Origin of the sequence: Spiroplasma endosymbiont of Villa modesta, from assembly GCF_964030925.1 — a bacterium.
In the GTDB taxonomy this organism is placed as follows: Bacteria; Bacillota_I; Bacilli_A; order Mycoplasmatales; family VBWQ01; genus Spiroplasma_E.
On sequence record NZ_OZ034992.1, the window covers coordinates 922,745 to 980,415 of the forward strand.

Consider the following 57,671-nt stretch of genomic DNA (forward strand, 5'->3'; position numbering starts at 1 on the left):
ATTATCATTATATGGATTATTTATTTTAAAACTTTTCATATCTTGTTCTCATGTAATGTTATATTTAAAACATTCTTGATTTTTATCATTTGTAAAAATATAATAACCATTATATTGTTCATAAAATTCACAAGATATTAATTCATTTTCATTTGTAGTAATATCTGGAATATTTTTTATATATTTTAAAACTTCACTACCTTTAATACTTTTCATATTTTCTGTAATTGAATTTTTACCTAATTTATAATCAAAATTTTCAAATATTTTTAATGCTATTTTTTTATTATTTTCGTCAATACTAGTATATTGTTTAGGAAATCATGTTTCATATTCACCAATTTCTAATAATATTCCACCATTAGTTGATTCTTGTATTTTAGTTTTTAAATCTAAACTAATATTTGGCATATAATATTCCTTTCTAATACGTATTTTTACGTATAAGCCTTATCACCTACAGTGATAAAAGGCTTATATATATATATATATTTTTATTAATACGTATACGTAATATATTGTGCTTTCACTCTTGATGAGTGAAGCACATATACGTAAATAAAAAATTATATTTAATAATTAATTTATTTATGTTATGATATTATTGATGAGGTATGTATGTAATATATAACCCCCCTTATGTGTAATAATTTATTAATAATTAAAGAACAGGGTTTATGGTTATTGCATTTCTATACAAATTTAATTTCAATTTCATACAATAACAATTCAATAAAAATAAATAAATTACTCTTTTATACTCATGTAGTAGTATTTACATTTAGTACTCACAATTAGACTATCTACGAGAGTTTTAAAGTTTTTTTATTTAACAATTAAAAAATGAGAGTTTTATCTCTCATTTATATTTTTATTAAATCTAACTAAGGTTGCAATACGTCCTAAGGGCCAACCACCAACCACCCTTTTCATAGTAAAAATGGTATTGGTTATGAAACACAAGAACATTTAAGAGGTTTTATTGCTGGACAATTTAATAAATTATTAACAAAAAATATGTTAATAAGTCCAAGTGAATGAAAGAAATGATATGTAAAAAATGATAAATATTGTTCTGCTATTACATTTGTAAATGGTATAAATTATAAATGAGATAAAAATGTTTCTTTATTTATGTGTGAATATTTAATAAAAGAAAATAAATGAAATATAAAAATATCAAATCATGATGAAGCAGATAGTTTATTAATTGGTTGATATTATTTAAATAAGGAGAATAAATAATGAAATGTTTACTGTGTGAAAAAAGAGCAGTAGGAAGTCGAAAAATTATGAAATTAGAAGCATATAGTAACGATAATTTTTCATTTAACTTATATTTTTGTAAAAAACATTTAGAAAAAGAATTAAATATGAATGGTATAAAAATTAAGGAGAATAAATAATGAGTAAAGAAAAAATAAAAGAATTACATTATACAAAATCATTATGTGATAATTGAGATTGATTTACTGAATGTGAAGGATGTAATATTGGTATATCTTTACATTGTTTATGTTCTATACATTTAAAATGTAATATGTGTGATGAAATTTGTTCAAAAGATTTTGAATGAAACATAAAACAAATTAAGGAAAGACATATTCTGTAATTAAATTTTTTAAAAGTCAATTAATAATTTTAAAATTTATTTTATAATTTTGTTATTAACAATAAATTTAGAAAAGTGTTGATAAAAATGATTTTTGAAAATTTAAAAAAATTAAAAAATGAAGAATTTTACAGATATTTTGGTATAAAACGTTTTCATTTTAATGAAATGTTAGAAAAATTAATTGAAATAGAAAAATTAGAAAAAAATAAAAGGTCGAAAAAATAAACTTTCAGTAGAAGAAAGATTAATGATGACTTTATTATACTGAAAAGAATATTATACTTTTTTCAAATGAGTATTAAATCTAAAATGAGCCCATCAAGTTGTTTTCGAAATATTACTTGAGTAGAAAATAAACTTAGTAACCACAAAGATTACCAATTTTTAAAAGAAAGATATAAATTAAAAATTGATAAAAAACAAGAAAATTCAAATGAATTTCAATTTTATTTAATTGATTCAACTGAGATTGAAATTGAAAGACCAACTAAAAAAACTACAGTTAGAATATTTTTCTGGTAAAAGTTGAATGTATTCTATAAAATTTCAAATTGTATATGATTTTTTTAATAAAAAAATTGTTGATATTTTTGCTGATAATGGTAAAGTGCATGATTTTCAAATATTAAAAAATTCAAATCTTGAATTTTCAGAAAAAAACAATAATTATTGGTGATTTAGGATATCAAGGTATACAAAATATTTATAAAAATACAATAATACCAATTAAAAGAACTAAAAATAAAAAATTAACTAAACAAGAAAGAAAATACAATAAGATTGTATCTAAAATTAGAATTAAAGTTGAACATGTCTTTGCTTGATTGAAAAGATTCAAAATTTTAGTAAATAAATGTAGAAAATCTAAATTTAGACTTATGTACTTAAGATTTAACTTACTTTGTGAAATTTTTAATAAAATAAAACCATTAAAATAAAAAAAATATTAAAAATATTTTTTTAAAATTTAAATTTTTATCGAGTTAATATAAAAATATTATTAACAATTTTTTGTTTAAAATGTAAACTCATTTTTTAAACTATTTTTTCAAAAAATATTTATTTCTATATTCAATAACACTAAATAGTTTTAAAACAATTTTATTGACAATTAATTAAATTTAATTACGGAATATGTCCGAAGTAAAATAATGCAAAAACAAAAAGAAGAAAAAGTATTACTTAAATGTATTGTTAAAGATTGTAATAGTAAAGTATTAGTTACTTTAAAAATTGGAAATATTGAAGATAGTGCTGTTCAATTTTTTAATATGTGTTATTTTCATAAAAAACAATTTAAAAATAAAATAAAAGAAATAAAAAATGAATTTAAAAATAAGGAGTAAATAATGAAAGATATAAAAAAAGTAACTAGATTTGAATTAATAAATAAATATGAAAGACAAATTGTTATTTATAGTAAAGAACATAAAAATGGTAATAAAAATATTAATAAAATTGAATATGATTTGCAAGATAATGAACAAACATTAAAAGTATTTATTAGTTAAATTATCTATATTTAATATAGAAAATATGATATAATTAATAAAGAGAAGTTAACCCGTTTCTAATTATTTATAACTTCTCTTTTTTATATTTTAATTTATAATATTAAATATAAGTAAAATATTATGAAACGGGTTATTAAAATGAAAGATTGAATTACAGCATTAATATCGTCTTTAATAGCAATATTAATTCCAATAATTGGATGAATTTTTAAAATAATTATTAAAAAAATAGAATTAAAAGCAAAAAAAGAAGAAAATAAAATAGAATGAGAAGAATTTAAAAATTGAGAAAGAGAAAAAATAAAATTAAATCATATAAATGCAAAAGAATTAATGGAATTAGAATTTTATATAAAATCAAGTTTATATGATGAACAAAAAATAAATATAAAGTATAATTTTAATAAAGATATAATTAAAGAATTTGAAAATATAAAAAGTAATTTTAGTTATGAGGAGACAAAAAATGATAAATAATTTAAATTTTTTTAAAATTAAAAAAATAAATAAAATTTTAGATATTTATTTAAGCGGGCTTATCATTAAAATTGCCAATGATTATTTAGAATTATTAAAAAAAGAAAAAAAGAAAAATAATAATTCAGTTTTTGATTATTTAGATAAATCTGTCTATTTAGCAGATTTAGTTATTAAAAAAAATAGGATAATATGAATTGAAAAATATTTATCTCCTATGAATAATAGTATTAAAGAAAAAAATGATATTTTCTTAATAGAAAATAATAAATATAAAAAAATATATAATGAATTAAGTATTATTTTTAATATTATAAAAAGTAAAAAGTTACAAAAAGAATTGTTTTCATATTTATATGATGAATTTTTAGAATATAAAAAAATATTGAAAAAAGAAGAAGAAAAAATTACTGAAATTTTCAAAAAAAATATTAAAATAAATTATATTGAAGACATATTAAAAAAAGTAAATATAAATCAGAATTTATTATACTACTATAATTTTAAACAAAAAGTTACCAATTAAGGTAACTTTTTAATTAGGTGCCAACCTAAGTTTAAATATAAATGAAATAAATTGATATATACAACTTACCTTTTCTAACCCCTTAGGTAAGTATTTTTATATTATACATTAATATTTAAGATTGTGGGGAAATATTATTTTGTTTAGGTTTTATTTTATTTTTTGTAACTTTTAAAATTACTCAACCTATAAAAAAACCAATAGAAACTACAAATCACAAAGATAACATTTTAATTAAAAACATTCTTCCACTACTAAAATATTTAGTCATATCATCAGTAATAATACTTACATTATCATAAAATTTATCTCAATAGATTAATGTTCCTAAATAATAAATAGATATAATTAAATAAATAAAACTAATAACTATTAATCATGTTTTTTTTTCTTTGAATTTTATTTTTCTTAACATATTTTTCATATAATAGTACTCCATAAAAAATTTATCATTAACATGATTATTTTATAAATACTAGTTTTAATATTACTGATATATCTTTTTCCGTGTGTATATATTAAGTTATTTTTTCAATCATTTATACATTCAATTTTACCTAAATTTGCTTGTAAATAAAAATTTCATTTTAAATTTTTATTATCAATAATACTCATCGCAATACATGAATTTGTTTCATAATTTTTATTTACTGTTCTTCCTAAATTTCCAAAATGTACTGATAGATTAAATTCATAACCAGTTAAATTATATGGCATTGAATTATTATTACTATAAGTATAAGTATATGCTAACCCATTTTCATCATTATTATCATTTGGATGTAAAAATTCTTGTTTATATTCATTAATTGTTGGATTATTATTACTTAATATTAAATCTTTTAAATCAATAGTTTTACTTATATTTTCACTTTTTGCCGGTCTAAAAGTTTCGTTTGTAGAATATACTACTAATTTATTATCATGAGAATTTTTTATTTCTTCCTTTGTTTCAATAACATAATTGTAATAAATAGTTATTGATTTATAATATCTTTTTAAATCATTAAAAGTGTTAATTAATAAAGTTGGGTCTAATAATGATTTTAAATCAACTTCATAATTATCTAATTTATTTGAATTATTAGTAAGTCAAACATTAAAATTAGGTTTATATGATACCGAACTTGTATCAATTAATGATACATCATTTGTTGTCATATCAATTTTTAAATCTGGAATAATAACAATTGTTTTTGCTATATTTTGTGGACTTGGTGGTAATATTTTTGCTGGATATGAAAATGTAGTTTCTTCACTTTCTTCATATTCATCATGATTTAATTTATATAAAGTTGTTCAATTAAAAGCATTACCAGTTAAATAACCCATATTATTATAACGAAATTGAGCAACTGATATTTCATTATAATCACCTTGATAAGTAAATGGGTTATCACTATAAAATGTATGTCTTTCTTCACCTTGATGTAATGATTGAGTTACAATTGTATCAATAATAGCCACTTGCCACTTAGCCCTTTTTACTAGACCATTAATTTAAAAAACCTGAATGTATTCTAAAAACAATTGTGTTATATAATTAACACTAATTTTAACCTGAAAGGATTTTTATTAATGGATAAAATTAAACAAATAGCATTAGTAATTAACAAATTAAATATCAAAGAAAAAATTAAAATTATTGATGATTGTAAAAATCAATATTCAATTAGAAACCTATGTCAATATCTTCAATTAAACAGATCAACATATTACTTTTTAAAAAATAAACAAAAACCTATTAAAAAAGAAGAAAATCATATTATTAAATGCAATCATAAATATCAAAAAATATGCCAACTTTTAATCGAATTTCATTCTACAAGAAAAGGCAGAATTTATGGATATTTAAGAATTTTTTCAGCTTTTAAAGAGTGATTAAAACAAGAAAAAAATATCATTTTAAATATAGAATTATCAATAAAACAAATGCGAAAAATTATGAAAGAACACAATATTCAAGGATTAAAACAAACTAAAAATAACTATCCTAAAAACAAAAAAAATCCAAATAAGTGAATACCTACAATGGATAAAGTAAACAAAGATTATAAAAGTACAACCTCTTCAAATCAAATTTGATCAATGGACACTAAACAAATAAATACTAAAGAAGGATGATTATATCTTTTTGTAATTATTGATTTTTATTCAAATAATGTTGTTAGTTATAATATTGCTCCTAATAAATCATATCAGGATTTAATTCTTCCTGCTCTTGAAAAAATCAACAAACAATTTTCTTGAAATCAAGTAAAAAATGTTATTTTACATTCAGATAACGCCAACGAATTTTATTGTCAGGATATCACAAAATGAGCAGAGGATAAACAAATAATTTTAAGCAAAAAACAACCTTATGATATTGGTGGTAATGTATTATCTGAAAACTGATTTTCTCATTTATCTCAAGAATGACTACCTAAAGGATCAAATCAATATTTATCCATCAATGAAGCTATAAATGATGTAAATCAATATGTTATGTTTTATAATTATGAAAGAATACATTCTAAATTTCTAAAACCACCAATTTTACAAATTAAAATTTAGAATTTTATATCAAAAATGGTCCAGTAATTAAGGGCCAACCACCATATAAGCATAATTTGAACCATCAATAACTCCATTTGCTGTTGGATTTCATTGACAATCTTTATCTTCATTTGTAAATGGTGAAGCAATATCTAAAAACTCTGTATCTTCTGCTAAAATATAAACTTTATTATTTTTCTTTTGTGATAAATCAACTGTACTTATTTGTTCTTTTGTAGTTAATTTCTGACCAGTAGTAGGGTCTCATGGATAAACACTTACTCTATCACTTAATTTCATAGTCATAGCAGTTGTTGAAACATTTGCACCTAATAATTTACCAATAGTAAAATCATTATCATTTGTAAATGCATTTAATGGAATTAAACCACCATTACCAATAATACTTTCTAAATTACTTGTAAAAAATGCTGACATAAAGCCATTAAAATATAACATTTTTTTATATTGTTGAGCATTTTGAGTAATAACTCAACTACTTCAAATACCTAATGTTAAAGCATTTAATAATTTACCAATTAAAGGAATAAATACTACACTATTAAAATTCAATATTGATGACATATATTTTTGTGTTATTTTACTATAATCTACAGTTGGACTTCCTATAACTAATCCAGTATCTGGGTCTTTATATTTAAAATTACTACTCATATCTACATTATAATTACCAGTTAAATTATTTATATTTCATTCACTATCTCAAAAGAATTTTGCTTCACCAATTGATGTACCATTACTTAATCTTGCTTTATCTTTATCAAATGATAACATACCTTTAAAATCTTTTGTTACAAATAAATTATCTTGAAAATTTAATGAAGTTTTTAATCATTCTGTAAAATTTTTAAAATTAGTAAATCCAGTTGGTTTTGCGTCCATTATATTATAAAATGTTGTTTCTGGATGACTACTTGTAGTTATTTTATCATTTATTCCAGCAATTAAACCACCATTATTTTTAACTTCAGTTGTAGATTTTTCATTATTACCAACAATAAATAATCTTCTTGAAGCAAATACTTTACTTTCAAATATTTCTTCTTTTTCTTGTTGTATTGGTTCTTGACCTTGAATTATTGGTCTTCCATAATAATAATAACTTGTTAATAATTCTAATCCATAACTTTGTCTATGACTATATCCTACTCCTATATCACGCATTAAAGTACGATTTAAAGTTAGGACATATTCCGTAATTAAATTTAATTAATTGTCAATAAAATTGTTTTAAAACTATTTAGTGTTATTGAATATAGAAATAAATATTTTTTGAAAAAATAGTTTAAAAAATGAGTTTACATTTTAAACAAAAAATTGTTAATAATATTTTTATATTAACTCGATAAAAATTTAAATTTTAAAAAAATATTTTTAATATTTTTTTTATTTTAATGGTTTTATTTTATTAAAAATTTCACAAAGTAAGTTAAATCTTAAGTACATAAGTCTAAATTTAGATTTTCTACATTTATTTACTAAAATTTTGAATCTTTTCAATCAAGCAAAGACATGTTCAACTTTAATTCTAATTTTAGATACAATCTTATTGTATTTTCTTTCTTGTTTAGTTAATTTTTTATTTTTAGTTCTTTTAATTGGTATTATTGTATTTTTATAAATATTTTGTATACCTTGATATCCTAAATCACCAATAATTATTGTTTTTTCTGAAAATTCAAGATTTGAATTTTTTAATATTTGAAAATCATGCACTTTACCATTATCAGCAAAAATATCAACAATTTTTTTATTAAAAAAATCATATACAATTTGAAATTTTATAGAATACATTCAACTTTTACCAGAAAAATATTCTAACTGTAGTTTTTTTTAGTTGGTCTTTCAATTTCAATCTCAGTTGAATCAATTAAATAAAATTGAAATTCATTTGAATTTTCTTGTTTTTTATCAATTTTTAATTTATATCTTTCTTTTAAAAATTGGTAATCTTTGTGGTTACTAAGTTTATTTTCTACTCAAGTAATATTTCGAAAACAACTTGATGGGCTCATTTTAGATTTAATACTCATTTGAAAAAAAGTATAATATTCTTTTCAGTATAATAAAGTCATCATTAATCTTTCTTCTACTGAAAGTTTATTTTTTCGACCTTTATTTTTTTCTAATTTTTCTATTTCAATTAATTTTTCTAACATTTCATTAAAATGAAAACGTTTTATACCAAAATATCTGTAAAATTCTTCATTTTTTAATTTTTTTAAATTTTCAAAAATCATTTTTATCAACACTTTTCTAAATTTATTGTTAATAACAAAATTATAAAATAAATTTTAAAATTATTAATTGACTTTTAAAAAATTTAATTACGGAATATGTCTTTACTTTTCCTTGTTGAATAGTAGGGAAAGCATAACCACTACCCGGGGGCTTGCATATTGTACAAAATCAAGTGTATTTTGACCACTTGCAACTACTCTATCATTTAAACTACTAAAAGTTAATACTTGCATACTAAATGCACCATTATAAGGACTATAATAATTTGTTACATTTGAAATATATAATAATTGTCTATCTTGATTTTTACCACTATTACCACCAATATTTTCATTTTCATCATTAAATACAACAAAAAATTGTAAATAATCATCAATTGTAATATGTTCTTCAAACATTACTAAAGTATATTGTCTTTTTGTTTGTACTGTTTTAAATATTTGATTATTTGGTAAATTACTAAAATCAACACCACTTGTATCATCAATTAAATAAGCATTTCAATAATCTCCAATTTTATATTGTTTTGTATAAAATTCATCTTGACCATTAACTTTATGTGTTTCTTCATTAATTTTACCTTTATTTTTTTGATATATTTTTGTACTATTTTTTCAAATACATACAACTGGAGTAGTACCAGTTAATATTAATTCATATTGACCAAAATCACTAATTTTACTATTAATTGGTTTATAACCAGTTTCAGTTAAAGGAATTGCTCCATTATTAATAACAAATGGAAATATTTTTCAATAACTACATCTTTTAATTAGCAATTGTTGTCTTTTTAATTGAAGATGTAGATGTTTCATTAATTGAATTTGTTGATGTATCATTTTGATTATCTCCTAATAATTTTATTTCTTCTTTATCTTCTTCTATTATTTCTTTATAATGTTTTTTTGCTTGTTGTTTTGTTACTTCATCTAATTCAGCAATAGCTTGTGTATATGACATTGTTCTATCTGCTAATCTTTGACTAATCATTTCTTGTTTTAATAATTGGTCAGTCATAGCAATAGGTAAAAATATAAAACTATAAGGTCTATCACCAATACCATCTCATAATTTTTCATGAATTAATAACATATCAAAAAATCTATAAAAATAATATGAATAATGACTTATTTTAGTTTCTGTAGTTTCCATATCATTTTTATTATTAAATAATGATTTAGTTTTATTTTCATAATTTACACCAGAAAATTCATTATAATCATAACCTGCACCATTTCATATATCTTTACCTAAATCATCTTTATCTAAAATATAATTACTTGCTTTAAAATTACCTTGTATAACTTCCATACCACCAGCACCAGATTTATTATAGCCAGCAGTACCAACATTAACTACAATATTTTTTTTAGGATTATCAATAATTTTTCCATGTTCAATCATATTTTTAACAGTTTCATTATCAAATGCACCAAATAAAGTTGTAACATTTAAATCTCTATCAACATTTCTTTGAGTATAAGATTTATGATAATATTCAATTAAATTTCAAACTGGATAAGTATCTGGATATGCATTTAAAGTTGTTGAATTACCATAAAAATTAACCATTGGTAAATTTGTTATTTCTAATATTGGTAAATAATTTCAAGGATTTTTAATTTCATAACTATATTTTGGTATTAAATTAGGTTTTAATTTTGTATGTGCTGTTCCTAAAATAATTTCTTTTTCATTTTTATTATCATTTTTATAAGTTTCAAATCTTATTTTTCCATTTTCAGCAATTACTCAAGTTAAAGTTGCACTATCTGCTTGTTCATTTATAAAAAAGAATTCTGCACATTGTTCTTCTTCATTATATTTAGCAACTCTACCAGAAAATGAATTAGGTAATACTTTTAAACTTGTACTATTATCTTTATAAATAATAGGCATTATATATACTTTTCCAAGTAAACTTTCTTGAATTCCAAATTTATATAATTTTTCAAATCATTTATCACTAATAATTTTATTAGTAAAATATTTTAAAATTTCATCTTTTTCACTATCAAATAATAAACCTTTACCTAATCATAATTTAGTTGATTTTTGAGCAATTCTCATAGGAATATCACTATATCATTCTCTTCTATTACAAGAAAGATATTCTAATGGATTATTCATTTTTATAACTCCTAAAATTTATTTTTATTAATTAATAATTCATTATTAATATTATTAATTAATCATTTCATTTTATGCATTGAAGCATACATTCTTGCGTCTCAACAATTATCATATAAATCAAGCATTTGTGGTTCATTATTTGAATTTTCTAATTTAGATTTTGCTAATCATTGCATTTTTGATAATTCTTCATGTGTATTAGGACATCTTTTTCAATTAATACTTAATATACCTTTAATCATACAAATAGTATCTCAATCAATTCTATCTCTTAAATACATTGTAGTTTTATCTACTGGAGTAAAATGTAATCAATTAATTCGTCTTTTTTCTACTTCTTTTTTAAAAATATCAATAACTGCTAATCCACCACTACCATAATCAACATAACAAGTAAAACCAAATTTCATTGCTTGAAATTTAATACTTTCATCTAAATAATAATCAATAATATTATTTGCTAATTCATATGTATTTTTAAATTGCATTATTGCATTACTATGATAAAATTCACTTTCTTGATGTATTCTTCTAGTTTTTTCATTTTCACCAATAAAACATAAAACAGCAACAGTAGGATGTGCTTGTGAACTTGTAGCGCCACTTAGCCCTTTTTACTAGACCATTAATTTAAAAAACCTGAATGTATTCTAAAGACATATTCCGTAATTAAATTTTTTAAAAGTCAATTGATAATTTTAAAATTTATTTTATAATTTTGTTATTAACAATAAATTTAGAAAAGTGTTGATAAAAATGATTTTTGAAAATTTAAAAAAATTAAAAAATGAAGAATTTTACAGATATTTTGGTATAAAACGTTTTCATTTTAATGAAATGTTAGAAAAATTAATTGAAATAGAAAAATTAGAAAAAAATAAAGGTCGAAAAAATAAACTTTCAGTAGAAGAAAGATTAATGATGACTTTATTATACTGAAAAGAATATTATACTTTTTTTCAAATGAGTATTAAATCTAAAATGAGCCCATCAAGTTGTTTTCGAAATATTACTTGAGTAGAAAATAAACTTAGTAACCACAAAGATTACCAATTTTTAAAAGAAAGATATAAATTAAAAATTGATAAAAAACAAGAAAATTCAAATGAATTTCAATTTTATTTAATTGATTCAACTGAGATTGAAATTGAAAGACCAACTAAAAAAAACTACAGTTAGAATATTTTTCTGGTAAAAGTTGAATGTATTCTATAAAATTTCAAATTGTATATGATTTTTTTAATAAAAAAATTGTTGATATTTTTGCTGATAATGGTAAAGTGCATGATTTTCAAATATTAAAAAATTCAAATCTTGAATTTTCAGAAAAAACAATAATTATTGGTGATTTAGGATATCAAGGTATACAAAATATTTATAAAAATACAATAATACCAATTAAAAGAACTAAAAATAAAAAATTAACTAAACAAGAAAGAAAATACAATAAGATTGTATCTAAAATTAGAATTAAAGTTGAACATGTCTTTGCTTGATTGAAAAGATTCAAAATTTTAGTAAATAAATGTAGAAAATCTAAATTTAGACTTATGTACTTAAGATTTAACTTACTTTGTGAAATTTTTAATAAAATAAAACCATTAAAATAAAAAAAATATTAAAAATATTTTTTTAAAATTTAAATTTTTATCGAGTTAATATAAAAATATTATTAACAATTTTTTGTTTAAAATGTAAACTCATTTTTTAAACTATTTTTTCAAAAAATATTTATTTCTATATTCAATAACACTAAATAGTTTTAAAACAATTTTATTGACAATTAATTAAATTTAATTACGGAATATGTCCTAAAAACAATTGTGTTATATAATTAACACTAATTTTAACCTGAAAGGATTTTTATTAATGGATAAAATTAAACAAATAGCATTAGTAATTAACAAATTAAATATCAAAGAAAAAATTAAAATTATTGATGATTGTAAAAATCAATATTCAATTAGAAACCTATGTCAATATCTTCAATTAAACAGATCAACATATTACTTTTTAAAAAATAAACAAAAACCTATTAAAAAAGAAGAAAATCATATTATTAAATGCAATCATAAATATCAAAAAATATGCCAACTTTTAATCGAATTTCATTCTACAAGAAAAGGCAGAATTTATGGATATTTAAGAATTTTTTCAGCTTTTAAAGAGTGATTAAAACAAGAAAAAAATATCATTTTAAATATAGAATTATCAATAAAACAAATGCGAAAAATTATGAAAGAACACAATATTCAAGGATTAAAACAAACTAAAAATAACTATCCTAAAAACAAAAAAAATCCAAATAAGTGAATACCTACAATGGATAAAGTAAACAAAGATTATAAAAGTACAACCTCTTCAAATCAAATTTGATCAATGGACACTAAACAAATAAATACTAAAGAAGGATGATTATATCTTTTTGTAATTATTGATTTTTATTCAAATAATGTTGTTAGTTATAATATTGCTCCTAATAAATCATATCAGGATTTAATTCTTCCTGCTCTTGAAAAAATCAACAAACAATTTTCTTGAAATCAAGTAAAAAATGTTATTTTACATTCAGATAACGCCAACGAATTTTATTGTCAGGATATCACAAAATGAGCAGAGGATAAACAAATAATTTTAAGCAAAAAACAACCTTATGATATTGGTGGTAATGTATTATCTGAAAACTGATTTTCTCATTTATCTCAAGAATGACTACCTAAAGGATCAAATCAATATTTATCCATCAATGAAGCTATAAATGATGTAAATCAATATGTTATGTTTTATAATTATGAAAGAATACATTCTAAATTTCTAAAACCACCAATTTTACAAATTAAAATTTAGAATTTTATATCAAAAATGGTCCAGTAATTAAGGGCCAACCACCAAATCATTAATTTTATCTTGTTTTAAATTATGTTCATTTAATTTTCAATTTGAATAATGAAATAATTTAAACATTTGATTTTCTTCTATTGATTTAATTTGTTCATTATTTTCTTTCATTAAATCTAAATTAAAAGGTACACGTTTATTCATATATTCAATAAAATATTGATAAATATTATCTGGATTACAACTTCTTATTTTAATAGTTTTTTTAGCATTACCTAATGTAAAAGTAATTGCTTGAAATTCTGCTTGACTAAATTCATTTGCTTCTTCACATCATTCAATTGCTAAATCAAAACCTTTTATTTCACTTCTAGAAAGCCCTTTAAGTGGTATTCTATCATTACTATTACTATATACACCCATAACTCTAATAAATGATTTACTACCTTTAAAACGAAAATCTGCTTGTTTATTTGGATATTTTAAAGTAAAATCTTTATAATCAAAACCAATATTAATTAATGCTTCATCAATTTCTTTTGTTAATTCATTAATATCTTTATTTAATTTTCTAAAACAATATATAGCAATTGATTTATTAACTTTAATTGAAATAGCAATTAATATTGCTAATTCTTCTGCAATACTATATGTTTTACTTGAATAACGACTTCCACTTAAATTATATTCACTATGAGTAAAATCACTTTTATTTAATAATCAATAACTAATTTCATGTAAATAAGTAAATTCTTTATTCATAATATTATTCCTGTAATTCTTCTAATTTATATAAACAATTGTCAATTTTTTCATTATTATAGTTTAAAACCGCTATTAAATTATTGCTTATACATAATTTTAAGTCAGCATTTTTTTCTTGATAAAAAGTTTGTAAAACTGAAAAAGGAGTTTTTTCTTTTAAAATATAAAAATTTAAAAATTGAATAACTGAATTATTAATATCATGAGGAAGTCAAGTAAATGATAGTCTATACTCTTTATTAGGTTTAAAATCATAAGTAATAAATTGATTTTTACCGGAAATAATTCCTACTTCTTTTCATTGTGGAATATTTGGACTTGGTGTTGGAGTATTTGGTAATTCAATATTAATCTCATTATTTTTTAATTCATTTATTTTTAAAGTATGACTTGTAATTTTTATAGGTTGAATAATATCTACTTTAACTGTATTTTTTAATTCTTCTAATGAAAAAATATTTGCATATTTTTCATTTCCACCTTCTAAAATTAATTGTCATTTATTAATATCTAATAATTGTAAATATAAAATACCTTCTTCATTATTAATTAAACCTTTTGTAAGAAATATTTTAATTCCATGATTTCCACCTAAATAATTACCTGTTTTAAATTCTACTGTTATTCTTGTATTTACTTGATGAAATGGTGGAGATTCCCATGTAATAATTACTCTATAAAGAGTATTAAAAGCAAGATTAAAATCACCATATTTACGATTATTTATACTTTTACCTATTACTTTTCAATTTTCTTTAACTTGTTTTTTATTTATTTCATTAATAGCACCAACAATATTTTTATTATTAGTTTCTAATCTTCCATAAGTATTATTAAGCAATAATGAGATAGCAAGAGAACTATTTGAACTATCATTTATTCATAATTGGTCTCTATCATCTTTATATGTAAAATATCCTTTCATAAAAACAGATTTTTTATAATAATTAGTTAAATCTGGTATTTTATTATCAACATATTCTTTGTTAGTTGCATCAGTTTCAAAAGTAGGTGTTCCAACATCAATAATTCTTTTATTATTAGCAATAATACCTTTATCATCTTTTAATTTAACAAAATTAATATTATCTTTATCAACTTCTCATAATGAATTACCACTATTTCCACTAATAACTTTCTTTTCTTGACCTTCTTTACCATCAACTAATTTCATAGTATCATTACTAAAATATTTAGTAAATAATTCAATTGTTGTTAAATTATCAAATGATTTAATACCAGTAGTATCAATTCATAATTGAGTTCCAATTAAATGTTTAGGATTTTTAGGATATATTTTTACTCTTGTATCATTTGTTTTTAAATTTATTAATTCTAAATATCTTGTAAAAGGACTATCTTCACCATAATTACTATAAAAATTACTAAAAAAATCATTCCTTTTAGGTAAAACATCTAAATTAAAACCAGTAATATTTGGATATTCTTTAATTTTTCTTAAACAATTAAATACTTCTGGAACAATATAATAAGGTTCATTAGGATTATTTTCACTATAAGTCATACCACCTTGACTAATACTTGATTGACCACGAATATAATTACTATCTTTTGTTAATAAAAATCTAACATAATATGCAGTTGCAGTTTGTATTTCATCAGTAAATTCTGTTAATGTAGTTTCTGGTCATTTTTTTGAAATAGAATGTCCACTTAAATAATCAATATTATTATTTGCAACTGAAATAGCAAATCAAATTTCATTATCTGGTGTTGTAGTATCATCAAATTCTAATTTATTAAAACCTTTTTAATTTTTAAATTCTTCAATTGTTATAAACATTAATGGTTCTTTAATAGCCATAATAATTTACTCCTTAATGTAAAATAAAGGGTATTTAAACCCTTTAAATTCCAACTTTAGTTGCTTTTTTCTTATCTTTTTCTGATAATTCTTTACGTTTTGCTCTTTGACTAATAATAGTTTTTTTAAATACTTCTTCTTTTTCATTATCATTATTAAAACTATCAAGTAATTTAGCAACTGATGTAGTTTCTAATTGTAATTGAGAATTTATTTGTTTAATATTTTCAATAATAAATTGAATTTCTTTATCTCTTTTTAATTCTTTTGAAATTTTATTTTGTTTTGATTTTTTAATAAATTTTGATAAGAAAAGTAAAACAATAGTAACTATAATTCCAGTAGTTATTGCTCCACTTAAAACTGCTGTTATTAATTCTTTTGATAAATTCATTTTTTATTCCTCCAATTGTATTTTATTTGAATGTTGTTTACATAATTGACATTCTTTTTTATGTTTTCTAATTTCTTTATATTGATATATTAAAGACATATTCCGTAATTAAATTTTTTAAAAGTCAATTAATAATTTTAAAATTTATTTTATAATTTTGTTATTAACAATAAATTTAGAAAAGTGTTGATAAAAATGATTTTTGAAAATTTAAAAAAATTAAAAAATGAAGAATTTTACAGATATTTTGGTATAAAACGTTTTCATTTTAATGAAATGTTAGAAAAATTAATTGAAATAGAAAAATTAGAAAAAAATAAAGGTCGAAAAAATAAACTTTCAGTAGAAGAAAGATTAATGATGACTTTATTATACTGAAAAGAATATTATACTTTTTTTCAAATGAGTATTAAATCTAAAATGAGCCCATCAAGTTGTTTTCGAAATATTACTTGAGTAGAAAATAAACTTAGTAACCACAAAGATTACCAATTTTTAAAAGAAAGATATAAATTAAAAATTGATAAAAAACAAGAAAATTCAAATGAATTTCAATTTTATTTAATTGATTCAACTGAGATTGAAATTGAAAGACCAACTAAAAAAAACTACAGTTAGAATATTTTTCTGGTAAAAGTTGAATGTATTCTATAAAATTTCAAATTGTATATGATTTTTTTAATAAAAAAATTGTTGATATTTTTGCTGATAATGGTAAAGTGCATGATTTTCAAATATTAAAAAATTCAAATCTTGAATTTTCAGAAAAAACAATAATTATTGGTGATTTAGGATATCAAGGTATACAAAATATTTATAAAAATACAATAATACCAATTAAAAGAACTAAAAATAAAAAATTAACTAAACAAGAAAGAAAATACAATAAGATTGTATCTAAAATTAGAATTAAAGTTGAACATGTCTTTGCTTGATTGAAAAGATTCAAAATTTTAGTAAATAAATGTAGAAAATCTAAATTTAGACTTATGTACTTAAGATTTAACTTACTTTGTGAAATTTTTAATAAAATAAAACCATTAAAATAAAAAAAATATTAAAAATATTTTTTTAAAATTTAAATTTTTATCGAGTTAATATAAAAATATTATTAACAATTTTTTGTTTAAAATGTAAACTCATTTTTTAAACTATTTTTTCAAAAAATATTTATTTCTATATTCAATAACACTAAATAGTTTTAAAACAATTTTATTGACAATTAATTAAATTTAATTACGGAATATGTCCTATCATTTGTTTGAACTCTGTTTGTTCTGTTAAACATTTATAAACAGTATTATTAGCAAGTGCATAAATATTTCTATTTCTATCAGTTGTTAAAGACTTAATTTCATTTATTTTTCAATTATTATTTTCATTTTTAATCCTTGTTTTAATTTTATTATTTGTGTTATTGATAAATAAGGTATTTAAACTGTTTGTACTTGCTGTTGCTAAAATTGTTGTTGCAATTAGTGTTGATATCTTTTTCATATTTTAAAAACTCCTTTTTATTTTTTCCCAATAACTTCTTATTTTTAAGAAGTGAATATATTTTATTTTTTTTCAAATAAATTTCAAATAAAAATAGAGCAAAATTTAATTTAAACTAAAAATCGTAAAAAATTATATTTTATATTTAAAAAAATATTTTGAATGTTATAATAGTAGTAAATATGGATTAATTTGCATATATTATATAAAGCAGGGGTGGCATTGCCTGAGAAATACCCTATAACCTGATCTAGTTAGTACTAGCGGAGGGAGACTTTATTTTTTATATTTTAAAAAATGATAACTTCTTTTTTGTTATGTAAGATAAATTAAAGGAGTTATCATTTTATTATGTTTAAAGAACAACTATTAACAACTATCAATTATAATAAAGTTAAAAGCAAACTGGAGGTAGGAATGTTAATTAAAGCATCAGCCATTTTTAGTTTAATTACTCTTCTAACATTAACAGTTATTATTAGTATTTTACCTGCTAGTAGTATTAATCACTTTTTTAAAGTTACTACTATTACTGGTTGACAATTTTATAGCAGTAAAATTTATTTAATATTAATTCTTTGTTTATTATTAATTTCATCAATTTTATTATCTGTTATTACATGAACAGTTAAAATAGAAGATATTCATAAAAATATTGTTATTGTTACATTACTATCAATTTTTAGTATCAATCCCATTGCATTAATTTTTAATTTAATTAAACATTATCAATGACAAAAAGAAGAAACTTTTGCCATTTTAAAAACAAGATGATGAACTAATTTTAAATTTGCATTTGGTATTAAACGATGATTAGTTATTGATTATACAATTATTGGTTTATTTACTGGTGTAACTATTGCTTGTGCTTTTATTGAACAAAATTTATTACCAAAAATGCCATACGGCGGCGGTATTGCTATTAAATATATACCTTTAATGGTTATTAGTTATATTATTGGCTTTGCAGGTGGATGATTAACGGGTATGATTAGTGCTTTAATGTCATTATTATTTATTAGTGGTGGTTATGTTATTAGTGCTTGAAGTTATTTATTAGATTATTTTTTGCCAATGACAACACCCGCTATTATTTCATTATTACGTTTTAATTTAAAATCTGATAAATCAATTTTTACTTATATTAATTATTTTTTACATTGTTTTTTAGTTTGTTTAATTATTTATTTTTGACAAACAATAGCAGGATATTTTATTTGATCACAAATTACTAATGCTGATGGAAGTAAAAATATTTGATCAGGATTTAATCCTCTTTTTTACTCATTAGTTTACAATTTTATTCATATTTTTTTGTTTACTTATCCAATTATGCAATTAACAATACCTTTTATTTATCGTGGTTTAGTTAGTCACTATGTAGAAAGATATCGTTAGAATAGTAATTCCAATTACTATTTCTTTTTTTAAATAGCGTTATAATATTAATTGATAGAAAGGGTGATTATAATGAAAAATGATGAAATAATCAAAGAAGATATTATTATTATGGATGGTAATATTAAATTAATGAATAAAGCATTAAATGAGAAAAAGGTTGTATTAGCAGCAATTGAATTAGGAAAACATGCTCAACATACAATTGATATTGGTTGATCTGAACATTTTCAAGCATATGCTAAATTAAAAAGTACAACTACTACTGGTACTTGTTTTTGTAAAAAACCAGCAACTCATTTAGTTTATTTTTGACGATAATAAGATAATATAATTTTTAAATAATTTAATTAACTACTAGATGAGAATTAAAAATAAATTCTTTATCTAATTGATTTTGATATTCTGGATTTGTTATTAATCTTTGTTTTAGTTTTGGTTTATAATAAGTAAAATAAATAATAGTAGCAATTATAATAAATACTCAAAACATTAAAAACTTAATTGTAATTGCAATTAATATGATTCCTCTGTTGCTTACTAAATCATGAATCATATTATAATTAAAAATAATGAATTGACTAATTAAAAATAATAAACAGATAATAAACATAATTCATTCGATAACTTTTATTTTTATTTTTTTATAATAACCCATAACACAAGTTGCTGTTATAACAAAAAGATAAACAAAGATTGTTATATTAGTTGTAAATCCCAACATTTGGTTGTAATTAAAACTAATTCCAATTAAATCTGGAATTATTAGCATAATAATACAAACTATAATTGTAATTATAAAATTAATAGTATTACCATACATTGCAATATTTTCTTTATTTAATTTAGCTATTTTTTCACTAATGTATCCTTCTTTCGCTAATGGTTGTAGCATAGCTCCAGAATATAGCGCTACTTGTATTACACCATTCAATTTAATTGATAAAGTACAAATAACTAGTAAAATGATACCTGTTGTACCAGCAATCCCAGCAATAACATTATTTGGATTATAATTATTATCACCATTTGCTCATCCGTTATTACCATTAGGTCCCTGTGAACTGATGGCACCAATAATTAAAATTGTAATAATTAAATAAAAAATAGTTGTCAAAAATAAGACAATAATTGTTCCCCTACCTAAATTTTATTAGGATTTTTAACATTTTTTCCAATAACAGTAAAGGTCTCAAAACCAAGGAAAAAGTAGAAAAAATTGCTAAAAGCATTATTAAAAATATTAATTGTAAAATGAAGATGTTTAGTACCAACAAATGCTTGTTGATAAACTATAGTGCCATTTTTGATTACCAGAATAATGGCACAAATAATCAAAAAACAAGTTGACAGTCATTTAATGATTCCTGAAATATTAACAAATCAACGAAAACCTCTTAATCCAAAATAGATACAACTTGTAACCAAACAATAAACTATAATTCCTAAACTATCAATAAATAAATTAGATCATCTATCAGGTAATCAAGAAAAAAATGATAATTGGTTTAAGTTAATTCTAAACATTGAAATAATACCACCAATAACAGTAGATGGTAAAATGATATATTGCATAAAGCCGATTATTCATCCTCAAAAACGACCAAAAGTTGCCCTAACATAAATATATGCTCCAACCATTATTACCAGCATAAACTTTACTACATTTTAAAAAGCACATGCACTAATACTAGCCATTATAGCACCTAAAATCATAATTCAGATTAGATGTAATCCAACTCCGCCATTATTTCAATAATATATTCCTATAAAAGACATAGGAAAAGCTATTGTGCAAGTATAATTAAATCCAAAGTCACACCAGTTCTCCTAAGCCTATTTTTTTTGCTGCTTTGTTTTTTGTTTTAAAGACTTATTTAAAACTTTTTGTGTGTTCATAGAATCCTCCTTTGAATTTATTTAATATTAACGATAATTATATAGTATATTTTATTTGAAATACAATAAAAACTATTTCATTTTTGTAGAAAATAAATATTAGTAAATAGTTTAATAACATTGATTGATAATTAACAAAATATTTAAAATATAATTTAATCAATAAGTAAACATTGCAACTTGTTAAATGATTATGATATTATGGTTTTATGATTACTTTACCTGAACATATTAAAGGAGAAAAACATGAGTTATAATCACCAACAAATAGAAAAAAAATGACAGCAGTATTGATTAAAAAATGAAACTTTTAAAACAAACATTGATGATAATAAAAAACCAAAATCATATATTCTTGATATGTTCCCTTATCCTTCAGGATCAGGTTTACATGTTGGCCATCCTAAAGGTTATTGTGCTACTGATGTTATTTCACGGGTTAAAATAATGAATGGTTTTAATGTTTTGCATCCAATTGGTTGAGATGCTTTTGGTTTACCAGCTGAACAATATGCCTTAAATACAGGTAATAATCCAGAGACATTTACTAAACAAAACATTAATAATTTTCGTAAACAATTACAAAGTATTGGTCTAAGTTTTGATTATAATAAAGAAGTTAATACTACAGATCCTCAATATTATAAGTGAACACAATGAATTTTCATTAAACTTTATGAACAAGGGTTAGCTGAAATTAAAGATGTTGAAGTTAATTTTTGTGAACAGTTAGGAACTGTTTTAGCTAATGAAGAAATAATTAACATTAATGGTCATATGGTTTCTGAACGTGGTAATTTCCCAGTTATTAAAAAACCAATGCGTCAGTGGGTTTTAAAAATTACTAAGTATGCTGAAAAATTATTAAAAGGATTAGATGATTTAGACTGACCAAATAGTGTTAAGGAATTACAACATAATTGAATTGGTAAAAGTGTTGGAACACTAGTTGATTTTATAGTTGAAAATAATAAATGTAAGGTTTCTATTTTTACTTCAAGGGTTGATACTATTTTTGGTGTTTCATTTTTAGTACTTGCCCCTGAACATCCATTAATTCATGATTTAACAACTAGTGAATATTCGCAAGCAGTTACTCAATACTGTTTAGATGCTAAAACTAAAACAGATTTAATGCGTCAAGGAGATGATACTTTAAAATCTGGTGTTTTTACTGGAAGTTATGCTATTCATCCTTTTACTAAAAATAAATTACCAATTTGAGTTGGTGATTATGTTTTAAATCATTATGGGACAGGAGCAATTATGGGTGTTCCTGCACATGATAGTCGTGATTTTATTTTTGCTAAAAATAAAAAGTTACCAATCAATTTTATTATGAAAACTAATAATAAAAATGAACCATTTTTGGGTACTAGTGAATATATTAACTCTGATTTTATTAATGGTAAGGATTTAGAAACAGCTACTAATTTAATTGTTAAAAAATTACTAACTTTAAAACAAGGAAAAGTACATACTGCATATAAGTTACGAGATTGACTTTTTTCTCGTCAACGTTATTGAGGTGAACCTTTTCCGATAATTTATTGAGAAGATGGTACAATATCAACAGTAGATGAACAACAATTACCAGTATTATTACCAAAAATGACTAATATTAAGCCATCTAATTCGGGGAATGCACCTTTAACTAATGCACCAAATTCCTGATTACATGTAACTAGAAAAGATGGTGTAAAAGGAAAAAGAGAAATTAATACAATGCCACAATGAGCAGGTAGTTGTTGATATTATTTAGCATATATTTTAAAAAATGATGATGGTACTTATTGTGATTTTAATAGTGCTATTGCGCAAAAACGTTTTAACTATTGATTACCGGTTGATTTATATATTGGTGGTCAAGAACATGCTGTTTTACATTTATTGTATGCTCGTTTCTGACATTTAGTGCTATATGATTTAAAGTTAGTTAATGTTAAAGAACCATTTTTAAAATTGGTAAATCAGGGTATGATTCTTGGTGAAAATAATGAAAAAATGTCTAAATCACGCGGTAATGTTGTTAATCCAGATGATGTTATTAATGAATATGGTGCTGATACTTTGCGAATATATGAAATGTTTATGGGGCCATTAACAGCATCTTTACCGTGATTAAATAGTGGTTTAGTTGGTTGTTATAAGTTTTTAATGCGTATTTATCGTCTTGTTAATAAAGATGAGTATAAAATAAAAATTACTACTAAGAATGATAAATCATTAGATACAATTTATCATCAAACTGTAAAAAAAGTAACTAATGATATTAATGATTTAAATTTTAATACTGCTATTGCACAACTTATGATTTTTATCAATGCTTGTTATAAAGCACCAACTATTTATCAACAATATTTAGTTAATTTTTTAAAATTATTAAATCCATTTGCTCCACATATTGCTGAAGAATTATGATTTCAATTTGGTAATAAAGAAAGTATTAATAAAAGTCAGTTTCCAAGTTATGATGAAAAATTTTTGATTACTAGTGAAGTTACTATTGCTATTCAGATTAATGGTAAAACAAAAATAACTTTAGTAGTAAAAGAAAATTTAAATAATCAAGAACTTTTAAAAGCAGTTAATAATGAAGAAAAAGTAAAACATTGATTGCAAGATAAAACAATTATTAAGACAATTTGTATACCAAATAAGATTGTTAATTTTGTTGTTAAGTAAAGGAGGAATAATGAAAGTTGCTATTATTTTTGCAGCAGGAATTGGCAGTAGATTACAACCTGTCTCAAATAATGTTCATAAATCGTTAATTAAATTTAAAGGTTTAACTTTAATTGAACATATAATTAATCATTTAATTGAAATACATGATTTAAAAAAAATTATTGTCATTACTGGTCATTTAAAAGATGAATTTAATTTTCTTACTCATAAATATTCAAAATTAATCTTAATAAATAATCAACATTTCCTTGATTATAATAGTGGTTATGCTTTGACATTAGTATCATCATATTTTAATGGTCAAGATGATATTTTTATTATTTCTGGTGATATGATTAGTACAAAAAATATTTTTTTAAATAATTTTTCAACTAATATGATGGTCGCTATTAAGCGTGATCATGATAATATAAAAGAAGATTGAAGTTATAAATTAAACAAGAATGGTAATATTATTGATATTATTAAAAGTAAAAAAAAGGATAGTTTCTTGGCGGGAGAATGAAGTTATATTACTAAAAAATGAGCAAAAGTTCTTGGTGAAGATTTAATAAATCCACAACAAGAACTTGTATTGCAAACAACAATGGTTGGTAAATATTTAATTAGTAATAGTATTAAACATAATTTTGAATTAAAACCTTATGTTTTATCATTTGATTGTCATTGGGATGTTGATAATATTATTGATTTAGAACGAACTAATAAATATTTTAAATAATTTAAGTAGTTAATTTTTTTCCAGAAGTTGTTGTTGAAACTACTGGAATTTCTTCACGATTACAACTATGTGCAACATTTTGGAATGGATTAGTAGTATTATTACCATTTAATTTTAGTGCTTCTGCTGTTGTTTCTGCTACTGATTCATTTTCTGGATCTAGTGCATCTACTTCTTTAAAACTAACTTGTCCATTACTATTTGTAGAAACATTATTTTTTTGATTAACATTATCTTTATTTTTAATAATATTAACTGATTGATTTAGTTTAGGCTTTTTAGTTCGATTATTAAATAGTGAAACTAAAAGTTTTTTTAATCATATGTATGGAAAAAAAGAAATATAAGCGACATCTTTTGCAAATTTTACAATTCAATTTCTACTACCACCACCAGAAGAAGTTGCTTTTTCTTTTTTATTTTTTTCACCTTGTAATTTATCAAAAATTTCTTTACTTGGTTGTTGCTGTTGTTGCTGTTGTTGTGCTGACATAATTTTCACATCCTTTTTTATTTAAAAATAATTAGGTTCCACTTATCTAATAAAAAAGAATAAGTCGAACTTAATGGTCTTTAATAATTTAGTTTATTATGATGTTAGTATAACATATTTTCAATTTTTAAGCACAATAATTAAAAAAATAACATCCTTACTTTTGAGTTAATAAATCATAATTTTATTTAAAAATATTTATTTTATCTTTTAATTTTTATGAAAAATTTTATACTAGACATATTCCGTAATTAAATTTTTTAAAAGTCAATTAATAATTTTAAAATTTATTTTATAATTTTGTTATTAACAATAAATTTAGAAAAGTGTTGATAAAAATGATTTTTGAAAATTTAAAAAAATTAAAAAATGAAGAATTTTACAGATATTTTGGTATAAAACGTTTTCATTTTAATGAAATGTTAGAAAAATTAATTGAAATAGAAAAATTAGAAAAAAATAAAGGTCGAAAAAATAAACTTTCAGTAGAAGAAAGATTAATGATGACTTTATTATACTGAAAAGAATATTATACTTTTTTTCAAATGAGTATTAAATCTAAAATGAGCCCATCAAGTTGTTTTCGAAATATTACTTGAGTAGAAAATAAACTTAGTAACCACAAAGATTACCAATTTTTAAAAGAAAGATATAAATTAAAAATTGATAAAAAACAAGAAAATTCAAATGAATTTCAATTTTATTTAATTGATTCAACTGAGATTGAAATTGAAAGACCAACTAAAAAAAACTACAGTTAGAATATTTTTCTGGTAAAAGTTGAATGTATTCTATAAAATTTCAAATTGTATATGATTTTTTTTAATAAAAAAATTGTTGATATTTTTGCTGATAATGGTAAAGTGTATGATTTTCAAATATTAAAAAATTCAAATCTTGAATTTTCAGAAAAAACAATAATTATTGGTGATTTAGGATATCAAGGTATACAAAATATTTATAAAAATACAATAATACCAATTAAAAGAACTAAAAATAAAAAATTAACTAAACAAGAAAGAAAATACAATAAGATTGTATCTAAAATTAGAATTAAAGTTGAACATGTCTTTGCTTGATTGAAAAGATTCAAAATTTTAGTAAATAAATGTAGAAAATCTAAATTTAGACTTATGTACTTAAGATTTAACTTACTTTGTGAAATTTTTAATAAAATAAAATCATTAAAATAAAAAAAATATTAAAAATATTTTTTTAAAATTTAAATTTTTATCGAGTTAATATAAAAATATTATTAACAATTTTTTGTTTAAAATGTAAACTCATTTTTTAAACTATTTTTTCAAAAAATATTTATTTCTATATTCAATAACACTAAATAGTTTTAAAACAATTTTATTGACAATTAATTAAATTTAATTACGGAATATGTCCAATGTATTTTGGATATTTTTAAAAATAAATATTTAAAAGAAAGGGAGAAAAAATATTATGAATGAAAAAGAAAAAGCAGCAAAATTATTACATGATGCAGAACAAGAAAGTAGAAAACTTGATTTATTACTTGCAAAAGCTAAGAAACAAGAAGAGACATTAAAAAAAATTGAAGAAGAAAAACAAATAAACAAACATAAATCAAGAAATCCGAAAATTTAAATTTCATTATTTAATTTTAGATAAAAACTCATGTAATAAAATTGTAATTTTATATAGTTTTAATACAATTTTAAATTTATTATTTTTTTTATTTTAAAAATAAATATATTGAAATTAAAGGTTATTCAGAAAAATTAAATAACATTTATAAATTCAAAAAATATCCATAAATTAAAATAATTAAAAGCTTAGTTACTATGTTAATATACTTACTGACAATAGATATTTTTCATAAATTAAATAAATATTAATTTAAATAAAATATTGTAAATTATATAATATTTGATAAAATGTAAATATTAAACATATAAGTTTTTTACCCATTGCTTTATTTTAAAGTAAATGGGTTTTTTAATTAAAAGGAGATACCAAAATGGCTTTACCAATAAAAACAATTCTTGCAGAACAATTCAAAACTGCAGAAAGTGAGTTCACTAATAAATTCAAGAAAAATAATGAAAATTGACATAATGGTGAAACGTTTATGTTTGAAAATCAATCAGGTGAAGATAATGAACTAAAATATCTTCAATTTGAAACTTCTATAGTAGAGGGAGGTAAAGAGTATTTTGTTTATGATGAAATAATAGAAATTAATAATAAACCAGTTTTATTATTAGAAATTCATGATGATGAAAAAAAGAAATTTGACAACAATTAATTTATCTTGAAGCAGATCAAGTAATTAAACAAATTAGACATTTAAGTTATGAACAATTTTCTAATGAAGTAAAAAATGATGAAAGTTTTATTAGATTAGAAGAAAATAAGGATACAACTATTATTAGAATACCATTTTTTGATTTCATTAATAACCTTAATGAGAAACAAAAAGAAGAACAAGTAGATATAAAAAATAAAAAGGTAAGAAAAGTTTTATGACAAGTATTAAAAATAACAATGTTTGTAATTGCTTGGGCTGGTATTGGTATTTTAAGTAGTTTAGTTGTTACTCCATTAGTTACTCCATTATTAGCTCCTGTTGTAGCCATTTTTTATGGGCAGTCAATATGTGCTTTAATTTCTGGAGTTATTGTTGGTGGACTTGTTACAGGATGAGAAAAGTATAAAGAAAAAGTAAAAAAATTCTTTTTTCCTAATTGAAAATCAAAAAATGAAATAAATCTAGAAAATAAACTACAAGAACAAAGATTATTATTAAAAAGAGAACAACAAGAAGAATTATTTTTAAGCTTACCTCCAGAAGCAAAACAACAAAGAATTTTGAATAGTTTTCAACAAATTTGAAATAATAATAAAAATAAAAATTTTATGGATATGCAAAATGAATTAAGTCAAAGATTTGAAGAAAATAAAAGAGAATTAAAACAGCAAAATTTGGAAAATATTTATAAAAGAAAAGATGAATTACAAGAACAAGTAGAAGCAGCAAAAAAAGATTTAAGTGCAGAGCAAAATGGAGCAATACAAAATAAATTAGAAATGATTACTTTTGTGGCAAGTGTAATTGAAAAAGAAAATCAAAAACCTCAACCTGATGAACACGATTTAAGAATTTTTGAGAAAGAAGTTGTTGCTTTTACCAATGAAATAGAAGAAATTTTGAAAAATAATAAAAAAAGTGATAATCTTGTGAGAGAAGATGTTAGAGAAAAGTCACCAAGTAGAAAGATGAGACAAATATCTTTATAATCTAAAAAGGAGATAAAGTTATGAATAAAGAAGAAAAAGAAAAAGTAGAAAAAGAACTTAATAAATCAGCTAAACGAAGAGTTGCAAATATGGAAAAAAGATTAACACGCGAAGATATAGAAAAAGCTAATAAAGAAAAAGTAGAAAAAGAAAAATCTGAAAAACAAAATAAGACTTCAAAAAGTCGTAGTTGATTTTCAAAATAAATAGTTTTTTAAAAAGTCTACTGATAAATAAAAAAAAGTTAGGTAATACTTATTTTAAAAATATTACCTAACTTTTTTTATGTTAAAGTTTTAATAAATTTTAGAACTTCATCATAGTTTGGTTCTAATGTTACTTCTTTAACAATTTGTAAATATATAACTTTGTTATTTTTATCAACAATGATAATAGTACGTGCTAATAATTGGATTTCATCAATTAATAAATTAGTAGTATTACTAAAATTATTTTCATTATTACGATAATCACTTCAAATATGAAAATTATTATTCATTTTTAGTTTTTCACAAAAGCGACTTTGAGCAAATGGTAAATCTTTGGAAATAGTAATTATAACTAAATCTTTTAATTTAGTAGCCTCTTTATTAAAGTGTATAGTTTGTAAAGCACAAGTTTTAGTATCAATGCTTGGTACACTAGAAATAATTTTAAATTTATTAGTGAATTGTTCTAAATTCATATTATCCATTGTTTTATTAACTGCAGAAAATGATAAAGTATCTCCAACTTTGATTATTTCATTTTTAATATGAACGGGTTTACCTTTAATTGTTAATTGCAACATAATATTTTTTTCCCTTTTTATCAAATGTATTTATAATATTATTATAACTAAATTTATTAAAGATAATCTATTAAGGAGTAACAAAGTGTTAAAAATTTTAAATAAATTTAAAATTGCTATTCAAGAATTTAAAATGGTTTTTAAAGCAGTGGGGACTAAACACATTTATAAAAATAAAAGAACAATTATTAAAAGTATTGCACTATGTTTTATTCCATTTTTATATGCTTTTATTGCTTTATGAGCTTTTTTTAATCCATTGGGAAATATTAATCGTTTACCAATTGCTTTAGTTAATAACGATAGTTCTGCAGTAGGAATTAATCGTGTTATTAATCGACATAATTTAAATTTGGATAATGAAAATCCTAATAGTAGTGGTGCTTATGAATTTAAAATTAATGATTTACAAATTAACAATGAGAAAAAAACATTTACTGTTTATTATTATGATGATTGAAAAAGTTATTATCAACATCAAAATGACAAAACTTTTTTAACTGAAATTATTATTGATAGTTGTTTTACTAAGGATTTTAATGATTTTTTTAAACAAGCTTTTAAAGTAGTTATTGATAATATTAAAACTCCAGAAAGAATTTGGAATCTTATTAATCAAATTACTATTAGACCAAAAATTAGTTTACAAGCTTCATATAAAGTTAGTCCGATTTTAGGTGAAATTAATGATTTTGCTTTAAATGCATTAAAAGATAATATTTTTAGTAAGTTTTTACCTGTTGTTATTAGTAATCAAGTATTTGATTATTGAGATAAAGATGCTTCTGATTTAGGTTATCAGCATTTACAACCAATTTTAAAAGAAATTTATGGTATTCTTTCAATTGCTGTTCTTGGTTTAGGTCCTCATGCTGAACAATTTAATGATAATATTGATAGTGTAACAAGAAACGAAGAGATTAAACATATTAAAGTTTTAGAACATGATTATTGAATGAATCATACTTTATTGTCACCTATTAACTTTATTAATTTTAATATTAATATTGAAGGTCAAGATAAATCTCCTTATGGATTTGGTTTGGGTCCATATTTCATGTGTATTGGAATGTGAGTAGGTACTTTATTATTAACTTTTACTTTTATTAGAAATAAAGATATTCCAAAAACTAAATTTTGATCAAACTATTTAGCTAAATCAGCATGAATGATTATTTTTGGTTTAATTCAGTCAACAATTTTAGTAACTTCATTATTACTATTATTTAATAATATTGATTTATGACAACGATTTTGACAAATGTTTTTATACATGTGATTAATAGCAATTATTTTTGATTTGGTTGTTCAATCAATTGCTCACATGTTTCGTAATCATGATTTGGGTAGATTTTTAATTGTTATTCTTTTAATACTACAACTTTCTTCATCAAGTGGTACTTTTCCTGTTGAATTAGAACCCAAGTTTTTTCAAGTAATGTATAATTTTTTACCATTTAGTTATGCAATAAAAGGATTAAGAGAAATTCTTATTAATCCTAATCCAATGACTATTTTATGAAGTATTGGTTGTTTATTAATATTTATTATTATTTTAGTACCATTATCGTTGTTACTTAATTGATGACATGATCATAAAGATGCAAAAAATGAAGTTGGAAATAAAAAAAATTAGTTGTTAATGATTCTTCATCATTAAAAAATAAAACTACTAATGATGAGAACTAAACATTATATTTTTAGGTGTCCTTTTTATTAATACTTTCTAATAAAAATAGAGTATTTAAAAGAATATTGTATATTATTTTTTTCAATTATAAACTTAAATTAATATCTACAAAAGATATATCTTTTGTAGATATTAATTTATAAAATAAAAAACATAAATATTTAAAAAAAAATAATAAAAAAGTAAAAGAGGAAAAAAACTTATGCATTTTAAATAATTATTAACAATGTTTACTATAACATTTTTTGCTAGTTCAGGGACTATGCTTTCAATTAATACTCATGTTTCTAATAACAAATTAATTAAAAATTGTTTGGTTAATAACCATGAAACATTTTCAAAATTGGAAGGAACTAGTGGTGTAATTCAATCAATAACTAGTGATCAAAAAGGCAATGTTTATGCTGCTAATGATGAAGGTATTATTTATTATATTAGTGAAAATAATAAAGATATTAAACCAATATTTAAAAGTGAAGGTATTATTCAAGCAATAGCAACTTCTAATAATGGTAATGTTTATGTAGCTATAAAAGAAACAAAAAATGAAACAAAAATTTATAGAAAAAATAATGATAGTAATAATTTTAAACTACTTGAAAAATTTGATTTTAACTTATTATCAATGATAGTCTATACTTCTAATGATGGTGAAGAATATCTTTATATGGGTACAAATAATGATGTTAAAGCATATTATCAATCATTTGGACAAGAATGATTGCAAACTATTCCTGGAACTAAAGTAAAAATTTCTGCAATAATTAAAGATAATAACAATGATAAATGTATTTACGCTGCTGCTACTGATGGTCAAATTTATAAAACTATTGGTGGTGATCAAAAATTTAAGGAACTTCTTACTACTGGTAGTAAAATTACTGATTTAACATTTGATAATTTAGGTAATGTTTATGCTACTGAGATGTCAGGGCAAGTTTGAAAAAAAGATAATAATAAGAATTTTTTTTAGATTTCAATTACATCCATTATCAAATTGTTTAACATCTATTGTCATTAATAATGATAACTGTGGACATATTCCGTAATTAAATTTAATTAATTGTCAATAAAATTGTTTTAAAACTATTTAGTGTTATTGAATATAGAAATAAATATTTTTTGAAAAAATAGTTTAAAAAATGAGTTTACATTTTAAACAAAAAATTGTTAATAATATTTTTATATTAACTCGATAAAAATTTAAATTTTAAAAAAATATTTTTAATATTTTTTTTATTTTAATGGTTTTATTTTATTAAAAATTTCACAAAGTAAGTTAAATCTTAAGTACATAAGTCTAAATTTAGATTTTCTACATTTATTTACTAAAATTTTGAATCTTTTCAATCAAGCAAAGACATGTTCAACTTTAATTCTAATTTTAGATACAATCTTATTGTATTTTCTTTCTTGTTTAGTTAATTTTTTATTTTTAGTTCTTTTAATTGGTATTATTGTATTTTTATAAATATTTTGTATACCTTGATATCCTAAATCACCAATAATTATTGTTTTTTCTGAAAATACAAGATTTGAATTTTTTAATATTTGAAAATCATGCACTTTGCCATTATCAGCAAAAATATCAACAATTTTTTTATTAAAAAAATCATATACAATTTGAAATTTTATAGAATACATTCAACTTTTACCAGAAAAATATTCTAACTGTAGTTTTTTTTAGTTGGTCTTTCAATTTCAATCTCAGTTGAATCAATTAAATAAAATTGAAATTCATTTGAATTTTCTTGTTTTTTATCAATTTTTAATTTATATCTTTCTTTTAAAAATTGGTAATCTTTGTGGTTACTAAGTTTATTTTCTACTCAAGTAATATTTCGAAAACAACTTGATGGGCTCATTTTAGATTTAATACTCATTTGAAAAAAAAGTATAATATTCTTTTCAGTATAATAAAGTCATCATTAATCTTTCTTCTACTGAAAGTTTATTTTTTCGACCTTTATTTTTTTCTAATTTTTCTATTTCAATTAATTTTTCTAACATTTCATTAAAATGAAAACGTTTTATACCAAAATATCTGTAAAATTCTTCATTTTTTAATTTTTTTAAATTTTCAAAAATCATTTTTATCAATACTTTTCTAAATTTATTGTTAATAACAAAATTATAAAATAAATTTTAAAATTATTAATTGACTTTTAAAAAATTTAATTACGGAATATGTCTTGTATATATGTTGGTGATAATACTGGTAATCTTTGAAAAAGTTATGGATCATCAATCTTTGATAAACTTCAATTTAAAGTTAATATTAGTATTAAAAAATTAATATTCAATGGTGCAACTAAAAAAATGTATATTGGAAGTAGTAATGGTGTTTATTTTTCAGATTAAGTAAATTAGATATTTTTATTATTACTATTATTTTTGCAAAAAAATAAAAGAAATAAGTTATAGATGAAGAAAAATTATTAATTAAAAAAGAATACTAATATTAATGTTAGTATTCTTTTTTAATTAATATATAGTTTTCTAGTATTTTATTTATTAATAATATATTCATCATTTCTATATTATTTTAGAAAAAGTAATAAATAAAGTTTAATATAATTTTTGCTAAAAGTTTTTAAAAAAGAATAACTTTAATATATAGACATATTCCGTAATTAAATTTTTTAAAAGTCAATTAATAAGAGGGAGTAAATTATTCGGTTGGTGATACCTTATTCTAATAAATATTTATCTATTAAAATAAAATTCCTAAGAAAAAGATAAATTTATCTTTTTTAATTAATTTAACTATAACATAAAAGTAATAATTTACAATATAAAAAATAATAATTCGCAAATTATTTAATAAATTTATTTTAAATTATTGATTTTTACTTTAAATTTTAAACAAAACCTTGTGCTTGGTGAGCAACATTTTTATTTATTAAAAATTGCTGATTAGGCTTATCTTCATTTTTAAAATAATAATTATATTCTTTTTCATTTTTTTTGTTTAATTTATTAAGATAAAAATCAATTAAATTAACACCATTTTCTTTTACCATTTTTATTGCAATCATATTTTTAAAAACTTTTTCACTATATGATTTAGCACCATATCCTTTTAATCATTTTACATTATGCGAAATTTGTGGTTCAGTACAAGACCCCATATATCAATCCTCTTTATAAACTTTAATACCCTTAGAATTATTTTTGATATATTTAATGAAATCTTTGATTTTATCTTTTTTATCTTTTAAGAATGGATATTCTTTAATATTTTTTCTTGTAATTAATTTTTTTAAATATTTTATTGCTTCATCAGGATCGCCATTTTTAAATAATTTATTCATATCTCAATAAATTTGTTTTCTTATTTTTTCATTATCGATTAAATTTTTAGTAAGTTTTCTTCTTCGATAAGGAAATATTGTTTTTAATTCTTTCATTAAATGAAATTGATCTAAAATAAAAATTGCACCAATTTCATTAGCAAATTTTTGGATTCATTTTGCTCCATCACCTGCTAGTGTTAACTTACAATTTTTAATATTAAAATTTTGATTTAAAAAATATAAAAATTCTTTTTTATATTTTTTAATAAGATAGTATTTATTTTTTACTGATTTCATAACAATAAAAATTTTTTTATTTTTTAGAACATTTTTACTTTTAGTGCTTTTTATTTCATCATACCCAGTATGAAAATATGCTGTTCTAAACATATTTTTTTCTATTTTTTTATATTTTGTTAAATTACTAAAAGAATCGTCAACTCCAGCATACAAATATGGTGTTTGGACAATTATTTTTTCAGTCTTTGTTTTTAATTGTTCTTTAAATAATTTAGCAAAATCAATTTCCTTATTAATGTTTGTGATTGTCATCTTAGATATATTTAATTTTGGGTACATATCCATAATATCTCTTTGTCTTTTAGCACTATCCATTAATTTTCAAAGTTCTATTTTAACACTCAAAATAATTGTTTGATTATTTTTTAAACCAATTTTTTTATTTAATAAAGTTGTTGTTTTGAATTTATTATCTTTTTTATCACAATAACCAAATCTGGAAGCTTTAATTATAATATCACCAAAAGGAGTTTTTATCATTTTATTCCTTTTTCCTCACAAAATATAACCATTTTTACCATTACGATTTTGCTCTCTTAATTCTTGATCAATTTTTTCATATTTTTCTTTTAATTTTTGTTTTCCTATGAAATTAACATCAATATTTACTTCTTCAACAAAGTTTATATCTTTAAAACTATTAAAAACATTTAACATATACTTATATTCCTTTTTAATCATTAAATGATAGTACAATTTTATAATGATTCAAAATGAATGTCAGCAATAATCTAATTTAATTTTGTAGAAAATAATTGATGGTATTAATACTTTTACCATTATCAAAATATAAACACTTACAAAAACCAAAAAATTATGTAAAAGTTTTATTTTTATATAAAAATCAGATAAAAACCATAAATTAAATAAACATATTATTTAAGTAATATTGTTTTTGTTTTTCTAATAAACTTAATTGTTCTTTAATTAATTCAATTTTTCTATCAATAATAGTAAAAAAATGAGCTACTTTTGTTTGTTCATTAATATTTGGAAATAAAACATTAATTTCACTTACATATGAAATATAATACCTTTTATGATCACTAGAAAATAATTTTAGATTTTTTAATAAATTAAAAACATAAAATAAATTAATATTATTAGTTTTAGATTTTAAAATTTTAATTGCGGATGATTTAACCATAAATTTAAAATTAACATATTTCATATCCATTGTAAAATCATCAAAGATTATAACTGGTATATTTTCATAGATATTTTTTTCATTTGCATAACCTAATATAAATGATTTATTAGCTGTTAATACTGGTATTTTCCCCTGATTTTCGATTTTATCTTTAACTATAAATTTTGTAGGTTGCTGATAATTTAATATTTCTTTTATTTTTTTACTTTTTCATTCATTATTAAATCCTTTAAATCTAATTTTTGGATAACTTTTTTTATTTGCAAACATATTATTTAAGTAATATTGTTTTTGTTTTTCTAATAAGTTTAATTGTTCTTTGATTAATTCAATTTTCCTATCAATAATAGTAAAAAAGTCTGCAATCTTAGTTTGTTCATTTTTTAATTTTGAATTATAAAAATTAATATTTCCCATAATATTATTCATTAACTTTGGATTACCATTTTTATTTACATGTTTTTTTGCTTCTAAACTAATTGCAATAGCAAATGAATAATTATTATAATGATCTTTTTTACCAATTAAAACTCCGCAAACATTAGATGCATAAAAGTTTTCACTCACAAATCTAATAGTACCAGCATTAGCACCATCGGTTGTTCAAATAATTTTATTTTTTTCAAAAAGATAAATATTAGTTCAACCCATTATTCCATTATTTGATGTTTGAGATGAATATACAGGAAAAAAATTAGTTTCTTTATTTTTAAAAAGTATTTCTTTACTTATAACACATCCTCTTTTTAATTTATAAATTTCATTAATTTTATATTTTTTTCATTCATCATTAAATCCTTTAAATCTAATTTTTGGCATCAGAGATTTATTCATTATTAATCACCAAATCTTTTAACATTAAATTAAATTCTTCATCTAATTTTTGAATTTCTTTTTCATTATTAATTAATTTATCTTGTAATTCTTTAATATTAATAATTTCTTTTTCTTCTGTATTATCAATATAACGAGCAATATTTAAGTTATAATCATTTTCTTTAATTATTTCTATATCAACTAAATTAGAAAATTTATCAATAGTTTTTCTTTTATTAAAAATATTAATAATTTTAATAATATTTTCATCGGTTAAAGTATTTTTATTTCCTTGCTTTTGAAATTCTTTCGAAGCATCAATAAACAAAATTGAATTATCAATTTTACATTTTTTCATCACAATAATACAAGTGGGAATTGATGTACCATAAAACATATTAACTGGTAAACTAATAATAGTATCAATTCAATTTTTTTCAATCATATATTTTCTAATAATTAATTCAGCATTACCCCTAAACAAAATTCCATGAGGAATAACAACAGCCATTACGCCATTATCAGATAATTTATAAATCATATTTTGAATAAAAGCAAAATCAGCTTTTGTTTTTGGTGCTAATTTTCCATAAGCACTAAATCTCTCATCACTTAAAAATTTTTGATTTGCCGATCAATGAGAACTATATGGCGGATTTGCAACAATTATTTCAAATTCTTGTCCTTTAAAACCATCATCTTCTAATGTGTCACCATTATAAATATTAAATTTATTATACTTTAAACCATGCAACATCATATTCATTCTTGCAATATTATATGAATTGGTTTTTAATTCTTGACCATATAAATGACCAATTTTTAATTCTTTATATACTCTTAATAATAATGAACCTGAACCACATGTTGGATCATAAACAGTTTTAATTTCCGTTTTTCCTTGACTAACTAATTTAGCTAATAATTTAGAAACAGGTTGTGGTGTATAAAATTCACCTGCTGCTTTTACTGATTCAGAAGCAAATTTACTAATTAAATATTCATAGGCATCACCTAAAATATCAATTTCTGATTCATTAATTTCAAAATTAATTTCATTAATTTTTAATATTACTTTAGCAATTATTTTACTTTTTTCTGCTTCTGTTTTTCCCAATTTACTAGAATCTAAATCAACAGAATCAAATAAATTTTCAAATTCTTTTTCTGATGAATAACCAATTGTTGATTCAATTAATTTTTCAAACGCTTTTCTTAATAAGAAAATATCAAATTTTCCAATATTAATTTTATTAATTATTTCTTGTCATAAATATTCCGGTTCAATATAATATCCAGCACTATCATTATCATATAAAACTTCTAAAAAATCATTACGATATTTTTCGTCAGTTAAAGCAGTTTGATAATCAATCCCTTCTATTTTTAAATCTTTTTCTATTATAGATTGTACATTATCTGATAAATAACGATAAAATATTAATCCTAATATATATTCTTTATATTCGGATGGTTCCATTGTCCCTCGTAGAGTATTAGAAATATCTCATAATTTAGAAAATAATTGTTGTTGTTGTACATTTTGTTTTTCATGTGTTGTCATAATATTTTTTCCTAACTTTCAAACTCATTAATTAAATTAATTATATTTAATTCTAATTCTTTTTTTACTTCATTTTTTGCTTTTATTTTAGATATATTTTTATTAATAGCTATTTTTTCAGTATATTGTTGATTAATTTTTTCTCTAATTAAGTTAGAAGGCAATTGATTAGTAAAACGATATTCACTAATAATTTCATTAATATCTAATTTATCTATATTATATTTTTTACTAATTTTAATTATTTGTTGTTCATATTTTTTATCACAAAATTGTTCATATAATACTTCTAAATCTGCAGTATTTTTAAGAGTAGGAATAACTCTTTCAATAAATGAATTTATTAATTCTGATTTATATTTTAATACTGGATCAGTTGATTCTTGTAATCCTTTTTTTATTTCTTTAATTTGTTTTTCTTTTCTTTTAATATTGTTTAAATCTATTTTTTTTAATAATTCTAAAATATAATGAACATTAATTTTATTACTATAAATTAATTCTAGTTCAAAATCAACATCTGCTAATACAGATAATTTTTCTTTTTTAATTTTTTCATCACTAAATGATAAATAACGAGATTTAAATTCATTATATTCATTTTCACTAAAATTATATTTACTTTGATTAATATCAAATTCAATAAATGTTTCTAATTTTAATAATATTTTTACTATTTCTTTAAATAAAAAAATAAATTCTTTAATTTTAACTTCGTCACCATCATTTCCTACATCATAAGCACAATTATAATCTTTTTTTAATTTATTCACTAACTTAATAAATTCTAGTTCATAATAATCAAATGGTTTCATTAATATTTGATCAGTAGTTGTACTATTAGAAAACAATAAAATTGCTTCATCAACAGTTTTTTTAGTAGTTTGATAACAAACAATATTACCAAATGGTTTAGTAATATTTATAATTCTGTTTGTTCGTGAAAATGCTTGGATTAATTTATGATATTTTAATAATTTATCTAAATATAATGCACTAGTTATGGGTGAATCAAAACCTGTTAAAAACATATCAACAACAATTAATAAATCAATTTCTTTGTTTTTAACTTTCTTTTGTAAATCAATAAAATATTCATTAAATCTGTTTATATTAAAATTAGTATCAAAGTTTATATTATAATCTTTAATTATTTTTTTTAATTCTATTTTAAAAGAAAAATCTTTATTATTTAAATCTTCATTTGCTTCAAATGTAAAAATTGAAGCAATTTTTAAATTATGTTTTAAATTTTTAAATGTTTTATAATATTTAATTGCCATATTAATATTTTTAACAGCAAATATAGCATTATATTTCTTTCCGTATGTTTTTTTTGAAAATGTTTCAATTATATTTTTTGAAATAGAATTAATTCTGGAATCAACTATTAATAATTCATCATTATTAATATCTTCAATCAATTCATCATTAGTGTCTTTTTTATTTCTAATTGATTCCATATAGTCAACATTAAAACCTAAAACATTGCCATCTGCTATTGCATTATTAAGTAAATATTTATGGATACATTTATGAAATATATCTGCTGTTGTTCTTCCATCTTCTGATTTATTTTGTTCAAATCGTGGTGTGCCAGTAAATCCAAAATATTGTGCATGTTCGAAAATTTTTTTAATGCTAACATACATTTTTCCAAATTGACTTCTATGACATTCATCAATAATAAAAATCACTTTCTTATTCTTAAATTTAGCCATTATTGATTTATATTTTTCATTTTTACAAGCATTAGCCATTTTTTGAATTGTAGTTAATATTATTTTTTTAGTGGAATCTTGAATATTTTTAATTAAATTATAAGTACTTTCAGTATAATCAACACTATCTTTTTCATATTTATTGAACTCTTCAATGGTTTGAAAATCCAAATCTTTTCTATCAACTAAAAAAAATATTTTTTCTTTTTCTGGCATATATTTTAAAATTTGACTTAATTTAAAAGAAGTTAAAGTTTTTCCAGATCCAGTTGTATGTCAAACATAGGCATTATTATTAGTTTCACTTGCTATTTTAATAAGTTTTTCAACTGCATAAATTTGATAAGGTCTCATTATCATTAATTTTTTTTACTTTCATTAATAATCATATATCTTGCAATCATTTTACTAACATGACATTTATTTAAAAAATTTTTAGTAAAATCAAATAAATTAGTTATTCTATTATTTAATTCATCAGTTCAATAAAAAGAATTTTCAAATAAAATATTACCATCATTATTTGAAAAATATTTAGTATCTATAAGATTAGAAATTATAAAAAACTGAATAAATTTTAATAATCCTTTATGAGATTCTTTTTTATATCTATTAATTTGATTTAAAGCTTCTTTAAAATTTATTCCTGGTTTTTTTAACTCAATTTGTATTAAAGGTAAACCATTAATTAAAATTGTTATATCATATCTATTTTGAAAAATACTTTTTATTGTTAATTGATTAGTAAATTGAAAAATATTATCACATCATTTATCTTTATTAAATAATTCTAAATCTACTTTTTTAAAATCATCACGCTCAATTGTAATTTTCTGTCTTAATATTTTTGCAGAATTAAAAATACTTTTACCCATAATTTTAAATAATAATTTTTCAAATTCTTTATCAGTTAATGGTTTATTATTTAATTCATTTTTATTATGATTAAAAATTTGATTTCTAAAATTAGTTTTAATATCTTCTTCATTATTTAATTTTATATATTCATAACCTTCAATTTTTAAGTTATTAATAAACTTTTTTTCTAATTCATATTCACTAATATATTTATTTTCCATTTTTGCTCCTTCGTAATAATTTTAATTATATAATAAAAAACCAAATTTTTATTAAAAGTAATAATACTTTAATTTTATTATATTAAAATTGTTAAAGAAAGATATAGAAATAAGCATTTATACTTTTCTTTTTTCTTTTATTTTTCACTAGTTATTTGTTAAATAACTTTATTGTTTTTTATCATTTAGGTAGAGTTTCCCTTAGGTATGGTTTAGTTAATCACTTGCGACTACGCTTCTGCCCCATGTAGTACTAATTTAATTAGTTGATTAACCTTACAGATATCCTTCCACTTCGTTTATTTTTAAGTGTTCCAGGGTGGTTGGCCCTTAATTACTGGACCATTTTTGATATAAAATTCTAAATTTTAATTTGTAAAATTGGTGGTTTTAGAAATTTAGAATGTATTCTTTCATAATTATAAAACATAACATATTGATTTACATCATTTATAGCTTCATTGATGGATAAATATTGATTTGATCCTTTAGGTAGTCATTCTTGAGATAAATGAGAAAATCAGTTTTCAGATAATACATTACCACCAATATCATAAGGTTGTTTTTTGCTTAAAATTATTTGTTTATCCTCTGCTCATTTTGTGATATCCTGACAATAAAATTCGTTGGCGTTATCTGAATGTAAAATAACATTTTTTACTTGATTTCAAGAAAATTGTTTGTTGATTTTTTCAAGAGCAGGAAGAATTAAATCCTGATATGATTTATTAGGAGCAATATTATAACTAACAACATTATTTGAATAAAAATCAATAATTACAAAAAGATATAATCATCCTTCTTTAGTATTTATTTGTTTAGTGTCCATTGATCAAATTTGATTTGAAGAGGTTGTACTTTTATAATCTTTGTTTACTTTATCCATTGTAGGTATTCACTTATTTGGATTTTTTTTGTTTTTAGGATAGTTATTTTTAGTTTGTTTTAATCCTTGAATATTGTGTTCTTTCATAATTTTTCGCATTTGTTTTATTGATAATTCTATATTTAAAATGATATTTTTTTCTTGTTTTAATCACTCTTTAAAAGCTGAAAAAATTCTTAAATATCCATAAATTCTGCCTTTTCTTGTAGAATGAAATTCGATTAAAAGTTGGCATATTTTTTGATATTTATGATTGCATTTAATAATATGATTTTCTTCTTTTTTAATAGGTTTTTGTTTATTTTTTAAAAAGTAATATGTTGATCTGTTTAATTGAAGATATTGACATAGGTTTCTAATTGAATATTGATTTTTACAATCATCAATAATTTTAATTTTTTCTTTGATATTTAATTTGTTAATTACTAATGCTATTTGTTTAATTTTATCCATTAATAAAAATCCTTTCAGGTTAAAATTAGTGTTAATTATATAACACAATTGTTTTTAGAATACATTCAGGTTTTTTAAATTAATGGTCTAGTAAAAAGGGCTAAGTGGCAAGTGGCAAGTGGTATCTTCCAATATTGCCAAAATAATTCCTTGAATAATCATACTTGCTGAATCATTTCAAAATTCATCTTCGGGATTTTTGTTAATTAACATACGACTAAGTGATCTAATTTTATCTTGATATTTTATTTTTCACTTTATTTTTTCTTTTTCGTTATTGGTCATTAACATTTCAATAAAGTCGTCATAAATTAGTTTTAGTGGATTTCAAGTATTTCCTTTTTCTAAATTACGAAAATCAATAACTTTTATTTTATAACCATTTTCTGCTAAAAAACCACTTGTTAAATTATACAATTCACCCTTAGGGTCGGTTATAATCATATTTGGTTTAGAGGTTGATTTTCCGTTTAAATAAATTGTTGGTAATACTATTCCTTGTGTTTTTCCGCTTCCTGTTGAACCAACAATAACACTATGAATTTGATTTTTTAAGTTAAACAATAAATCTTTTTTGTTTTTATTACAGTTAAAAACAAAACCAGTATTTTTATAATTATCTTTGATATTAACTTTATCACTAATATCATCAATTTCTTTTATATTTAATCATTTACTATCTCCAAAATCTATTTTATTGGTTGTTTTAATTGCAGTTTCTTTATTTTTCACTTTACTAAATAAAACAAAATAAAAAAATCAGCAATAAAACGCTAAACTTAATCCAACTGTTGTTAATAATCCATATTTACTTTTAATTATATAATTTCATCATGATAATATTTGAAATTGCTTAATTTCATTGACAAATATTATCATTTCTTTTCAATTAATAAAAATTGAATAACCTATTCCAAATAATGTTAAACAAAAAATAAAAATAATTGGAACAAAACATAAACCAATTAATAAACTTATTTTTTTCTTTTTAATTTTATTTCACATATTTTTATAACTCTCTTTCTAAATTGCTCACCAAATCATAACCTTTTTGCATAATAGGATTAATTTTAAAAACCATTTTATTAAATTCTTGTTCAATTAAACTCATATTTTTAAAATCTGATTCTTTTACACCAGGAATGGTTGTTATAATTTTGTAGTATTTTATTTTTTCTGCTAAATCTAAATATTTGGTTAATTGGTTTATTTCATAATCTGTAAAATTATTTTCATATCTTAAATATTGTTTAATTTCATAAATTAAACTATCATAATCATCATTAATACTTTTAATTTTGTTAAATTCTTTAATATTGTCTTTGGTAGACTTGTATTCATCAAATAGATTATTAATTTCATTTTCCAAATTATTTCGTTCAAACTTTTTAATTTGTCGAAAATTAATAGCGTTATAACTACCTTTACTACCAATTTCACCAGGTTCTATTTCATAACCTGATTTTGTTAAATAATTAGCATGATAATTATGAAATTTTTGTATTTGTTTTTTGCCCCCAAAAATCCTATTATTACTAATTATGTATCTTTCTTCATTGAGCTTTTTTGAAAAAACTTTACTAATTGGAATAAAACCAAAATGAATATGGGGTGTTGTCTCGTCCATATGAACTGTTGAATACAAATACCCCATATCTGTTTTAAGATTATTTTTCATTCATTGCTTCATAAAATTTATTTCAATATTAACTCATTCATTTAATTTATGATAATTTATACTTTCAGGAATTAATTGTCCCATTTTACGCGTATCTGTTTTTTTATCTCATACTTGAATATCTGTAAATTGACATATTCCCATTTTTTCAAATCATTCTTGTCTTGTTGCTGGCAAAACAATTTCTATATAAGTATTATGTTTATTACAAAACTCTTTAAAAGTTGATTTTTGTGCTTCACTATATTTTTGTTGTTGCTTATTTCAATCTTCTTCTATATTTTTTAATAATTCAAATCTTTTATTATTTGTTAACTCAAAACCTTTGTTATTGCTTATTTTTGCTCTTGTATCACCAACATAATAAAAATTATATTTTGTAAACTCAGGATTAAGTACAATATCTATTTTTGAAGAAACTGCTATTAGAGAAAACAAATATTTATCAAAAATAACTAAACTTTTAGGTAAAAATATTACTTTTATTGTTGCTCTTTCTGGTAATAATCACTGCTCAAATGATAATTAGTACTACTGTTGCTAAAACACCATGAAATTGACAAACTATTAAGGACAGTTTGATATTTAGTGGTATACTTATTGGTTTTGATACAGCTATTGAACCTTTTATTTTTGGTTCAATTGAAAATATTGAAAATTGAGTTATAGATAAATGAAAAAACAATGAAAATAATATTAATGTAGGAAAAGAAATAATAAAAGTTATTCCTTTCTTATTATTTTTAAGTTATTCTGGTGTAATTTTGGATAGAGTTTCTAATAATATTTTAGATAATTGAATTTCAATGGAAATTCTTGGACAGACAACTATTGAATTTACTAGTTATGTGTTAAATATGACTTTTCATGGTGCAATTATTTCTAGGATAGAAAAAGTAATAAAATTAGGTTGAGAAAAAGTTAAAAGATTATTTAATAACAATATTAATGATATAGAAAATCAACTTCTTAATAGTGAACAAAATATTGATGAAAATAGTAATTTTTTTTATAAAAATATTTTACCATTATTTTTTATAACACCAATATCAATGGCTATAACATGAGGTACTGAGAATTATATATCTAATCAAGAATTTACTTGAAAAAAACTGTCAACAAATGCTCCAAAAGTTATTGGTGGTATAACTCTTTCTCTAGTTTCATCTTTACTTAATTGTATGGTTAATAAAGAAGGAATACCATTTCTTCCAAAACTGAGTACTGTTATAGATACTATTAAAAGATGAACTGGTTATCAACAAAATAATGGTAATATTGAACAATCAGTAACATCATGTCAATCCTCTATTAATGATTCTTGTTTAGTAGATGTTTTTAGTGAATTAGAAAGTATTGAAGAATTTTCTAGTATTATTTGACAATTATGTAATGAAGAAAAATGAAATTTTGAAAATGATGAAGAAAATGAAATCTTTTTTGATGCTGTTGAAGAGCAGAAAGTAGATAGTAATTTTGGATCTACTACTAAACCAAGAAATAACTATGGAACATTCAATAACTATTGTGAGTCTACAAATTCTTTGGATAATGGAATTAGTAGTTCAATTCTTAAAACAGAGTTTGATGAACAATCACTTCTTTCAAAGCCACGCTCATTTACTATATAAAAACAGTATATAATAAATGTATAATAATATTTCTATATTATATAATTATATGATTTTGAAATTTAATAAATCAGAAAAAAGTATTTTAGTAAATTAAAGTACTTTTTTTATTGTATATTTATTTTTTCAATTATAAATTTAAATTGGGATTTAATCAAAATACCATATAATTCAATATTATTTTATACTTTTTTAAATTTACAATTGTTTATATTAAATAAAGTTAGAAAAATTATATTTTTGATGAATCTTAATATTGGTACAAGGAAACCACTAATATAAATTAGAACTATTCTGATATTTTTATTTTTAAATTTAATTAAAAATCAGATTATAAAAAATGTTATTTTTAACATATATAGAAGGAGAAAAAAATTAATGGATACTAGTGATGAAGAAAATATTTCTGTAGAAGATTTACAAAAGCAACTAGAAAAGATTACTCAAGAAAAAGAGGAAGTTCAATCTAAGTTAGAAGAAGCTAATAAAGAAAAAGAGGAAGTTCAGTCTAAATTAGATGAAACTAGTAAGGCTAAAGAAGAAGTAGAATCTAAGTTAGAAGAAGCCAATAAAGAAATTGAAAAATTAAAAGAAGAAATTGATAATGCTAATGATAATGAAAAAATAAAAGAATTAGAAATTAAATTAGAAGAAGCTAATAAAGAAAAAGAGGAAGTTCAATCTAAATTAGATGAAGCTAGCAAGGCTAAAGAAGAAGTAGAATCTAAGTTAGAAGAAGCCAATAAAGAAATTGAAAAATTAAAAGAAGAAATTAAAAACTGTAGTGATAATGAAAAATTACAAGAACTAAAAAATAAGTTAAGACATATTCCGTAATTAAATTTTTTAAAAGTCAATTAATAATTTTAAAATTTATTTTATAATTTTGTTATTAACAATAAATTTAGAAAAGTGTTGATAAAAATGATTTTTGAAAATTTAAAAAAATTAAAAAATGAAGAATTTTACAGATATTTTGGTATAAAACGTTTTCATTTTAATGAAATGTTAGAAAAATTAATTGAAATAGAAAAATTAGAAAAAAATAAAGGTTGAAAAAATAAACTTTCAGTAGAAGAAAGATTAATGATGACTTTATTATACTGAAAAGAATATTATACTTTTTTTCAAATGAGTATTAAATCTAAAATGAGCCCATCAAGTTGTTTTCGAAATATTACTTGAGTAGAAAATAAACTTAGTAACCACAAAGATTACCAATTTTTAAAAGAAAGATATAAATTAAAAATTGATAAAAAACAAGAAAATTCAAATGAATTTCAATTTTATTTAATTGATTCAACTGAGATTGAAATTGAAAGACCAACTAAAAAAAACTACAGTTAGAATATTTTTCTGGTAAAAGTTGAATGTATTCTATAAAATTTCAAATTGTATATGATTTTTTGGGAGCGTGTCGAAGATGTCGATAACTAAAAAGTTTTAAAAATAGCTCCTTTCTTTTTTTACCCTTGAATTAAAAATAAATGACAAAAGACGAGAATAAAAATCTTGTCTTTTTTTTGTAATTGTAAAATTTTAAAATTTTTAATAACAATCTTTAGCACTATTATCAACACGTGTTAGGGAACTAAAAAAGTGAACTACAACACAGTTGTTAAAAATAGTAGCTAGAACATGTGGACTTGCATGAATAAATAAAAAGTGGAGTGATACCTAATAAAATATACTAACCATTAATGGTAATTCTTGGGGTGGGAGCGAATTGGAAACTAGTATATATAGACCTGTTGTAGGGACCTATTGTATTAATTCTATTCTTTATTTAACCAACCTTGCCACCCCCCAGTGAGCAAGCGTTGGTTTTATTTTTTATTTTTTTTGAAAAATTTTTGGGCGAGAAAATAAATTTCAAACTTGTAAAAAAAATTGAGCGGTGCCGGTTCAATTAAAATATTAATTTATTAAACATAAATTAAATAAATATTGAATCGAATGCCTTAATGTTTTTTAAAATTTCACAATTTATTTTTGAGCCCAGTTTTCATGGAATGAATAAAACGAATAGTAGTATTATTAATAATCTAAAAATCAAAATATATGTTCTTTATGCTAGAAGCAACAGAACATATTAGGAAAGGATTATTATGCAAATAGAATTTAAAAAAGAACAAATTGTTAAAGATAAACCACAATCTATTATTATTGATTATGGTGAATATAAATTACAATGTCCAAAATGAATGGTTAAAAATAATAGTTTTATTGCTGATGATAAATATACATATTGAGTTTTTAATTTAGAAAATATTAAAAGAGAATTAAGTGGTAATGAATTAATAAAATTATTAGAACCATATATTAAAGACCAAAAAATAACTGTTAATAAACCAACTGCTCCAAAAGAATATTATCTTAATGATATAAAACTTGAACCATTAAAATTTTATGAACAGCATAATAGTTGATTTATCGGTGAAATAACAGATAACAAAACTAAAATTACTAATCCTTGTTTTAAATATAACATTACGTGAGAAGAAAACAGAAAAGGTTTTAAAATAAATAATCCATATAAACATGATGATTTACCAATTAATTATTTAGTTACTTCTTATAAGGAAATTTCAACTCATAATGAAAAAGTATTTTTGTTGAACATGTAAACAAAATAAATTAGATTATTTATTCTTTAATACTAATGATATAAAAACAAGAAAATATTTTTTAAGAGATAAAAATGGTAAAGCAATTTGTTATGACTGTATTTTAAATATTAGGTTAAGTAGGAGGTATAAATATGAATAAACAAAAACCATTTTCTTATAAAAACCAAGAAATTATTAATGAATATAATAAAAAACGTAGTAAAGAGATAACAGAAGAACATTTAAATAATATAAAAAAATTAAGGGAAGATTTTAAAAAAAAAGTAATTAATAACTATAAAGAAAAATTAATTACATATTTAGAAAATAAAATTGAAAATGATGGATATAGAAGTGCAAATAATGATGCCATATATTATTCATTAATTAAAAAAATCAATAATGGTGAGTTTGATTAATAATGCAATATGACTTAATTATTGGAATTGACCCTGCTGGTATTGGTAATAATGGAATGGTTATATATTCAAGTGAAACTAATAATATTGTTTTTAATGAAACATTTAATACATTAACTGTTTTATGAACTAAAAATATGTATAAAGAAAAATTGCAATTAATTAAAGAAAAATTTATTGATAAAAAAATATTAGTTATTGTAGAAAATTTCTTTTTAAGTTCAAAACAATTATTAACTAATCCATTATCAACTCCTAAAATTATTGGTGCATTAATGGTATTAGTTCAAGATGTTTTTAACTGAGATTATTTCGAAAATCACCCAAAAAATAAAAATAAAATAACAGATTATAAAGGAAATATAAAATTAACAAAACATGAACAGGATGCTTATAAGCATATTCAATATTATTTAAAAAATCATAAAAAAATATTAATTTTTGATAATTATTTAAGGAAATTATAAACATGAAAGATAAAGCAAATTATGTCAAATTAACAGTAAAACTTAGTAACACTATTGAAGCAAAATATTACGAAAAAGGTAATAAAGAATTATATTATAGTGTTAGAAGTCAATGAAATGGATTAAACTATGTTACTTTAATTTTTAATAACCCAAAATTTTATAGACGATGTATTTTATTAAACAAAAATGATGAAATTTTAGTAACTGGTCAAATCTTTAATACTTTAAATATTCCTAAAAATCGTGCATTTTGTTCAATTAATGTCAAATGATTTAAAAAATGAAAGGAATAAATAATGAATAAAGAAAAATTAATTAATTATATTAAAAAACAACAAAAATTCTATAACGGTACAGAAATAGATTTAATACTTGATATCTTATTACAAAAAATAATTAATGGTGAATTTAATAATGAATAAATGTAAAAAATGTAACAAAAGAATATGATTAAGTAAAAATTGATGTATGAAATGCTTAGAAATAATGGTTAATAATTTAACTAAAAATAAGGAGAATTTGATTAATGAAGTGTAAATTAGATTGTAATAATGAACAATATATATTAGAAAAATACGAAAATGGAAGTCTAGAATCATTGTATTGTCTAAATCATTATATGAAAAAAAATGGAGAATTTGATAATGAATAAATTAAAAATATGTAAGGATTGTAAAGAAAATTATAATTGACCAAATTGTGAAAATTGTTTTAAAAACCCAAATATAAAAGAAATTGATGAAGAAATTGATGAATTAATTATTTGAGAAAATTAGAAAAGGTGAATTTAATAATGAATAAAGAAAATATACCATGTTGTTTTAGTGAAGTTAATGAAGTTGGTAAACATATAACTAATTGTAATAATTTACCAACAAAATTAGATAAAGATAATGTACAAGTAAGATATTTTTGTGAAGAACATATGATAAAAGTTGAAAAAATAAGAAGAAAAATGGCTCAAAAATATATTAATGAATATAAAGAAAAATTACTTAAATATTTAAAAAATTTATTTATGGAAACTGATAGCTGACAAAAACAAATAATTATTTCGACAAATTTAATAATACGTGAAGAACTGATTAAAAAAATAGAAAATGGTGAATTTGACTAATGATAATATTACCTACTTTGTTTGAAAATAAAGATGAAATTGAAATATTATCACCATTTCCAAAAGCAATTCATACAAGTAATGATATTAGAACAATTATTTTAAGACAATACCCAAATGTTAAATCAAAACACATAATTGTTTCTGACCCAGAAAGTAATGTTGCATTAATAGTTGGTGATAATGATGTTTATCAAGGTTGAATTAAAGTAACCATTAAAAAATTAGAAAATTAAAGGAGAAAAAAATGGATTATAAAGAAAAAATTAAAATTAGAATTCATGAATTTGAATTATATGATTATCAAGTAAATACTTTATTAGATATTGTAAGAGAAATGTTAAAAGCAAATAAAGGAGAATAAATTATGTTAGATGAAATTTTAAAAGTAATTTTTGATAGAGCAGATAAAAAAGAATTAATTAATATGATAGAAAGATTAATTCTTTGTACTAACAATAGAAAAGAAACAAAAAAATGAATTATTAGAGAATTTGATAAAAATAATTATGTTTTAGAAAAATTATTACAATTAGAAATACAAGGAGAAAAAAATGGAAACAAATAATTATACTTTAACTAAATTAATTAGAACCGGTATAAGTCCTATTTGTGCAATGATTGGTACAAGTGCTTATTATGGTCAAGTGATTGCAAATCCAGTATTAGGTTCAATTAATAGTTTATTATTTGGTAAAAAATTAGGTTTAGATATATGAAATTTAAATCAAAGACCAAATACTAAAACTAAATTAATTAATAGTTCTAAAAAAATATTATTAGGTTTAGGAACAATTGGTTTAGCAAATTATAGTAAATGAACAGAAAATAATATTAATCCTATTATTCCAACAACACCAACTCCAATAACTACTACAACTACAACTGAGGGTCCTCCATGATTACTATTAAATAAACAAGAAAATCAGTCATTAATGGATTGAGATACATATATTAGTTTAAATGCTTATGGTATATCAAATCTTATTAGTGGATTAACTGAGTTAATACCTAATAAATTTGAAACAATAAGAAAAATTTGTAATATGGCTACTGGTGGTTGTTTAATATCAAGTGGTGTTGCTATGGGTATTAATAATGATTTTAATAATGCTTATGCAATACCTACCATAATTGCTGGTGCAAGTGAAATAATCCATAATTTATTACCTATGGAAACTACAAATCATATTGAAGAAATGCAAGAAACACCATTTAATAATGAAACTACAAGATTAATTAATGATAATAGATTTTCAATTAATAGTGAAACTACAAGTCAATATTATGGTAGTGATAATATGAGCGAAGTACCATTAAATAATGATAATGCTTCATTAAATTGAGATTATAATCACATGAGTTTATAAAGGAGGTGAATAATTTATGAATAAAGAAAAATTACTTGAATATTATAATCAGGAAATAAAAAAATATAAAGTAAGAATAGAAGAATTCAATAAAGAAATATCTGTATTAGTAGAAGTTATAAGTAATTCACAATCAATGATTGAAAGAATTAATGGTGGTCAATTTGATGAATAATTAAAAAATAAACAATTGAAAGGAAAATATTGTAATGAAAGAATTTTTACATGAATTAATTATTATTGGAACAAGTGTTGGAACATTAATTTGCAGAGAAATTATTGTTTTATTAAAAAGATTTATCACAACTCCAAAACATGTTAGAGCAAATAACAAAATTATTAAACATCAAAAAAAATTAGCAAAGTTAAATGAAAAGATTAATAAAGGAGAAAAATAATATGACAAAAATTGAATTTAACGAAAAATATAGAAAACAAGATATCAGTATTGATAGAGATTTTGATTTACATATTGATAATTGTTTTAAATTTTCTGATATTGATACATTAGAAAATGCAGTTAATGATTATAAAAAATTAATAAGCGAAATGCCACAATTAGTTAAAGATTGATTATTAGGATAAGATTAGGAGAATGTTAAATGTTAGAAAATGAAAATAATGTTCAACAAACAACTGAACCTTTAACTGAAAATAATGCTTCTTCACAAGAAATAGAAAATAAAGTTAATGAAGCAGAAAATAAGTTAAATAAACTTAATCAAGAAATTAAAGAAAAAGAAATGATTAATATATTTAAAAAATATCAAGTTAAAACTGAATTTTATGATTATTTAAAATTTAAAACAAGTAATATAGAAAATTCAAAAATTGAAGAAACTATTAAAAAAATGATTAAAGAACAACCGGTATTTAAACAAACAATTAATACAGGTGGCAATAAACAAATAATTATTAATAATAAAACAAATGACAAAGAAAATTTTTTAATTAATTATAAAAAGAAAAATTATTTATAAACGAAAGGAAGAAATAAAATGTCAGTACCATTTAATCAAAATTTAGACAATACAGAGAGATTAGTAGAAGCACCAGAATTTATAGAGTTTTTTAAAATTTCAAATAGTCCATGGGCAAACTTTTTCCCTACTGAAATTGTTGACTCAGTAAATATTGAGTTTATTGTTAAAAAACCAAAAAAACCGGAAGTAAAAATTATTGCTTGGGATGATAAAAGTAAAAGATATGAATTACCATATGTTGATACAGATAAAATTAGTAAAAAAATAACTAAAAAATATCTTGCAGGAGAAATTATTGCAGATGTAGATTTAAAAGCAAATAATGGACAAAATTTATTAGATAGTATGCAATATGAAGTTGCAAATGATTTAGCAGATAAATTGGCAATTGATGATACACAAGCAATTGCAAAATTTGCTACTAAAATCGATATTGAAGATACAACACCAGTAGGCTATTTAAAATCAATGTTATCTGCTTGAAATACTTTGTTTCAATTTAGAAATATTGCAAATAGTAAATTTTTTATTACTAATGGTCTTTATGATAGTTTAGTTTATTTAGCAGATAATAAAGGTTTAATTACCGATAATCAGTTGGCACAACAATTACGTTTAAATGGAAATAATTTATATGTAAAAGGTGTATTATGTGAAATCGTTCTTGATGACTATATGATTTTTACTAATGATAAAAATGAACAACAATTAATGACCTTTATTTTAGCAACACCAAGAGCGATGAAAAGATACATGATAGAAAATACAGTTATTTATGTAGATTTTATTAAAGATGATAAAGCGGGAAGAGCATATAAAGTTGCTGGTGAAGTTGTTGGAGAAGCAATACCATATATTTCTAATAATGAAACAACATCAAGATGAATGTTATGTGGAGTTATTAAAACAGAAAAAATTGATTTAAAAACTAAAATTACAGTTTTAACAACAAATATTACTGCAAATGTTAATAACAATAACAATGAATTAAATACAGAAATAAAAAGTACTAATGAACTTAAATCATTAAATCCAAATTTAACAAATCCAACTATTAAATATTTTAGTGATGCACAAGGAAAAACTAATGTAAGTAATCAAAAACAAAAAGCAGGTGACTTATATATAACTATTACTGCAAATGTTAATGATTTAAATTATAAAGGAACAACAAATCCAATTAAAATAACTCTTAAATAAAGGACATTAATATCATGCCAATTGGTACAACTAGTACAGCAATACTTTTAAACATAAATAAACCAAAACATACTAGAACAAGTAACCAACAAGAAAATAAAAGTTTTTGATGAGAAATTTTAGAAATGATTGGTGTACAAGTAATTGCAGTAGCACTTGCTCCTTTTACTGGTGGATTAAGTGAAAGTTTTGCACTTGGATTAGGTGCAAGTGATTTAGTTGCTAGTATTAGTGCTGTTGGTGTAGAGTTTTTAACTGATTTTACTATTAATCAAGTTTATGATTATTTAAAAGGAAATGTAACAAAATTAAATACTTTCTTTAATATACTTCCTGCATTTGCTGGACTTAATAAAATTAGTCGTGGTTATCGTACAACTAAATTTATTAAGTTAGCACAAAAAACTAAAACATTAGAACAAGTTGGTATTAAAGAAGCAAAAAACTTACAAGAAATTATTAGTCAAGTAAGTGGAAAAGAAATTTTAACAGATAAAATTATTGGTAATAAACGTTATTTAATGAATTATAGTTTTACTCCTAATCGTGAAACAGTATTACGAGATTTAGGTTATGTTGCTGAAAAACAATATAAAAATAATTTTCAAAAATTAGAAGCACAGGAGTTAAAAGATTACTTATTATTACAAAATACATTAATAAAATTAAGTCCACAATTAACTCCTAAATTTAAAATCAAAGATATTGAAAAAGCAAATAATTTTTTAAAAAAATATAATACTGATTTAAAAAAAGTATTATCTATGAACCAACATGATTGATTAAATTTAGTTCATACAATACACACAGAAAATAGATATGGAAAAACTTTAATTTTGGATTTACAAAAAATTCGTGCTAATGCTATTAAATTTAATTTTAAAAATAGTATTATTCATCAACTTGTTTTAAAAGCAAATCAAATTTTTAAATATTTTGATATTAGATTTTATTTAAAAAAAGGTTTAAATAAATTTTGAAAAAATACGAGAAAGTATATATAAATTACAAGAAAAATTTGAAAAACTAGAAAAACAAGCATTTGAAAAAATTAATAAATTAAAAGAAAAAGCAACTGATTTATTTACTAGTGCAGAAAAAAGAGCAATTAAACACGCACAATTAATTCCATTAAATTCACCAGTATTTATGGGTTGTAAAATTCAACCTTTGTCATTAGATAAATGTGCAATTACTATTTATCATCGTAATCCTAAATATAAACCAATTACAGTTGTTGATAGTATTCTTAAAGCAAAAACTTTTGTTACTCAAATACATCCATTTCATTGATATCGTTGATATAGTGGTTGATACATTGGTTATGGAGTTAATCAAAATAAATGATTAAAAGCAATAGCATTTGCTCCACCAGTTGTTCAACAAGTAATTAGAGATAGTTTTAAAGTTTATAGACAAATATTTAGAATAATAAGAACTTATCATAAAGTAGTGAATGTTATTAATAATCCTATTGAAAATATTAATAAATCATTTAAAAGTGTTGGTTTAAAATTTTCAGTTAATACTTTATTTGGTACAGGATTATTACATCATTTAGAAAAATTTGCATATAGTCAAGTTGTAAAAAAAGGTAAGAAAAAATTAAAAAAAGGCAAAAATAAAATACAAAAAGAAATTGAACATATAACACATAAAAAAACAAAAAAACATACTCATCATTATAAACAAGCATTTTTTAAGGAATGATAAATTATGATTAATAAACTTTGAACTGATGTCAGTCTTGAAAATTATAATAACTGATATCCATTAACTGGAAAAATTACAGAAACGCCACAGCAATACATACAAACATGACCTAATGTTAATGATTGATTTAAAACTTTTGCTATTCGTGCTCAAAATGATATTAATGCTTATCTTGATTTTATTTTATCTAAATTTCCTTTTGATATTTTTAAAGATGAATTAATTAAAGAAACATTAAGAGATATGGTTTATGTTATGGTTGAACATTGAGTATTTAATCGTACACCAATTGAATTTAATGTTGATGCTACTATTCAATTTAATAATGGTAGTCAATTTAGTGCAAATAGTACTCCTACAATTAATGTTTGAGATTTAGCACCTAGTAGAATGAAAATTTGAGCAAGATTAACAGAATTAAAACAAATATTTTCAAGTTATAATGATGATGAAATAAATGTTGAAAAAATTGACTTAAAAGCATTTTATACTAGAAATCAAATTGATGAATTAATTGAACAACAAAAAGAATTTACATTATTAAAACAAATTAAATTATATGATGATTTAGTTGATGATAATGAAAATGAAATATATAGAGGTCCTGTTAGTAAATTTATTAATAAAGGTTATGTTGCAACTGATTATGATAAAGAAACTGAAACAATGATTTTAGATTGACCAGATGAAATTGGTACATTACCACCAGAAGCATTACAAAATAATCCACAAATTGGTGATTATACACATGCACCAACTTGTGATTTTTCTGCTAAACAACAAAAAAGAATTACTACTAATGAAAATGAAATTACCAAATTAAATACTGAATTAATTAAAGCAAATGAAAATATTAATGATATTAAAAATAATTGATTTAATATTGAAACTAGTCCTTTATGAAAAAAAGTTGAAAATAATAATATAGAAATATTTAAATGATATTTTATTAAAATCAGTTATCAATATTCAACAGAAAATAACTTTATGAAATTTTATAAAGTAATTAAAATTTATTTAAATAATGTTTTTAATGAATTTGAATTGTTAAATGTTGATTCCATGACGTATAGTGAACAAATCCAAAATAAAAGAATTTTAAATACCGGAACGATTTACTATAACAATAAAAAGAAAGAATTTAGTGGTGGTGGTAATTCTTATCCTGAACGTGGAAAAATTAATTTAATTGGTGGTATAGAAGAAATATATCAATATCAAGGAATAGATACACCAACTGAATTTATAGCAGAAGAAAGTACTGAACGTGATTATTATACAAAACAAGAAACTAATAATTTATTAGATAAAAAACAAGATAAATTAACTGCTGGTACTAATATAACTATTGATGAAAATAATAAAATTAGTGCTACTGGTGGTAAAGTAGATTTATCTGATTATTATAAAAAAGAAGAAATAGATAAAAAATTAGAAAACAAAATGGATAAAGACCATTTTAAATATGCTTTTTCTATTAATACTATTGGTACTGAAATTCCTAATTTAGAAACTACTGATAAAACTATTGCTGGTGCTATTAATGAATTAAATAAAAAACAACCACAACCAACTCCAATTCCGCCAAGTGGTTCAAATTGAAAAGAAGTAGGAACAAGAGAAAAAAATAAATGAGATAATTGACAAATTACTTATGATTTTCAAGAAAATAAACATTATAGAGTTTATTATTCTTGAAGTATATATAATCCAGTTTATACTATTCAAGAATTTATTATAACTGATAAAAAAATTGCTGGTGTACAAATACAAACCTTTAATGATAGTGCTAATATAGTAATTTTATCAGTTCAACATGCAAAATGAATTACTATTTATACTGGAAAAGGTAATTTAAAAGGTAATTTATGAAAATTAGAAGA

81 protein-coding genes and 1 riboswitch (2 of these 82 running past the window's edge) are annotated in these 57,671 nt (G+C 21.2%); of the genes, 53 read left to right on the forward strand and 28 right to left on the reverse strand.

Translation table 4 applies throughout. From position 1 onward, the window contains the following. Positions 1 to 411, reverse strand: partial view of a hypothetical protein gene (locus AAHM89_RS06000; RefSeq protein WP_342265952.1) — the 5' portion only. 81 nt of this gene lie to the left of the window's left edge; only the first 411 of its 492 coding nucleotides appear in the window; its start codon is at positions 409 to 411; its stop codon lies beyond the left edge, outside the window. Positions 412 to 1,017: 606 nt separating this feature from the next. Here AAHM89_RS06000 and AAHM89_RS06005 point away from each other — a divergent pair. From AAHM89_RS06005 to AAHM89_RS06055, 11 genes are all read left to right on the forward strand, one after another. Then, the gene (locus AAHM89_RS06005) at positions 1,018 to 1,245 is read left to right on the forward strand and encodes a hypothetical protein (RefSeq protein ID WP_342267240.1); all 228 of its coding nucleotides are present in this window, start codon (positions 1,018 to 1,020) and stop codon (positions 1,243 to 1,245) included. Beyond that, complete coding sequence (locus AAHM89_RS06010; protein WP_342266041.1) at positions 1,245 to 1,406, forward strand: hypothetical protein; 162 nt, start codon at positions 1,245 to 1,247, stop codon at positions 1,404 to 1,406. The genes AAHM89_RS06005 and AAHM89_RS06010 overlap by 1 nt, the downstream gene beginning before the upstream one ends. Next, positions 1,406 to 1,612, forward strand: coding sequence for a hypothetical protein (locus AAHM89_RS06015; RefSeq protein ID WP_342267241.1), 207 nt, complete (start codon positions 1,406 to 1,408; stop codon positions 1,610 to 1,612). Before AAHM89_RS06010 ends, AAHM89_RS06015 begins: the two co-directional genes overlap by 1 nt. A gap of 87 nt (positions 1,613 to 1,699) precedes the next feature. Further along, the gene (locus AAHM89_RS06020; RefSeq protein WP_342266386.1) at positions 1,700 to 1,840 is read left to right on the forward strand and encodes a hypothetical protein; all 141 of its coding nucleotides are present in this window, start codon (positions 1,700 to 1,702) and stop codon (positions 1,838 to 1,840) included. A 66-nt stretch (positions 1,841 to 1,906) separates the two neighbouring features. Further along, positions 1,907 to 2,137: a hypothetical protein gene (locus AAHM89_RS06025; RefSeq protein ID WP_342266141.1), complete on the forward strand. Its 231-nt coding sequence runs from the start codon at positions 1,907 to 1,909 to the stop codon at positions 2,135 to 2,137. Positions 2,138 to 2,144: 7 nt separating this feature from the next. Then, complete coding sequence (locus AAHM89_RS06030) at positions 2,145 to 2,324, forward strand: hypothetical protein (protein ID WP_342267242.1); 180 nt, start codon at positions 2,145 to 2,147, stop codon at positions 2,322 to 2,324. Continuing rightward, positions 2,257 to 2,553: a transposase family protein gene (locus AAHM89_RS06035; protein WP_342267243.1), complete on the forward strand. Its 297-nt coding sequence runs from the start codon at positions 2,257 to 2,259 to the stop codon at positions 2,551 to 2,553. The genes AAHM89_RS06030 and AAHM89_RS06035 overlap by 68 nt, the downstream gene beginning before the upstream one ends. 213 nt (positions 2,554 to 2,766) lie before the next feature. After that, positions 2,767 to 2,961, forward strand: coding sequence for a hypothetical protein (locus AAHM89_RS06040; protein WP_174480665.1), 195 nt, complete (start codon positions 2,767 to 2,769; stop codon positions 2,959 to 2,961). Positions 2,962 to 2,964: 3 nt separating this feature from the next. Then, a complete protein-coding gene (locus AAHM89_RS06045) occupies positions 2,965 to 3,126 on the forward strand; it encodes a hypothetical protein (protein WP_342267244.1) in 162 nt (53 codons plus the stop codon). 141 nt (positions 3,127 to 3,267) lie between these two features. Then, a complete protein-coding gene (locus AAHM89_RS06050; protein WP_342218045.1) occupies positions 3,268 to 3,606 on the forward strand; it encodes a hypothetical protein in 339 nt (112 codons plus the stop codon). Next, positions 3,596 to 4,132 (forward strand): hypothetical protein, encoded by a 537-nt coding sequence (locus AAHM89_RS06055; protein WP_342218035.1) that lies wholly within the window; start codon positions 3,596 to 3,598, stop codon positions 4,130 to 4,132. Before AAHM89_RS06050 ends, AAHM89_RS06055 begins: the two co-directional genes overlap by 11 nt. A 115-nt stretch (positions 4,133 to 4,247) precedes the next feature. On the opposite strand, the gene AAHM89_RS06060 is transcribed toward AAHM89_RS06055, so the two are convergent. Then, positions 4,248 to 4,556 (reverse strand): hypothetical protein, encoded by a 309-nt coding sequence (locus tag AAHM89_RS06060; RefSeq protein ID WP_342267245.1) that lies wholly within the window; start codon positions 4,554 to 4,556, stop codon positions 4,248 to 4,250. Continuing rightward, positions 4,541 to 5,599, reverse strand: a complete 1,059-nt coding sequence (locus AAHM89_RS06065; RefSeq protein WP_342267246.1) for a hypothetical protein — start codon at positions 5,597 to 5,599, stop codon at positions 4,541 to 4,543. Before AAHM89_RS06065 ends, AAHM89_RS06060 begins: the two co-directional genes overlap by 16 nt. A gap of 111 nt (positions 5,600 to 5,710) precedes the next feature. Here AAHM89_RS06065 and AAHM89_RS06070 point away from each other — a divergent pair, with 111 nt between their 5' ends. Further along, the gene (locus AAHM89_RS06070) at positions 5,711 to 6,688 is read left to right on the forward strand and encodes an IS3 family transposase (RefSeq protein WP_342265776.1); all 978 of its coding nucleotides are present in this window, start codon (positions 5,711 to 5,713) and stop codon (positions 6,686 to 6,688) included. 27 nt (positions 6,689 to 6,715) lie between these two features. On the opposite strand, the gene AAHM89_RS06075 is transcribed toward AAHM89_RS06070, so the two are convergent. The 6 genes from AAHM89_RS06075 to AAHM89_RS06100 form a co-directional block, all read right to left on the reverse strand. Then, entirely contained in the window at positions 6,716 to 7,855 is a 1,140-nt protein-coding gene (locus AAHM89_RS06075; protein WP_342267247.1) for a hypothetical protein, read from the reverse strand. A 222-nt stretch (positions 7,856 to 8,077) separates the two neighbouring features. Beyond that, entirely contained in the window at positions 8,078 to 8,485 is a 408-nt protein-coding gene (locus AAHM89_RS06080) for a transposase family protein (protein ID WP_339045908.1), read from the reverse strand. Between the two features lie 23 nt (positions 8,486 to 8,508). After that, positions 8,509 to 8,931: a transposase family protein gene (locus AAHM89_RS06085; protein WP_339045912.1), complete on the reverse strand. Its 423-nt coding sequence runs from the start codon at positions 8,929 to 8,931 to the stop codon at positions 8,509 to 8,511. Between the two features lie 102 nt (positions 8,932 to 9,033). Then, complete coding sequence (locus AAHM89_RS06090; RefSeq protein ID WP_342267248.1) at positions 9,034 to 9,771, reverse strand: hypothetical protein; 738 nt, start codon at positions 9,769 to 9,771, stop codon at positions 9,034 to 9,036. Continuing rightward, positions 9,701 to 11,062: a hypothetical protein gene (locus AAHM89_RS06095; protein WP_342267249.1), complete on the reverse strand. Its 1,362-nt coding sequence runs from the start codon at positions 11,060 to 11,062 to the stop codon at positions 9,701 to 9,703. The genes AAHM89_RS06090 and AAHM89_RS06095 overlap by 71 nt, the downstream gene beginning before the upstream one ends. Positions 11,063 to 11,073: 11 nt before the next feature. Beyond that, positions 11,074 to 11,553, reverse strand: coding sequence for a hypothetical protein (locus tag AAHM89_RS06100; RefSeq protein WP_342267250.1), 480 nt, complete (start codon positions 11,551 to 11,553; stop codon positions 11,074 to 11,076). Positions 11,554 to 11,821: 268 nt separating this feature from the next. On the opposite strand from AAHM89_RS06100, the gene AAHM89_RS06105 reads away from it, so the two are divergent. The 3 genes from AAHM89_RS06105 (at position 11,822) to AAHM89_RS06115 (ending at position 13,912) form a co-directional block, all read left to right on the forward strand. Next, positions 11,822 to 12,244 carry a transposase family protein gene (locus AAHM89_RS06105; protein ID WP_339045912.1) on the forward strand — a complete coding sequence of 141 codons (423 nt, stop codon included), beginning with the start codon at positions 11,822 to 11,824 and terminating at the stop codon, positions 12,242 to 12,244. Positions 12,245 to 12,267: 23 nt separating this feature from the next. Continuing rightward, entirely contained in the window at positions 12,268 to 12,675 is a 408-nt protein-coding gene (locus tag AAHM89_RS06110; RefSeq protein WP_339045908.1) for a transposase family protein, read from the forward strand. Between the two features lie 259 nt (positions 12,676 to 12,934). Then, positions 12,935 to 13,912, forward strand: coding sequence for an IS3 family transposase (locus AAHM89_RS06115; protein ID WP_342265776.1), 978 nt, complete (start codon positions 12,935 to 12,937; stop codon positions 13,910 to 13,912). 27 nt (positions 13,913 to 13,939) lie between these two features. On the opposite strand, the gene AAHM89_RS06120 is transcribed toward AAHM89_RS06115, so the two are convergent. The 3 genes from AAHM89_RS06120 to AAHM89_RS06130 all read right to left on the reverse strand — a co-directional run bounded on the left by AAHM89_RS06120 (position 13,940) and on the right by AAHM89_RS06130 (position 16,887). Further along, the gene (locus tag AAHM89_RS06120) at positions 13,940 to 14,665 is read right to left on the reverse strand and encodes a hypothetical protein (RefSeq protein ID WP_342267251.1); all 726 of its coding nucleotides are present in this window, start codon (positions 14,663 to 14,665) and stop codon (positions 13,940 to 13,942) included. Between the two features lie 4 nt (positions 14,666 to 14,669). Next, positions 14,670 to 16,193: a hypothetical protein gene (locus tag AAHM89_RS06125; protein ID WP_342267252.1), complete on the reverse strand. Its 1,524-nt coding sequence runs from the start codon at positions 16,191 to 16,193 to the stop codon at positions 14,670 to 14,672. A gap of 343 nt (positions 16,194 to 16,536) precedes the next feature. Next, complete coding sequence (locus AAHM89_RS06130) at positions 16,537 to 16,887, reverse strand: hypothetical protein (protein ID WP_342267253.1); 351 nt, start codon at positions 16,885 to 16,887, stop codon at positions 16,537 to 16,539. Between the two features lie 195 nt (positions 16,888 to 17,082). On the opposite strand from AAHM89_RS06130, the gene AAHM89_RS06135 reads away from it, so the two are divergent. Next, positions 17,083 to 17,505 (forward strand): transposase family protein, encoded by a 423-nt coding sequence (locus AAHM89_RS06135; RefSeq protein ID WP_339045912.1) that lies wholly within the window; start codon positions 17,083 to 17,085, stop codon positions 17,503 to 17,505. 23 nt (positions 17,506 to 17,528) lie between these two features. Then, the gene (locus AAHM89_RS06140; RefSeq protein ID WP_339045908.1) at positions 17,529 to 17,936 is read left to right on the forward strand and encodes a transposase family protein; all 408 of its coding nucleotides are present in this window, start codon (positions 17,529 to 17,531) and stop codon (positions 17,934 to 17,936) included. 187 nt (positions 17,937 to 18,123) lie between these two features. On the opposite strand, the gene AAHM89_RS06145 is transcribed toward AAHM89_RS06140, so the two are convergent. Further along, positions 18,124 to 18,384, reverse strand: coding sequence for a hypothetical protein (locus AAHM89_RS06145; RefSeq protein WP_342267254.1), 261 nt, complete (start codon positions 18,382 to 18,384; stop codon positions 18,124 to 18,126). Positions 18,385 to 18,586: 202 nt separating this feature from the next. Continuing rightward, a riboswitch (TPP riboswitch) is annotated at positions 18,587 to 18,674 on the forward strand. A 61-nt stretch (positions 18,675 to 18,735) separates the two neighbouring features. Between AAHM89_RS06145 and AAHM89_RS06150 the strand changes: the two genes are divergently transcribed. After that, positions 18,736 to 19,782: an energy-coupled thiamine transporter ThiT gene (locus tag AAHM89_RS06150; protein WP_338979393.1), complete on the forward strand. Its 1,047-nt coding sequence runs from the start codon at positions 18,736 to 18,738 to the stop codon at positions 19,780 to 19,782. A gap of 72 nt (positions 19,783 to 19,854) precedes the next feature. After that, positions 19,855 to 20,103 (forward strand): hypothetical protein, encoded by a 249-nt coding sequence (locus tag AAHM89_RS06155; protein ID WP_338957041.1) that lies wholly within the window; start codon positions 19,855 to 19,857, stop codon positions 20,101 to 20,103. Positions 20,104 to 20,128: 25 nt separating this feature from the next. Here AAHM89_RS06155 and AAHM89_RS06160 read toward each other — a convergent pair whose 3' ends face one another. Both AAHM89_RS06160 and AAHM89_RS06165 read right to left on the reverse strand, forming a co-directional pair. Next, positions 20,129 to 20,899 (reverse strand): amino acid permease, encoded by a 771-nt coding sequence (locus AAHM89_RS06160; RefSeq protein WP_342267255.1) that lies wholly within the window; start codon positions 20,897 to 20,899, stop codon positions 20,129 to 20,131. A 26-nt stretch (positions 20,900 to 20,925) separates the two neighbouring features. After that, positions 20,926 to 21,423: an amino acid permease gene (locus AAHM89_RS06165; RefSeq protein ID WP_342267256.1), complete on the reverse strand. Its 498-nt coding sequence runs from the start codon at positions 21,421 to 21,423 to the stop codon at positions 20,926 to 20,928. A 504-nt stretch (positions 21,424 to 21,927) separates the two neighbouring features. On the opposite strand from AAHM89_RS06165, the gene leuS reads away from it, so the two are divergent. Together leuS and AAHM89_RS06175 are read left to right on the forward strand one after the other, a co-directional pair. After that, complete coding sequence (gene leuS, locus AAHM89_RS06170; RefSeq protein ID WP_342267257.1) at positions 21,928 to 24,366, forward strand: leucine--tRNA ligase; 2,439 nt, start codon at positions 21,928 to 21,930, stop codon at positions 24,364 to 24,366. Positions 24,367 to 24,376: 10 nt separating this feature from the next. Beyond that, complete coding sequence (locus AAHM89_RS06175; protein ID WP_342267258.1) at positions 24,377 to 25,090, forward strand: sugar phosphate nucleotidyltransferase; 714 nt, start codon at positions 24,377 to 24,379, stop codon at positions 25,088 to 25,090. A 1-nt stretch (position 25,091) separates the two neighbouring features. Here the strand turns inward: AAHM89_RS06175 and AAHM89_RS06180 are convergent, their stop codons facing one another. Next, positions 25,092 to 25,583, reverse strand: a complete 492-nt coding sequence (locus tag AAHM89_RS06180; RefSeq protein WP_342267259.1) for a hypothetical protein — start codon at positions 25,581 to 25,583, stop codon at positions 25,092 to 25,094. Between the two features lie 338 nt (positions 25,584 to 25,921). Here AAHM89_RS06180 and AAHM89_RS06185 point away from each other — a divergent pair, with 338 nt between their 5' ends. The 6 genes from AAHM89_RS06185 (at position 25,922) to AAHM89_RS06210 (ending at position 29,059) form a co-directional block, all read left to right on the forward strand. Then, on the forward strand, positions 25,922 to 26,344 hold the full coding sequence (locus AAHM89_RS06185) for a transposase family protein (protein ID WP_339045912.1): 423 nt from the start codon (positions 25,922 to 25,924) through the stop codon (positions 26,342 to 26,344). 51 nt (positions 26,345 to 26,395) lie between these two features. Next, positions 26,396 to 26,776, forward strand: a complete 381-nt coding sequence (locus AAHM89_RS06190) for a transposase family protein (protein WP_342267260.1) — start codon at positions 26,396 to 26,398, stop codon at positions 26,774 to 26,776. Positions 26,777 to 27,035: 259 nt separating this feature from the next. After that, positions 27,036 to 27,200 (forward strand): hypothetical protein, encoded by a 165-nt coding sequence (locus tag AAHM89_RS06195; RefSeq protein ID WP_339048557.1) that lies wholly within the window; start codon positions 27,036 to 27,038, stop codon positions 27,198 to 27,200. A 373-nt stretch (positions 27,201 to 27,573) separates the two neighbouring features. Next, entirely contained in the window at positions 27,574 to 27,861 is a 288-nt protein-coding gene (locus AAHM89_RS06200) for a hypothetical protein (RefSeq protein ID WP_342267261.1), read from the forward strand. 239 nt (positions 27,862 to 28,100) lie between these two features. Next, a complete protein-coding gene (locus tag AAHM89_RS06205) occupies positions 28,101 to 28,853 on the forward strand; it encodes a hypothetical protein (RefSeq protein WP_342267262.1) in 753 nt (250 codons plus the stop codon). 20 nt (positions 28,854 to 28,873) lie between these two features. Then, a complete protein-coding gene (locus AAHM89_RS06210) occupies positions 28,874 to 29,059 on the forward strand; it encodes a hypothetical protein (RefSeq protein WP_342258168.1) in 186 nt (61 codons plus the stop codon). Positions 29,060 to 29,136: 77 nt separating this feature from the next. On the opposite strand, the gene tpx is transcribed toward AAHM89_RS06210, so the two are convergent. Next, positions 29,137 to 29,643: a thiol peroxidase gene (gene tpx / locus AAHM89_RS06215; RefSeq protein ID WP_252320221.1), complete on the reverse strand. Its 507-nt coding sequence runs from the start codon at positions 29,641 to 29,643 to the stop codon at positions 29,137 to 29,139. An 85-nt stretch (positions 29,644 to 29,728) separates the two neighbouring features. Here tpx and AAHM89_RS06220 point away from each other — a divergent pair, with 85 nt between their 5' ends. Further along, the gene (locus tag AAHM89_RS06220; RefSeq protein ID WP_342267263.1) at positions 29,729 to 31,279 is read left to right on the forward strand and encodes a YhgE/Pip family protein; all 1,551 of its coding nucleotides are present in this window, start codon (positions 29,729 to 29,731) and stop codon (positions 31,277 to 31,279) included. A 280-nt stretch (positions 31,280 to 31,559) separates the two neighbouring features. After that, positions 31,560 to 32,306, forward strand: coding sequence for a hypothetical protein (locus AAHM89_RS06225; protein WP_342267264.1), 747 nt, complete (start codon positions 31,560 to 31,562; stop codon positions 32,304 to 32,306). A 263-nt stretch (positions 32,307 to 32,569) separates the two neighbouring features. On the opposite strand, the gene AAHM89_RS06230 is transcribed toward AAHM89_RS06225, so the two are convergent. From AAHM89_RS06230 to AAHM89_RS06240, 3 genes are read right to left on the reverse strand one after another with little or no spacing between them, the layout of a single operon-like run. Beyond that, on the reverse strand, positions 32,570 to 32,977 hold the full coding sequence (locus AAHM89_RS06230; RefSeq protein ID WP_342267265.1) for a transposase family protein: 408 nt from the start codon (positions 32,975 to 32,977) through the stop codon (positions 32,570 to 32,572). A 23-nt stretch (positions 32,978 to 33,000) separates the two neighbouring features. Further along, entirely contained in the window at positions 33,001 to 33,216 is a 216-nt protein-coding gene (locus AAHM89_RS06235) for a hypothetical protein (RefSeq protein WP_339047170.1), read from the reverse strand. Further along, positions 33,206 to 33,424 carry a hypothetical protein gene (locus tag AAHM89_RS06240; protein WP_339046964.1) on the reverse strand — a complete coding sequence of 73 codons (219 nt, stop codon included), beginning with the start codon at positions 33,422 to 33,424 and terminating at the stop codon, positions 33,206 to 33,208. Before AAHM89_RS06240 ends, AAHM89_RS06235 begins: the two co-directional genes overlap by 11 nt. Before the next feature lie 96 nt (positions 33,425 to 33,520). Between AAHM89_RS06240 and AAHM89_RS06245 the strand changes: the two genes are divergently transcribed. Further along, on the forward strand, positions 33,521 to 33,694 hold the full coding sequence (locus AAHM89_RS06245) for a hypothetical protein (RefSeq protein ID WP_342267266.1): 174 nt from the start codon (positions 33,521 to 33,523) through the stop codon (positions 33,692 to 33,694). Positions 33,695 to 34,194: 500 nt separating this feature from the next. Here the strand turns inward: AAHM89_RS06245 and AAHM89_RS06250 are convergent, their stop codons facing one another. The 8 genes from AAHM89_RS06250 to AAHM89_RS06285 all read right to left on the reverse strand — a co-directional run bounded on the left by AAHM89_RS06250 (position 34,195) and on the right by AAHM89_RS06285 (position 44,714). Continuing rightward, on the reverse strand, positions 34,195 to 35,586 hold the full coding sequence (locus tag AAHM89_RS06250) for an Mbov_0401 family ICE element transposase-like protein (RefSeq protein WP_342267267.1): 1,392 nt from the start codon (positions 35,584 to 35,586) through the stop codon (positions 34,195 to 34,197). 205 nt (positions 35,587 to 35,791) lie between these two features. After that, a complete protein-coding gene (locus AAHM89_RS06255) occupies positions 35,792 to 36,913 on the reverse strand; it encodes a restriction endonuclease subunit S (protein ID WP_342267268.1) in 1,122 nt (373 codons plus the stop codon). Beyond that, positions 36,906 to 38,459, reverse strand: coding sequence for a type I restriction-modification system subunit M (locus AAHM89_RS06260; RefSeq protein WP_342267269.1), 1,554 nt, complete (start codon positions 38,457 to 38,459; stop codon positions 36,906 to 36,908). The genes AAHM89_RS06255 and AAHM89_RS06260 overlap by 8 nt, the downstream gene beginning before the upstream one ends. An 11-nt stretch (positions 38,460 to 38,470) precedes the next feature. Further along, positions 38,471 to 40,540 (reverse strand): type I restriction endonuclease subunit R, EcoR124 family, encoded by a 2,070-nt coding sequence (locus AAHM89_RS06265; RefSeq protein WP_342267270.1) that lies wholly within the window; start codon positions 40,538 to 40,540, stop codon positions 38,471 to 38,473. Further along, positions 40,540 to 41,259 (reverse strand): type I restriction endonuclease, encoded by a 720-nt coding sequence (locus AAHM89_RS06270; RefSeq protein ID WP_342267271.1) that lies wholly within the window; start codon positions 41,257 to 41,259, stop codon positions 40,540 to 40,542. The genes AAHM89_RS06265 and AAHM89_RS06270 overlap by 1 nt, the downstream gene beginning before the upstream one ends. A gap of 361 nt (positions 41,260 to 41,620) precedes the next feature. After that, on the reverse strand, positions 41,621 to 42,598 hold the full coding sequence (locus AAHM89_RS06275) for an IS3 family transposase (RefSeq protein ID WP_342265776.1): 978 nt from the start codon (positions 42,596 to 42,598) through the stop codon (positions 41,621 to 41,623). Positions 42,599 to 42,685: 87 nt separating this feature from the next. After that, complete coding sequence (locus AAHM89_RS06280; RefSeq protein WP_342267272.1) at positions 42,686 to 43,603, reverse strand: type IV secretory system conjugative DNA transfer family protein; 918 nt, start codon at positions 43,601 to 43,603, stop codon at positions 42,686 to 42,688. Between the two features lie 4 nt (positions 43,604 to 43,607). Beyond that, positions 43,608 to 44,714 (reverse strand): plasmid recombination protein, encoded by a 1,107-nt coding sequence (locus tag AAHM89_RS06285; RefSeq protein WP_342267273.1) that lies wholly within the window; start codon positions 44,712 to 44,714, stop codon positions 43,608 to 43,610. Positions 44,715 to 44,794: 80 nt separating this feature from the next. Here AAHM89_RS06285 and AAHM89_RS06290 point away from each other — a divergent pair, with 80 nt between their 5' ends. The 23 genes from AAHM89_RS06290 to AAHM89_RS06400 form a co-directional block, all read left to right on the forward strand. Then, positions 44,795 to 45,907 carry a hypothetical protein gene (locus AAHM89_RS06290; RefSeq protein ID WP_342267274.1) on the forward strand — a complete coding sequence of 371 codons (1,113 nt, stop codon included), beginning with the start codon at positions 44,795 to 44,797 and terminating at the stop codon, positions 45,905 to 45,907. 378 nt (positions 45,908 to 46,285) lie between these two features. After that, positions 46,286 to 46,744 (forward strand): hypothetical protein, encoded by a 459-nt coding sequence (locus tag AAHM89_RS06295; protein ID WP_342267275.1) that lies wholly within the window; start codon positions 46,286 to 46,288, stop codon positions 46,742 to 46,744. Positions 46,745 to 46,831: 87 nt separating this feature from the next. Beyond that, positions 46,832 to 47,254: a transposase family protein gene (locus tag AAHM89_RS06300; protein WP_342267276.1), complete on the forward strand. Its 423-nt coding sequence runs from the start codon at positions 46,832 to 46,834 to the stop codon at positions 47,252 to 47,254. A gap of 761 nt (positions 47,255 to 48,015) precedes the next feature. Beyond that, complete coding sequence (locus tag AAHM89_RS06305; RefSeq protein WP_342267277.1) at positions 48,016 to 48,534, forward strand: hypothetical protein; 519 nt, start codon at positions 48,016 to 48,018, stop codon at positions 48,532 to 48,534. Positions 48,535 to 48,668: 134 nt separating this feature from the next. Then, positions 48,669 to 48,935: a hypothetical protein gene (locus tag AAHM89_RS06310; RefSeq protein WP_342267278.1), complete on the forward strand. Its 267-nt coding sequence runs from the start codon at positions 48,669 to 48,671 to the stop codon at positions 48,933 to 48,935. A gap of 2 nt (positions 48,936 to 48,937) precedes the next feature. Beyond that, positions 48,938 to 49,402, forward strand: coding sequence for a hypothetical protein (locus AAHM89_RS06315; RefSeq protein WP_342267279.1), 465 nt, complete (start codon positions 48,938 to 48,940; stop codon positions 49,400 to 49,402). Positions 49,403 to 49,404: 2 nt separating this feature from the next. Next, the gene (locus tag AAHM89_RS06320) at positions 49,405 to 49,698 is read left to right on the forward strand and encodes a hypothetical protein (RefSeq protein ID WP_342267280.1); all 294 of its coding nucleotides are present in this window, start codon (positions 49,405 to 49,407) and stop codon (positions 49,696 to 49,698) included. A 3-nt stretch (positions 49,699 to 49,701) separates the two neighbouring features. Beyond that, complete coding sequence (locus AAHM89_RS06325; RefSeq protein WP_338956665.1) at positions 49,702 to 49,827, forward strand: hypothetical protein; 126 nt, start codon at positions 49,702 to 49,704, stop codon at positions 49,825 to 49,827. Then, entirely contained in the window at positions 49,820 to 49,942 is a 123-nt protein-coding gene (locus AAHM89_RS06330; protein ID WP_342267281.1) for a hypothetical protein, read from the forward strand. Before AAHM89_RS06325 ends, AAHM89_RS06330 begins: the two co-directional genes overlap by 8 nt. Then, positions 49,932 to 50,057: a hypothetical protein gene (locus tag AAHM89_RS06335; RefSeq protein ID WP_338986573.1), complete on the forward strand. Its 126-nt coding sequence runs from the start codon at positions 49,932 to 49,934 to the stop codon at positions 50,055 to 50,057. The genes AAHM89_RS06330 and AAHM89_RS06335 overlap by 11 nt, the downstream gene beginning before the upstream one ends. Next, the gene (locus tag AAHM89_RS06340) at positions 50,050 to 50,181 is read left to right on the forward strand and encodes a hypothetical protein (RefSeq protein ID WP_342267282.1); all 132 of its coding nucleotides are present in this window, start codon (positions 50,050 to 50,052) and stop codon (positions 50,179 to 50,181) included. The genes AAHM89_RS06335 and AAHM89_RS06340 overlap by 8 nt, the downstream gene beginning before the upstream one ends. Before the next feature lie 17 nt (positions 50,182 to 50,198). Continuing rightward, the gene (locus AAHM89_RS06345) at positions 50,199 to 50,522 is read left to right on the forward strand and encodes a hypothetical protein (RefSeq protein ID WP_342267283.1); all 324 of its coding nucleotides are present in this window, start codon (positions 50,199 to 50,201) and stop codon (positions 50,520 to 50,522) included. Further along, on the forward strand, positions 50,522 to 50,758 hold the full coding sequence (locus tag AAHM89_RS06350) for a hypothetical protein (RefSeq protein ID WP_281748669.1): 237 nt from the start codon (positions 50,522 to 50,524) through the stop codon (positions 50,756 to 50,758). The genes AAHM89_RS06345 and AAHM89_RS06350 overlap by 1 nt, the downstream gene beginning before the upstream one ends. A gap of 131 nt (positions 50,759 to 50,889) precedes the next feature. Beyond that, positions 50,890 to 51,090 carry a hypothetical protein gene (locus tag AAHM89_RS06355; RefSeq protein WP_342267284.1) on the forward strand — a complete coding sequence of 67 codons (201 nt, stop codon included), beginning with the start codon at positions 50,890 to 50,892 and terminating at the stop codon, positions 51,088 to 51,090. Next, entirely contained in the window at positions 51,077 to 51,892 is an 816-nt protein-coding gene (locus AAHM89_RS06360) for a hypothetical protein (protein ID WP_342267285.1), read from the forward strand. The genes AAHM89_RS06355 and AAHM89_RS06360 overlap by 14 nt, the downstream gene beginning before the upstream one ends. A gap of 16 nt (positions 51,893 to 51,908) precedes the next feature. Then, complete coding sequence (locus AAHM89_RS06365) at positions 51,909 to 52,067, forward strand: hypothetical protein (protein WP_342267286.1); 159 nt, start codon at positions 51,909 to 51,911, stop codon at positions 52,065 to 52,067. Positions 52,068 to 52,101: 34 nt separating this feature from the next. After that, positions 52,102 to 52,290, forward strand: coding sequence for a hypothetical protein (locus tag AAHM89_RS06370; RefSeq protein WP_174481134.1), 189 nt, complete (start codon positions 52,102 to 52,104; stop codon positions 52,288 to 52,290). A 1-nt stretch (position 52,291) separates the two neighbouring features. Further along, the gene (locus AAHM89_RS06375) at positions 52,292 to 52,477 is read left to right on the forward strand and encodes a hypothetical protein (RefSeq protein ID WP_281748210.1); all 186 of its coding nucleotides are present in this window, start codon (positions 52,292 to 52,294) and stop codon (positions 52,475 to 52,477) included. Between the two features lie 17 nt (positions 52,478 to 52,494). Beyond that, positions 52,495 to 52,872: a hypothetical protein gene (locus AAHM89_RS06380; RefSeq protein WP_286641354.1), complete on the forward strand. Its 378-nt coding sequence runs from the start codon at positions 52,495 to 52,497 to the stop codon at positions 52,870 to 52,872. Between the two features lie 18 nt (positions 52,873 to 52,890). Next, positions 52,891 to 54,075, forward strand: a complete 1,185-nt coding sequence (locus AAHM89_RS06385; protein ID WP_342267287.1) for a hypothetical protein — start codon at positions 52,891 to 52,893, stop codon at positions 54,073 to 54,075. Positions 54,076 to 54,089: 14 nt separating this feature from the next. Beyond that, positions 54,090 to 55,079, forward strand: a complete 990-nt coding sequence (locus AAHM89_RS06390) for a hypothetical protein (protein ID WP_342267288.1) — start codon at positions 54,090 to 54,092, stop codon at positions 55,077 to 55,079. 145 nt (positions 55,080 to 55,224) lie between these two features. After that, a complete protein-coding gene (locus AAHM89_RS06395; RefSeq protein WP_342267289.1) occupies positions 55,225 to 55,788 on the forward strand; it encodes a hypothetical protein in 564 nt (187 codons plus the stop codon). A gap of 3 nt (positions 55,789 to 55,791) precedes the next feature. Further along, a protein-coding gene (locus AAHM89_RS06400) for a hypothetical protein (protein WP_342267290.1) crosses the window boundary here: on the forward strand, positions 55,792 to 57,671 show its 5' portion. The gene runs 13 nt beyond the window's last position; only the first 1,880 of its 1,893 coding nucleotides appear in the window; the start codon lies at positions 55,792 to 55,794; the stop codon falls past the right edge of the window.